Origin of the sequence: Kordiimonas sp. (genome assembly GCF_048264555.1) — a bacterium.
GTDB lineage: Bacteria > Pseudomonadota > Alphaproteobacteria > Sphingomonadales > Kordiimonadaceae > Kordiimonas.
On record NZ_JBLXCX010000006.1, the window covers coordinates 57,341 to 113,509 of the forward strand.

The 56,169-nt window shown below is 54.5% G+C and carries 54 protein-coding genes and 1 tRNA gene (2 of these 55 only partly in view); 32 read left to right on the forward strand and 23 right to left on the reverse strand.

Going from position 1 to position 56,169, the window contains the following annotated elements; all coding sequences use genetic code 11:
- The 4 genes in view from thiD to ACN0XZ_RS15300 are tightly spaced (at most 20 nt apart) and all read left to right on the forward strand, a layout consistent with a single transcriptional unit that may run on beyond the window.
- Positions 1 to 707 carry the 3' portion of a bifunctional hydroxymethylpyrimidine kinase/phosphomethylpyrimidine kinase gene (gene thiD / locus ACN0XZ_RS15285; RefSeq protein ID WP_417458662.1) on the forward strand. It extends 106 nt beyond the left edge of the window, so the window shows 707 of its 813 coding nt (coding positions 107-813); its start codon lies off the left edge, out of view; its stop codon occupies positions 705 to 707.
- Entirely contained in the window at positions 707 to 1,474 is a 768-nt protein-coding gene (locus ACN0XZ_RS15290; RefSeq protein WP_417458663.1) for an alpha/beta fold hydrolase, read from the forward strand. Before thiD ends, ACN0XZ_RS15290 begins: the two co-directional genes overlap by 1 nt.
- A 20-nt stretch (positions 1,475 to 1,494) precedes the next feature.
- A complete protein-coding gene (locus ACN0XZ_RS15295; RefSeq protein ID WP_417458664.1) occupies positions 1,495 to 2,649 on the forward strand; it encodes a serine hydrolase domain-containing protein in 1,155 nt (384 codons plus the stop codon).
- 20 nt (positions 2,650 to 2,669) lie between these two features.
- Positions 2,670 to 3,464: a hypothetical protein gene (locus ACN0XZ_RS15300; protein ID WP_417458665.1), complete on the forward strand. Its 795-nt coding sequence runs from the start codon at positions 2,670 to 2,672 to the stop codon at positions 3,462 to 3,464.
- A gap of 3 nt (positions 3,465 to 3,467) precedes the next feature.
- On the opposite strand, the gene ACN0XZ_RS15305 is transcribed toward ACN0XZ_RS15300, so the two are convergent.
- Positions 3,468 to 4,037, reverse strand: coding sequence for a hypothetical protein (locus ACN0XZ_RS15305; protein WP_417458666.1), 570 nt, complete (start codon positions 4,035 to 4,037; stop codon positions 3,468 to 3,470).
- Between the two features lie 277 nt (positions 4,038 to 4,314).
- On the opposite strand from ACN0XZ_RS15305, the gene ACN0XZ_RS15310 reads away from it, so the two are divergent.
- From ACN0XZ_RS15310 to ACN0XZ_RS15335, 6 genes are all read left to right on the forward strand, one after another.
- Positions 4,315 to 5,472: a phosphoserine transaminase gene (locus ACN0XZ_RS15310; RefSeq protein ID WP_417458667.1), complete on the forward strand. Its 1,158-nt coding sequence runs from the start codon at positions 4,315 to 4,317 to the stop codon at positions 5,470 to 5,472.
- An 80-nt stretch (positions 5,473 to 5,552) separates the two neighbouring features.
- The gene (serA, locus tag ACN0XZ_RS15315; RefSeq protein WP_417458793.1) at positions 5,553 to 7,142 is read left to right on the forward strand and encodes a phosphoglycerate dehydrogenase; all 1,590 of its coding nucleotides are present in this window, start codon (positions 5,553 to 5,555) and stop codon (positions 7,140 to 7,142) included.
- A 35-nt stretch (positions 7,143 to 7,177) separates the two neighbouring features.
- The gene (locus ACN0XZ_RS15320; RefSeq protein ID WP_417458668.1) at positions 7,178 to 8,353 is read left to right on the forward strand and encodes an ATP phosphoribosyltransferase regulatory subunit; all 1,176 of its coding nucleotides are present in this window, start codon (positions 7,178 to 7,180) and stop codon (positions 8,351 to 8,353) included.
- Between the two features lie 38 nt (positions 8,354 to 8,391).
- Positions 8,392 to 9,684 (forward strand): adenylosuccinate synthase, encoded by a 1,293-nt coding sequence (locus ACN0XZ_RS15325; protein ID WP_417458669.1) that lies wholly within the window; start codon positions 8,392 to 8,394, stop codon positions 9,682 to 9,684.
- A gap of 224 nt (positions 9,685 to 9,908) precedes the next feature.
- Entirely contained in the window at positions 9,909 to 11,939 is a 2,031-nt protein-coding gene (locus tag ACN0XZ_RS15330) for a hypothetical protein (RefSeq protein WP_417458670.1), read from the forward strand.
- A gap of 1 nt (position 11,940) precedes the next feature.
- Complete coding sequence (locus tag ACN0XZ_RS15335) at positions 11,941 to 12,456, forward strand: hypothetical protein (protein ID WP_417458671.1); 516 nt, start codon at positions 11,941 to 11,943, stop codon at positions 12,454 to 12,456.
- Between the two features lie 49 nt (positions 12,457 to 12,505).
- Here ACN0XZ_RS15335 and rpoH read toward each other — a convergent pair whose 3' ends face one another.
- The gene (gene rpoH, locus ACN0XZ_RS15340) at positions 12,506 to 13,390 is read right to left on the reverse strand and encodes an RNA polymerase sigma factor RpoH (protein WP_417458672.1); all 885 of its coding nucleotides are present in this window, start codon (positions 13,388 to 13,390) and stop codon (positions 12,506 to 12,508) included.
- A 104-nt stretch (positions 13,391 to 13,494) separates the two neighbouring features.
- The gene (locus ACN0XZ_RS15345) at positions 13,495 to 14,487 is read right to left on the reverse strand and encodes an RluA family pseudouridine synthase (protein ID WP_417458673.1); all 993 of its coding nucleotides are present in this window, start codon (positions 14,485 to 14,487) and stop codon (positions 13,495 to 13,497) included.
- Between the two features lie 11 nt (positions 14,488 to 14,498).
- On the opposite strand from ACN0XZ_RS15345, the gene ACN0XZ_RS15350 reads away from it, so the two are divergent.
- The 3 genes from ACN0XZ_RS15350 (at position 14,499) to ACN0XZ_RS15360 (ending at position 17,185) form a co-directional block, all read left to right on the forward strand.
- Positions 14,499 to 14,972, forward strand: coding sequence for a hypothetical protein (locus ACN0XZ_RS15350; RefSeq protein ID WP_417458674.1), 474 nt, complete (start codon positions 14,499 to 14,501; stop codon positions 14,970 to 14,972).
- Positions 14,938 to 15,438, forward strand: a complete 501-nt coding sequence (locus tag ACN0XZ_RS15355; RefSeq protein WP_417458675.1) for a M67 family metallopeptidase — start codon at positions 14,938 to 14,940, stop codon at positions 15,436 to 15,438. The genes ACN0XZ_RS15350 and ACN0XZ_RS15355 overlap by 35 nt, the downstream gene beginning before the upstream one ends.
- A 130-nt stretch (positions 15,439 to 15,568) precedes the next feature.
- Complete coding sequence (locus tag ACN0XZ_RS15360; RefSeq protein ID WP_417458794.1) at positions 15,569 to 17,185, forward strand: long-chain fatty acid--CoA ligase; 1,617 nt, start codon at positions 15,569 to 15,571, stop codon at positions 17,183 to 17,185.
- Between the two features lie 77 nt (positions 17,186 to 17,262).
- Here ACN0XZ_RS15360 and ACN0XZ_RS15365 read toward each other — a convergent pair whose 3' ends face one another.
- Both ACN0XZ_RS15365 and ACN0XZ_RS15370 read right to left on the reverse strand, forming a co-directional pair.
- A complete protein-coding gene (locus ACN0XZ_RS15365; RefSeq protein WP_417458676.1) occupies positions 17,263 to 17,472 on the reverse strand; it encodes a DUF2842 domain-containing protein in 210 nt (69 codons plus the stop codon).
- Positions 17,462 to 17,929 (reverse strand): NUDIX hydrolase, encoded by a 468-nt coding sequence (locus ACN0XZ_RS15370; protein WP_417458677.1) that lies wholly within the window; start codon positions 17,927 to 17,929, stop codon positions 17,462 to 17,464. The genes ACN0XZ_RS15365 and ACN0XZ_RS15370 overlap by 11 nt, the downstream gene beginning before the upstream one ends.
- A 63-nt stretch (positions 17,930 to 17,992) precedes the next feature.
- Here ACN0XZ_RS15370 and ACN0XZ_RS15375 point away from each other — a divergent pair, with 63 nt between their 5' ends.
- Both ACN0XZ_RS15375 and ACN0XZ_RS15380 read left to right on the forward strand, forming a co-directional pair.
- Positions 17,993 to 18,685 (forward strand): SOS response-associated peptidase, encoded by a 693-nt coding sequence (locus ACN0XZ_RS15375; protein WP_417458678.1) that lies wholly within the window; start codon positions 17,993 to 17,995, stop codon positions 18,683 to 18,685.
- Positions 18,686 to 18,708: 23 nt separating this feature from the next.
- Complete coding sequence (locus tag ACN0XZ_RS15380) at positions 18,709 to 19,512, forward strand: enoyl-CoA hydratase/isomerase family protein (protein ID WP_417458679.1); 804 nt, start codon at positions 18,709 to 18,711, stop codon at positions 19,510 to 19,512.
- On the opposite strand, the gene ACN0XZ_RS15385 is transcribed toward ACN0XZ_RS15380, so the two are convergent.
- On the reverse strand, positions 19,509 to 20,330 hold the full coding sequence (locus tag ACN0XZ_RS15385) for a hypothetical protein (protein ID WP_417458680.1): 822 nt from the start codon (positions 20,328 to 20,330) through the stop codon (positions 19,509 to 19,511). The genes ACN0XZ_RS15380 and ACN0XZ_RS15385 overlap by 4 nt on opposite strands.
- 113 nt (positions 20,331 to 20,443) lie before the next feature.
- Between ACN0XZ_RS15385 and ACN0XZ_RS15390 the strand changes: the two genes are divergently transcribed.
- The gene (locus ACN0XZ_RS15390; RefSeq protein WP_417458681.1) at positions 20,444 to 21,241 is read left to right on the forward strand and encodes an SDR family oxidoreductase; all 798 of its coding nucleotides are present in this window, start codon (positions 20,444 to 20,446) and stop codon (positions 21,239 to 21,241) included.
- Between the two features lie 43 nt (positions 21,242 to 21,284).
- Here the strand turns inward: ACN0XZ_RS15390 and ACN0XZ_RS15395 are convergent, their stop codons facing one another.
- The 6 genes from ACN0XZ_RS15395 to ACN0XZ_RS15420 all read right to left on the reverse strand — a co-directional run bounded on the left by ACN0XZ_RS15395 (position 21,285) and on the right by ACN0XZ_RS15420 (position 27,314).
- Complete coding sequence (locus ACN0XZ_RS15395; protein ID WP_417458682.1) at positions 21,285 to 21,923, reverse strand: PAS domain-containing protein; 639 nt, start codon at positions 21,921 to 21,923, stop codon at positions 21,285 to 21,287.
- 88 nt (positions 21,924 to 22,011) lie between these two features.
- A complete protein-coding gene (locus ACN0XZ_RS15400; RefSeq protein WP_417458683.1) occupies positions 22,012 to 22,485 on the reverse strand; it encodes a nuclear transport factor 2 family protein in 474 nt (157 codons plus the stop codon).
- Positions 22,486 to 22,533: 48 nt separating this feature from the next.
- Entirely contained in the window at positions 22,534 to 24,042 is a 1,509-nt protein-coding gene (locus ACN0XZ_RS15405; RefSeq protein ID WP_417458684.1) for an alanine/glycine:cation symporter family protein, read from the reverse strand.
- A gap of 116 nt (positions 24,043 to 24,158) precedes the next feature.
- On the reverse strand, positions 24,159 to 24,686 hold the full coding sequence (moaB, locus tag ACN0XZ_RS15410; RefSeq protein ID WP_417458795.1) for a molybdenum cofactor biosynthesis protein B: 528 nt from the start codon (positions 24,684 to 24,686) through the stop codon (positions 24,159 to 24,161).
- A complete protein-coding gene (locus tag ACN0XZ_RS15415; protein WP_417458685.1) occupies positions 24,676 to 26,463 on the reverse strand; it encodes a lytic transglycosylase domain-containing protein in 1,788 nt (595 codons plus the stop codon). Before ACN0XZ_RS15415 ends, moaB begins: the two co-directional genes overlap by 11 nt.
- Positions 26,460 to 27,314, reverse strand: coding sequence for a uracil-DNA glycosylase (locus ACN0XZ_RS15420; RefSeq protein WP_417458686.1), 855 nt, complete (start codon positions 27,312 to 27,314; stop codon positions 26,460 to 26,462). The genes ACN0XZ_RS15415 and ACN0XZ_RS15420 overlap by 4 nt, the downstream gene beginning before the upstream one ends.
- Positions 27,315 to 27,653: 339 nt before the next feature.
- On the opposite strand from ACN0XZ_RS15420, the gene ACN0XZ_RS15425 reads away from it, so the two are divergent.
- From ACN0XZ_RS15425 to ACN0XZ_RS15450, 6 genes are all read left to right on the forward strand, one after another.
- Entirely contained in the window at positions 27,654 to 29,312 is a 1,659-nt protein-coding gene (locus ACN0XZ_RS15425; RefSeq protein ID WP_417458687.1) for a 4Fe-4S dicluster domain-containing protein, read from the forward strand.
- Between the two features lie 20 nt (positions 29,313 to 29,332).
- Complete coding sequence (locus ACN0XZ_RS15430; protein ID WP_417458688.1) at positions 29,333 to 31,057, forward strand: tetratricopeptide repeat protein; 1,725 nt, start codon at positions 29,333 to 29,335, stop codon at positions 31,055 to 31,057.
- A 32-nt stretch (positions 31,058 to 31,089) separates the two neighbouring features.
- On the forward strand, positions 31,090 to 31,968 hold the full coding sequence (locus tag ACN0XZ_RS15435) for a 4-(cytidine 5'-diphospho)-2-C-methyl-D-erythritol kinase (RefSeq protein ID WP_417458689.1): 879 nt from the start codon (positions 31,090 to 31,092) through the stop codon (positions 31,966 to 31,968).
- A 128-nt stretch (positions 31,969 to 32,096) separates the two neighbouring features.
- Positions 32,097 to 32,171, forward strand: a tRNA-Gln gene (locus ACN0XZ_RS15440).
- A 232-nt stretch (positions 32,172 to 32,403) separates the two neighbouring features.
- On the forward strand, positions 32,404 to 33,105 hold the full coding sequence (locus ACN0XZ_RS15445) for a TonB family protein (protein WP_417458690.1): 702 nt from the start codon (positions 32,404 to 32,406) through the stop codon (positions 33,103 to 33,105).
- Positions 33,106 to 33,267: 162 nt separating this feature from the next.
- Positions 33,268 to 34,251 (forward strand): DUF1835 domain-containing protein, encoded by a 984-nt coding sequence (locus ACN0XZ_RS15450; protein WP_417458691.1) that lies wholly within the window; start codon positions 33,268 to 33,270, stop codon positions 34,249 to 34,251.
- Positions 34,252 to 34,254: 3 nt separating this feature from the next.
- On the opposite strand, the gene kynU is transcribed toward ACN0XZ_RS15450, so the two are convergent.
- The 3 genes from kynU to kynA are packed head-to-tail and all read right to left on the reverse strand — an operon-like array spanning position 34,255 to position 36,991.
- Positions 34,255 to 35,496: a kynureninase gene (kynU, locus tag ACN0XZ_RS15455; RefSeq protein ID WP_417458692.1), complete on the reverse strand. Its 1,242-nt coding sequence runs from the start codon at positions 35,494 to 35,496 to the stop codon at positions 34,255 to 34,257.
- Entirely contained in the window at positions 35,493 to 36,134 is a 642-nt protein-coding gene (gene kynB / locus ACN0XZ_RS15460) for an arylformamidase (protein ID WP_417458693.1), read from the reverse strand. Before kynB ends, kynU begins: the two co-directional genes overlap by 4 nt.
- Positions 36,131 to 36,991 (reverse strand): tryptophan 2,3-dioxygenase, encoded by an 861-nt coding sequence (gene kynA / locus ACN0XZ_RS15465; RefSeq protein ID WP_417458694.1) that lies wholly within the window; start codon positions 36,989 to 36,991, stop codon positions 36,131 to 36,133. The genes kynB and kynA overlap by 4 nt, the downstream gene beginning before the upstream one ends.
- Before the next feature lie 408 nt (positions 36,992 to 37,399).
- On the opposite strand from kynA, the gene ACN0XZ_RS15470 reads away from it, so the two are divergent.
- Together ACN0XZ_RS15470 and ACN0XZ_RS15475 are read left to right on the forward strand one after the other, a co-directional pair.
- Positions 37,400 to 38,053 carry an MBL fold metallo-hydrolase gene (locus ACN0XZ_RS15470; RefSeq protein WP_417458695.1) on the forward strand — a complete coding sequence of 218 codons (654 nt, stop codon included), beginning with the start codon at positions 37,400 to 37,402 and terminating at the stop codon, positions 38,051 to 38,053.
- Positions 38,054 to 38,131: 78 nt separating this feature from the next.
- Positions 38,132 to 39,448 (forward strand): DUF3667 domain-containing protein, encoded by a 1,317-nt coding sequence (locus ACN0XZ_RS15475; RefSeq protein ID WP_417458696.1) that lies wholly within the window; start codon positions 38,132 to 38,134, stop codon positions 39,446 to 39,448.
- A 72-nt stretch (positions 39,449 to 39,520) separates the two neighbouring features.
- Here ACN0XZ_RS15475 and ACN0XZ_RS15480 read toward each other — a convergent pair whose 3' ends face one another.
- The 3 genes from ACN0XZ_RS15480 to sppA all read right to left on the reverse strand — a co-directional run bounded on the left by ACN0XZ_RS15480 (position 39,521) and on the right by sppA (position 42,491).
- Entirely contained in the window at positions 39,521 to 40,144 is a 624-nt protein-coding gene (locus ACN0XZ_RS15480) for an FMN-dependent NADH-azoreductase (protein ID WP_417458697.1), read from the reverse strand.
- 113 nt (positions 40,145 to 40,257) lie between these two features.
- On the reverse strand, positions 40,258 to 40,659 hold the full coding sequence (gene msrB / locus ACN0XZ_RS15485; RefSeq protein ID WP_417458698.1) for a peptide-methionine (R)-S-oxide reductase MsrB: 402 nt from the start codon (positions 40,657 to 40,659) through the stop codon (positions 40,258 to 40,260).
- 2 nt (positions 40,660 to 40,661) lie between these two features.
- Entirely contained in the window at positions 40,662 to 42,491 is a 1,830-nt protein-coding gene (gene sppA / locus ACN0XZ_RS15490) for a signal peptide peptidase SppA (RefSeq protein ID WP_417458699.1), read from the reverse strand.
- 159 nt (positions 42,492 to 42,650) lie between these two features.
- Here sppA and ACN0XZ_RS15495 point away from each other — a divergent pair, with 159 nt between their 5' ends.
- The 3 genes from ACN0XZ_RS15495 to ACN0XZ_RS15505 are packed head-to-tail and all read left to right on the forward strand — an operon-like array spanning position 42,651 to position 45,085.
- Positions 42,651 to 43,502, forward strand: coding sequence for a TIGR00266 family protein (locus tag ACN0XZ_RS15495; protein WP_417458700.1), 852 nt, complete (start codon positions 42,651 to 42,653; stop codon positions 43,500 to 43,502).
- An 8-nt stretch (positions 43,503 to 43,510) separates the two neighbouring features.
- Positions 43,511 to 44,644, forward strand: coding sequence for a sialidase family protein (locus tag ACN0XZ_RS15500; RefSeq protein ID WP_417458701.1), 1,134 nt, complete (start codon positions 43,511 to 43,513; stop codon positions 44,642 to 44,644).
- A gap of 21 nt (positions 44,645 to 44,665) precedes the next feature.
- Positions 44,666 to 45,085: a PaaI family thioesterase gene (locus ACN0XZ_RS15505; protein ID WP_417458702.1), complete on the forward strand. Its 420-nt coding sequence runs from the start codon at positions 44,666 to 44,668 to the stop codon at positions 45,083 to 45,085.
- Positions 45,086 to 45,092: 7 nt separating this feature from the next.
- Here the strand turns inward: ACN0XZ_RS15505 and ACN0XZ_RS15510 are convergent, their stop codons facing one another.
- Complete coding sequence (locus ACN0XZ_RS15510) at positions 45,093 to 45,884, reverse strand: helix-turn-helix domain-containing protein (RefSeq protein ID WP_417458703.1); 792 nt, start codon at positions 45,882 to 45,884, stop codon at positions 45,093 to 45,095.
- Between the two features lie 154 nt (positions 45,885 to 46,038).
- Here ACN0XZ_RS15510 and ACN0XZ_RS15515 point away from each other — a divergent pair, with 154 nt between their 5' ends.
- Positions 46,039 to 47,019, forward strand: a complete 981-nt coding sequence (locus ACN0XZ_RS15515; RefSeq protein WP_417458704.1) for an alpha/beta fold hydrolase — start codon at positions 46,039 to 46,041, stop codon at positions 47,017 to 47,019.
- A 42-nt stretch (positions 47,020 to 47,061) separates the two neighbouring features.
- On the opposite strand, the gene ACN0XZ_RS15520 is transcribed toward ACN0XZ_RS15515, so the two are convergent.
- A complete protein-coding gene (locus ACN0XZ_RS15520; protein WP_417458705.1) occupies positions 47,062 to 48,387 on the reverse strand; it encodes an FAD-dependent oxidoreductase in 1,326 nt (441 codons plus the stop codon).
- Positions 48,388 to 48,544: 157 nt separating this feature from the next.
- On the opposite strand from ACN0XZ_RS15520, the gene ACN0XZ_RS15525 reads away from it, so the two are divergent.
- Positions 48,545 to 50,317, forward strand: coding sequence for a tetratricopeptide repeat protein (locus ACN0XZ_RS15525; protein WP_417458706.1), 1,773 nt, complete (start codon positions 48,545 to 48,547; stop codon positions 50,315 to 50,317).
- Between the two features lie 8 nt (positions 50,318 to 50,325).
- Here ACN0XZ_RS15525 and ACN0XZ_RS15530 read toward each other — a convergent pair whose 3' ends face one another.
- On the reverse strand, positions 50,326 to 51,072 hold the full coding sequence (locus ACN0XZ_RS15530; protein WP_417458707.1) for a methyltransferase family protein: 747 nt from the start codon (positions 51,070 to 51,072) through the stop codon (positions 50,326 to 50,328).
- Between the two features lie 258 nt (positions 51,073 to 51,330).
- On the opposite strand from ACN0XZ_RS15530, the gene groES reads away from it, so the two are divergent.
- On the forward strand, positions 51,331 to 51,618 hold the full coding sequence (gene groES, locus ACN0XZ_RS15535; protein ID WP_417458708.1) for a co-chaperone GroES: 288 nt from the start codon (positions 51,331 to 51,333) through the stop codon (positions 51,616 to 51,618).
- A 67-nt stretch (positions 51,619 to 51,685) separates the two neighbouring features.
- Positions 51,686 to 53,332 (forward strand): chaperonin GroEL, encoded by a 1,647-nt coding sequence (gene groL, locus ACN0XZ_RS15540; protein ID WP_417458709.1) that lies wholly within the window; start codon positions 51,686 to 51,688, stop codon positions 53,330 to 53,332.
- 83 nt (positions 53,333 to 53,415) lie between these two features.
- Here the strand turns inward: groL and ACN0XZ_RS15545 are convergent, their stop codons facing one another.
- Positions 53,416 to 53,574, reverse strand: a complete 159-nt coding sequence (locus ACN0XZ_RS15545; protein WP_417458710.1) for a YqaE/Pmp3 family membrane protein — start codon at positions 53,572 to 53,574, stop codon at positions 53,416 to 53,418.
- 61 nt (positions 53,575 to 53,635) lie between these two features.
- A complete protein-coding gene (locus tag ACN0XZ_RS15550) occupies positions 53,636 to 53,992 on the reverse strand; it encodes a PRC-barrel domain-containing protein (RefSeq protein WP_417458711.1) in 357 nt (118 codons plus the stop codon).
- A 440-nt stretch (positions 53,993 to 54,432) separates the two neighbouring features.
- Here ACN0XZ_RS15550 and ACN0XZ_RS15555 point away from each other — a divergent pair, with 440 nt between their 5' ends.
- Positions 54,433 to 56,169, forward strand: the 5' portion of a protein-coding gene (locus ACN0XZ_RS15555; protein ID WP_417458712.1) for a methyl-accepting chemotaxis protein. It continues 315 nt past the right edge of the window; 1,737 of the gene's 2,052 nt are visible here — the first part of the coding sequence; its start codon is at positions 54,433 to 54,435; its stop codon lies off the right edge, out of view.

The following is a 56,169-nucleotide window of genomic DNA, read 5'->3' on the forward strand; positions in this document are numbered from 1 at the left end:
GCTATGCTGCGACGGCTATCACAGCCATAACAGTACAGAACACCATGGGGGTGAGCGGTGTTGAGGCCATGCCGTCTGGCGTGGTCGCGGCGCAAATGCGTACCGTGCTTTCAGACATTGGCGCGGATGCAATCAAAACCGGTATGTTGCATGACCGCGCGGTGATTGAGACAGTTCTGGCCGTTATCGACGACGTAGCCTTTGGGGGTGATCTGATCATTGACCCGGTAATGGTGGCAACATCGGGCAGCAAGCTTTTGCAGGATGACGCGACAGACGCGCTCAAAACCCTGATTGCACATGCGAGCCTTGTGACGCCTAACATCCCGGAAGCGGAACTGTTAACCGGCCGCAAGATCGAAACTATTGAAGACATGAAGGCGGCGGCCTATGCGCTCCTCGATACGGGGGCGGAAGCTGTGCTCCTTAAAGGCGGGCATATGCAAGGGCCACAGGTGAGCGATTTCCTCGTCAGCCTGAAGGGTGAATGTGTGATCACGAGCGACCGTATAGACACCCGCCATACCCATGGCACGGGCTGCACGTTGGCAAGCGCCATGGCAACACTTCTGGCGGCCGGTAAATCGCTTGAGGAGGCTTTTGAGCAGGCGCATGCCTTTGTGCATGCTGCCATCAAGGCAGCACCAGGCTTTGGTGAAGGGCATGGACCACTTGGGCACGCGAATGTGCGGCTGGAGTGGAATTGATGGAGCTTTTTGTTCGTGAGCGCGGGGAAGGGGAGCCGCTTCTGCTGCTGCATGGGCTTTTTGGTTCTGCTGACAATCTGGGGGGTATCGCCCGCAACCTTGAAGCCGAGTTTCGGGTGATCAGCCTTGACCTCAGAAACCATGGCCGCAGCCCGCATGCGGATACCATGAGCTATCCTTTGATGGCCGCTGATGTGGTTGAGGCGATGGACAAGCTGGAGCTTGAACGCGCGCATGTGTTTGGCCATTCCATGGGCGGAAAAACCGCGATGCAGTTGGCGCTTGATGCCCCTTTGCGGGTTAGCCGGGTTGTTGTGGCGGATATCGCGCCAGTGCAATATGGGCACCATCACAGCCGTATCTTAGAGGGGTTGCGGGCGGTCGCAGATAGTGATGCCGTCAGCCGTGCGGACGCGGAGGCGATCCTTAGCCCTTATGTTGACGAGCCTGATGTGCTTTCTTTCCTCCTCACCAACTGGCGGCGGGGGGATGGCGGCAAAGGCGCATGGCGTATCGGCCTTGATGCCATTGAAAGCTGTTATGAAAATATTATCAAAGGCAATGAAGGTACCCCTTCAGAGGCGCCCGTTCTTTTCCTGAAAGGCGGGAACTCAGACTATATCCTGTCAAAGCACCGCGAGACGATCCTCGCGCTTTTCCCCAAAGCGGAAGTGCGTATCGTTGAAGGCACAGGCCATTGGCTGCATGCAGAAAAACCGGATCTGGTGGCGCGGCTTACGTCACGTTTCCTCAATAATAACCTTTAACCAGAGTATCGACCCTATCCATGCGTATCTTGTTGTTCAGTCTGCTCTCGTTTCTCTTCTCTACGCCGATTTGGGCCGCAGAGGAAGATGCCTTCATCGCCGCCTTTGGTGAAGATTTCAAAACAGAAGTTGAGAAGAACAAGATACCCGGTGCGGCCTATGCCGTGGTGAAAGGTAACCGTGTTGTGGCGCTCAAAACCATGGGAAGCCGCGCTGTGGATGCGGAGTTGCCGGTCAATAGCGCAACGGTGTTTCGTCTTGCGTCTGTATCGAAAACATTTGCAGGCGAACTGGCGGCAATACTCGCCGCAGAGAAGAAATTCAGCCTTGATGCGCCTGTGCTTGAGTATGTGCCAAACCTCAAGTTTAAAACGGCAGGCCACGCATCGGGGCTCAAGGTGCGACATCTCCTTAGCCATAGCTCCGGCATCACACCCAATGCTTATGACAATATGCTTGAGGATGACTGGGGCCTTGAGAAAATCATCCCCCGGTTCGACCAGCTCGGGGCCATGTGCAAGCCGGGCGAATGTTATGGCTACCAGAATATCCTTTTCAGCCTGGTTGAACGGGTGATTGAGCAGAGCACGGGGGAAGGGTATGGCCCGCTTGTCTCAAAGCGCCTGCTGGAGCCCCTTGATATGGACCATGCATCTGTGGGGCTCGAGAGCTTCCTGTCAACCGCGAACCGGGCAGAACCCCATGTGTTTACCCGGCGGGACGGCTGGATACGGGTATTGGTTGAGCCCAACTATTACCGTGTATCTCCCGCCGCAGGCGTGAATGCCAGCATTGAAGATATGGCGAAATGGGTGATGGCCCAGATGGGGCATAAGTCCCGTGTGATCTCGCCTGACCTCCTGAAAACAGTGACATCCAAAGAAGTGCGCACAACACGCGAGTTGAACCGCCGGTCGTGGCGCAGGCATATCTCAGACGCTCACTATGGCCTTGGCTGGCGCATCTATTCCTTTGGTGATGATGATGTGGTGCTGCATTCGGGGGCGGTGCGCGGGTACCGTGCGTTTATCTCATACTCGAAAGACATGGACATCGGGTTCGTGATGTTGATGAATGCTCAAACCCGCTCAATCGACCGTCTTTCGGCCAGCTTCTGGGATATGGCGTTTGAAAGCCGCGATGAAGCCAATAAAGCGGCGAAAGCCGCGCGTTAGCAAGCGCATCGGGGAGGGGCATGGAAAACAAGAAGATCATATTCCTGTTTGCGCGCCAACGCTCCGGCACCGGTGCGCTCGCGGGCCTTTTGAATAAACACCCTGATTGCGCTTATCTGGGTGAGGTCTTTGGCGATGCATACACCGATAACCCCACCTATTATTTCAATTGGCTTGAATGTGTTGTGGCTCAGGAGCCTTCCCTTGTTCAGCCCGCGCGCGCCCGTGACCGCTTCGAGGCCTATCTTGAGCATGTGCAAATCACGGTTCCGAAAAAACGTGTCATTCTCGATGTCAAGCTGAGCCAGCTTCATCAATTTGAGGGGTATGATAAAGGACTGGAAGCACGCCCGGCGCTTATGGAGTTTATTAAAGACCGAGGTGGGGTTGTACTTTTTCTGCGCCGCCGAAACCTCCTTCGCGCGCACCTCTCGCGGTTGACGGCAGAAGCCAGCGGTGTCTGGCATACGACAGGAGCACGACCAGCGCTGCCGAAACTTACTGTGGATATCCAGAAGTTGAAGAAATCACTTGAGTGGCGCCAGCGTACGGAGAAGAGGCTCGACACTTTCGAGAAATTTTTCTCCAATACTGTAAGCCTTGACTATGAAAATCTTTTTGACACTGCGGGTGCAGGTCTTTCAGCCGATGCAGTTGTAAGCTTGCAAAGTGCGCTCGGCCTCAAGGATTTTGAGTACCTCAAAACCGACCAAACCAAGCTGCGTCCCGGCAGCTTGCACAGCTTTGTCGAGAATATTGAAGAGGTCAGGGCGGCACTCAAAGGTACCCCGAATGAGTGGATGCTTGAGAGTTAAGCTTTAGAACGGCTCACCCCTGCCGCCACCTTCACCACCACGTCCGCCGCCTTTGCGTCCACCTCGGCCTCCTTGATCGCCACGCCGGTCACGGTCGGGGTCGCCCATTTTGGTTTCGCGCATCGCCGCCATCATTTCATGTGGGCTGACCATACAGTCACTATCAGCATCCATGCGCTGGAACGCGCTATGGGGAACAGCCACAAATTCATCAACATCAACGCCGCCATCGCCATTCTTGTTGGTGGTGAGGAAGTCATAAAACAGGAAGGTTTTGTCTTCAAACTTGGCGTAGCGATACTCGCCTGACGTCAAGAGCCCATCGTTATCGCTATCGAGCTGCCTGAACAAGCGACTGCGTTTGAGGGCGATGTCATCACAAGTGATAATACCATCCTCATCATAGTCCCATTCGGCAAGAAAGCGTGTTTGCATTTCTTCGCGCCGCTCTTCCATTCGGGCGGGGCCCATTTCCATACGCGACCGTTTTGGCCTGTCTGGACCATGGCTCGAACAGGCGCTGATAGAGAGTGCAGAAAACATCAGAAGCAGAGTGCGTTTCTGGAAAGACATTGCGGGTTCCTCGCATGGTGACTTTGGGCTGGTCGTCAAATTTATTATGGATATGAAGCTTTTACGATGAGCGCCGCATTGCCCTTCGCGGGGTCGGTAATTTCGTTACAAAAACTTCTCGCGAGCGATACAAATCTTTCATTGACTCTATCCACGCTTCCTATAGTTTCCGTCCCCGGTACTTCCCCCAACTGGGAAGCTGCTGTCTGTGAGGTCAGCGATCATTTTTGGGACACGCCTCCCCAACGAGGCGCTTGCTATCTGGAAGGATAGAGACATGACGAAGCCTACTGTTGCGCCTCGGCGCCCGGAGTTTAGCTCGGGCCCGTGTGCGAAGCGTCCCGGTTGGAGTGTGGACGCCCTTAAAGACGCCCAGCTCGGGCGCTCTCATCGTGCGAAGCCTGGTAAAGCCAAGCTGAAGTACGCCATCGATAAAACTCGTGAAGTTCTGGGTGTGCCTGCGGATTACCGCATCGGCATTGTGCCTGCGTCTGATACCGGCGCTGTTGAAATGGCCTTGTGGTCCCTTCTGGGCGCACGGCCTGTTGACATGCTGGCGTGGGAAAGCTTTGGCGCGGGCTGGGTGACAGACGTTGCCAAGCAGCTCAAGCTTGAGAAGGTCCGGGTGTTTGACGCGCCTTATGGCGAGTTGCCGGACCTGGACGCGGTTGACCCCGACCATGACGTTGTTTTCACCTGGAACGGTACAACATCAGGGGTGAAGGTGCCCGCGGCAGACTGGATTTCGGATGACCGCAAAGGCCTGACCATCTGTGACGCGACCTCGGCAGCGTTTGCGATGGACCTGCCGTTCGAGAAGCTTGATGTCGTGACATACAGCTGGCAGAAGGTACTGGGCGGTGAAGCTGCTCACGGTATGCTCATCTTAAGCCCGCGCGCGGTTGAACGGCTTGAAAGCTACACACCCGCATGGCCACTCCCCAAAATCTTCCGCCTCACCAAAGGCGGCAAGTTGATTGAGGGCATTTTTGTGGGTGAAACCATCAACACGCCTTCCATGCTGTGTGTTGAAGATTATATCGATGCGCTGGAATGGGCAGATGGTATTGGCGGCCTGAAGGGCTTGATCGCTAAGTCTGAAGCTAACCTCAAGGTATTGGCTGACTGGGTTGAGAAAACCGACTGGGTTGATTTTCTGGCCGCTGATGTGGCGACAAGGTCCAACACCAGTGTGTGCCTCAAGGTGGTTGACCCATGGTTCGCCGCGCTTGATGCGGACGCCCAGGCGGCTGTGCCGAAAAAGCTTGCGGCACTTCTGGATGAAGAAGGTGTGGCGTTCGACATCGGTGCTTACCGCGATGCGCCTCCCGGCCTCCGGATATGGGCTGGTGCCACCGTGGAAGCTGAAGACCTGTCCGCGCTTACGGCATGGCTTGATTGGGCCTACGCTGAGGTGAAAGCCGCGCACGCTTAAGGGTGCGCCATAGCGATACCGAAGGGCCACGCGCTTGGCCCTCACATTTCAAAAGCTAGAAATTCAGAGAAGGAATGATCATGCCTAAGGTGCTGATTTCCGACAAAATGAGCCCCCTTGCGGAAAAGACGTTTAAGGATGCGGGCGTTGAAGTTGACTATAAACCCGGCCTCGACAAAGACGAGCTCCTCAAGATCATTGGGAACTATGATGGCCTTGCGATCCGGTCATCAACCAAGGTAACGCCAAAAGTGCTGGCGGCAGCACCAAACCTGAAGGTAATTGGCCGCGCAGGTATCGGTGTTGATAACATTGATGTGCCCGCAGCCACCAACTCAGGTGTTGTGGTGATGAACACGCCGTTTGGCAACTCCATCACGACAGCAGAGCATGCGATTGCGATGATGATGGCGCTGGCGCGCCAAATCCCGCAGGCAAATGCGTCTACGCACGCAGGCAAATGGGAAAAATCCAAATTCATGGGTGTTGAGCTCACCGGCAAAACACTTGGCCTTATCGGGTGCGGGAACATTGGCTCTGTGGTGGCGGAGCGTGCGCTTGGCCTCAAGATGAAAGTGGTGGCCTTTGATCCCTTCCTCGCGCCCGAGCGTGCGGCGGATCTGGGTGTTACCAAGGCTGAGCTTGATGACGTGTTTGCGAAGGCAGATATCATCACGCTTCACACACCGCTCACGGACCAGACACGTGGTGTTGTAGGCAAGGAAGCCTTCAAGAAGATGAAAGACGGCGTGCGCATCGTGAACTGCGCGCGTGGTGGCCTTGTGGACGAAGCGGCACTGCTTGAGGCGCTGAATAGTGGCAAGGTGGCGGGCGCGGCCCTTGACGTGTTTGAGGTTGAACCTGCAACAGAAAACCCACTGTTTGGTCATGAGAATGTGATCTGCACACCGCACCTTGGCGCATCCACCACCGAAGCCCAAGTGAATGTGGCGCTTCAGGTGGCGGAGCAGATGGCGGACTATCTTCTGACCGGTGCGGTGACCAACGCGCTCAACATGCCTTCCGTCAGCGCCGAGGATGCACCAAAACTGCAGCCATATATGAAGCTCGCAGAGGAAATTGGTGGGTTTGCCGGGCAGCTTACCGAGCATGGTCTCAAGCGCATCGTGATCGAATATGAAGGTCATGTGGCGACCCTTAACACAAAACCGCTTACAGCGGTTGTGCTTGAAGGTCTTCTGTCACCACTGATGGATAGCGTGAATATGGTCAACGCCCCTGTGATCGCGAAAGACCGCGGCATTCAGGTGACAGAGGTGAAGCATGACCGTGAGGGCGACTATCACACGGGTATCAAGCTGACCGTCGAGACCGAAAAACGCACGCGGACCGTATCGGGCACCCTGTTTGCTGATCGTTCCCCACGGATCGTGGAAGTTGGTGGTGTACGCCTTGAAGCAGAGCTTGCGCCAAACATGCTCTATGTGGTGAACGATGACAAACCGGGCTTCATTGGGGCCCTTGGCTCCCTTCTTGGCTATAACGGCGTCAACATTGCGACATTTGCGCTTGGTCGTCGTATCGAGGGTGAAGAGGCAGTGGCCCTTGTGGCCGTTGACCAGCCGCTCAAGGATATTGTTCTTGACCAAGTGGCTGCTCTCGCCCATGTACGGCAGGCAAAACGCCTGTCCTTTAACGGGCGTGTCTAACGTTTGACCAGATAACGAGAAGAGGGAGCGGACCCATGAATGGTCCTATAAGGCAGATCGCAGGCTCGGCATATGCTCGCCAGGCCCTGTTGCCAGAAGGATTTCGCGACCAGCTTAGCCCAAAGGCTGAGCAGGAAGCGGCGCTTGTACGCGGACTTATGGACAGCTTCCTCTCTCATGGATACGACCGGGTTTCCCCGCCACTTGTAGAATATGAAGATAGTCTGCTTGTGGGTGCGGGCGCCACGCGGGCGAAACAGATGTTCCGCCTCATGGACCCGGACACCCAGCGCATGATGGCGATTCGCGCTGATATGACCATCCAGATGGCGCGGCTTGCTGCCACACGCCTTTCCGATGCACCGCGGCCGCTCAGGCTCGCGTACACCGGCAACGTGTTGCGCACCAAAGGTAGCCAGCTTCGTCCGACCCGTCAGTTTATTCAGGCAGGGGTCGAGCTTGTAGGGGCGCCAAGCCTTGAGGCAGAGCTGGAAGTCATCGCGCTGGCGGTTGAAGCTCTTGAGGCGGTGGGGATCGCAGAGCTGTCTCTTGACCTCACCGTAGCACCTCTCATCGCACAAATGGTGGATGCACATCGCCTTGAAGGTGACGTGAGGGATACGGTTCTCGCGGCGCTTGAAGCCAAGGACATTGGCGCGCTTGCGGTGCTTGACGGTGTGGCGAAGGTGCAGTTTGAAGCGCTTCTGGGTGCTGCGGGTGAGGGTGCACGGGCGGTAGAGATACTGCGGGGGCTTGAGCTTAAAGGCAACGCAGGCAAACTGGCTGCTCGTCTGGGCCGCTTGCTCGCCATGGTGAATAAACGCCTGCCCAACCTTTCGGTGACCGTTGACCCCTGCGAAAGCCATGGGTTTGAATATAAGTCCGGTATCGGATTCGCGCTCTTCTCCAAAGGTGGGGAAGGGGAGCTTGGCCGTGGCGGGCGCTATATGGTTACGCATCCGGATGGGCATGAGGAAGAGGCAACTGGCTTTTCGGTGTATCTCGACACACTCCTGAAGGCATTGCCGCCATTTGAAGCCGCTCAAAAAATCTTTCTGCCGCATGGCACTAAGGGCACCGTTGGTGCTAAGCTGCGCGCGGAGGGATGGCGCACCATCCAGGGGCTCTCAGAGCATGAAGAGGCGCAAGCGGAGGCTATTCGCCTCGGTTGCAGCCATATCTTGCTTGATGATCAGGTCAGAGCCGTTTAAAAGCTCGTTTTTTACAGATTCCAAGAAAGGGATTTCGCATGGGCAACGTCGTTGTTGTCGGCTCGCAATGGGGCGACGAAGGCAAAGGCAAAATCGTCGATTGGCTTTCCGAACGGGCGGACGTGGTTGTTCGCTTTCAGGGTGGCCATAACGCGGGCCATACACTGGTTGTAGACGGCACTGTTTACAAACTGTCGCTGCTGCCATCAGGCATCGTGCGTGGCGGTAAAATCAGTGTTATCGGCAACGGTGTGGTGATTGACCCATGGGCATTGCTTTCGGAAATGGAGAAACTGCGTGGGCAAGGCGTAGTGATTGACCCAGACAGTTTCCAGATTGCGGCAAATGCAACGCTGATTATGCCGTACCACCGTGAGCTTGATGCGATCCGTGAAGACGCAACCAAGGGCGTGAAAATTGGTACGACCCGCCGCGGCATTGGCCCAGCCTATGAAGATAAGGTTGGTCGTCGTGCGTTGCGCGTTTGTGACCTTCAATCTCGTGAAATGATCGAAGCCCGCCTTGATGTGGCGCTGACGCACCATAATGCTGTGCGCCGTGGCCTTGGCCATGATGAGATTGACGGTACGGAGATCGCTGATCAACTGATGGAGCTCGCCGGCCAGATTCTGCCGTACATGACCAATGTGTGGCGTACGCTGGATGAAGCCAGCAAGGGCGGCAAGCGCATCCTTTTTGAAGGCGCGCAAGGTACGCTTCTTGACGTTGACCATGGCACCTATCCGTTCGTGACATCCTCCAATACCATCGCAGGCCAGGCGGCAGGTGGCTCCGGCCTTGGCGCTCGTTCACTTGATTATGTGCTTGGTATCACAAAGGCTTACACGACCCGTGTGGGCTCAGGGCCGTTCCCGACCGAACTGACCGACGAGATCGGGCAGCGCCTCGGCGAACGTGGGCACGAGTTTGGTACCGTGACAGGGCGGTCTCGCCGTTGTGGTTGGTTTGATGCAGTGCTCGTGCGCCAGAGCCTGACAATCGGTGGTGTAGATGGTATTGCGCTGACGAAGCTCGACGTGCTGGACGGCCTTGAAGAGATCAAGGTTTGTGTTGGCTACAAGCATAATGGTGAAGTGATCGATTATCTGCCGTATGGCATGGAAGATCAGGCCGCTGTGGAGCCGGTATATGAAACCCTTGAAGGCTGGCAGGAAAGCACGTTTGGTGCGCGTAGCTGGGCCGACCTTCCCGCTACAGCAGTAAAATATGTCAAGCGGGTTGAGGAGCTGATTGGTGTGCCTGTGGCCCTGCTTTCTACGAGCCCCGAGCGCAACGACACCATCCTTGTTCGGGACCCATTCCAAGATTAACGCTGTGGTTTAAGGTGTATAACGGCGTTATTGCCGTGTCAAAAATATCGCAAAATGCCGCTAACTCCCCGGAGAGGCGGCATTTTTTTTGTTTCCGGTTGCTAAATATTCACGAATGATTCAAATTTGTTAAGGATAAGGGTTTAGTGCTAGAACGCTAGAAGGGGTGCTTGGCGGCAGTATGGTGTGGCCGAGCATGAAAATTTGAATAAGGGGAAGTACGCTTGAGCGGTGATATCGCACCAGTTCCGGAGGGGCAAAGTGCCTTTGGGGAACGGTATGCCGTTGACACTGCGGCGCCGTTGCCTGAATTCACGACCTTTGGTGGCGACGCTTTTAAAGCAACCGACAAGGAACGCCCCGGCAAAGAAATTTATGCCCTGATCCATCACCCAACTGTGCCGATGCGGAACGAGGTTTACCGTAGCCTGAAGGCGCGCCCCGTTGCGAATGTGGTGAACCCCATAGACCGTGGTTTGATGACAGTTGATGCGGGGGGCAGGCGTCAGCGTCTCGTCACTATTTTTGAGCGGCCCTCAGGTGGCGCTCTTTTTGGCCCGGATGGCAAGGTCAACCCACGGGTCAATACAAACCGGTTGCGCCAGAGTGTTGTGTTGTCTGCTTTGAAGGCAATTGCGGCGTTGCATAAACGTGGTTTTACTCACCGGTCGATCACGCCTGGAAATATCTATTTTGTTGCGAATGACAGTGAAGAAGTTTGCATTGGCGAGTGCTACAGCGCGCCGCCCGGCTACAAACAGCCGTTTTCACTGGAATCATTAGAACTGGCGCTGGCGCATGAAACGGCGCGCGGCAATGGCGATGCTGCGAGCGATTTTTATCAGCTGGGCGCGGCGCTCCAGAGCCTCTATTTCGGTGAGCAGCTGTGGCGCGGACGGGACCGTGACAGCATGTTAATGGCACGCGTAAACCAGGGCTCTTTCTGGGCGCTTGCTGGTGGGCGTGATATCCCAGGTGCACTAGGCACCCTTGTGCGCGGCTTGATGGCGGATGAGCTTGAAGAACGCTGGGGCGCCGAGGATGTCCTCGATTGGTTTGAGGGCGTCGGTAAACCCAAACGGACCAGCATGCGAGCGTGGGCCATGAACCGGCCAACCAATTTTAAGGGTGTGGCGTATGTGGACCGCCGCCTGCTGGCTGATGCCTTTGCGCGCGATCCACGCGAGGCGGCCAACTTCCTGAAACGATTGGACTTCCCGGCATGGGTACAGCTTTCTTTCCGTGACGAGATTCTGAGCGAACGGCTTGAGAGCGTACTGAACGTGGCATCAGACGCTGGTATCGGTGGTACCCGGCCCGATGACTATAAGATGGTCACCCGTGTCTGCATGTTCATGCACCCGACCGGGCCAATCCATTATAAGGGCTATTCCGTCATGCTTGACGGCTTGCCCTCTATGATCGCGGACGCCTTCGCGCGCGATGACCGGGACATGATGGGAATCATACTGGATCTGCTGGATGAACGTTTCCTGAATGCCCTTGGTGAAATTTGCTCGGAACGAAGCCCGAGATTCCTGTCTATGGTGCGGGATTTACGTCCCTTTATGAGCTTTGGGTCAAGTAAGCAGTTGGGGCGTGGTATGGAGCGGGTGCTCTATGGTCTCAATCCGATTTTGCCCTGCATTAGCCAGCGGTTCACGAATGTATGGATAGGGTCCATCAAGCAGATGATGCGTGCGCTTGACCGGCTGGCGGCATCTGGTGGCGGAAAGAATGTTTTGTTAGATCGCCATGTGGCAGCTTTCTGTGCGGCGCATGGCGCTGATCTCGAACGTGAGTTCAATAAACTTGCCGCCGCCCAGAACGACCTGCCGCGCTTCAATAGCTTGTCAGCTGAGTTTTTCGGCATGTTGCAACGGCGCTTCAAGCTGGAATCCCTGCCAAGTCTCACTGAAAAGTTGGTGGAAGGGCTGGCGCCCGCTGTGAAGAATCTGAAGAACAAAAAACGCCGGGAACGTGTACAACTGCTTCTGGAGAAGGTGAAAAAGGGCGGAGATATATCCAAACTCACCACCGAAGTGAATATGGTGCGGATCCAGGCGGAAGATACCCGTGAATTTGCACAAGCTCGCACGGCTATTGGCAAGCTGGAAAAAGAGCGGGCGCTGCTGAGCCGCAAGATACTGCCGACTGATAATGACGCGCGCGCAAAGGGCTTGCGCGGTAGCCGCTGGGTGGCCTTCGGTGCCATGGTGCTCATCGGCTTTCTAACATTCATGCCAGGAGGTTGATGTGGCTGCGAAGAAACCCATGAAAATGCGGCGGCGTCGCCCTCAACAGGAAATGAGCGGATTTCTGCCATTACTGTTGATTGGGCTTATGCTTGTTGGGTTATTCAGTTGGCAGGTTGCTGTACTGTTCCTGGTTGGTCTCGCCCCCACAATCGTTCTGTCGATCACGGGCAAGGGTGTCTACAAGGCTCAGAAGCTGCAGTGCGTGGCCTTCTGTAATATTGCGGGTATTATTCCCTTTGCCCTGCAGGTTTGGAACAGACCGCGTGAGTTTGCCGAAGTGGTGTCTAACCCCATTAATCTGGTTGCCATGTTTGGTGCGGCAGCAATTGGTTATGCGCTGATTTATGTTGGGCCGATGATTGCGGCGCAGGTTCTCCAAACCGTGGCGAAAGAGCGTCTCAAGACTATCGCACAGCAGCGTCAGGCGCTTCTTGAAGTATGGGGTCCTGATGTACTGGGTGACCAGAATGAAGGCGCTGAAGAGCCAAACTGGGCAAAAGGAAAACGCGGCTGAAAGACTAATTCAGCCGCGTCACAAAACTTCTAACATTCAAATAGTTTAGTTATGAGCCGTTTGCAGCTTTCGCCGCCGCGAGCCGCATAGCTTTTTGCACTTTTTCAAATGCACGAACCTCAATTTGCCGGACGCGTTCACGGCTCACGCCATATTCCTGGCTCAGTTCTTCAAGCGTTTGGGGTGGCTCTTTAAGCCTGCGCTCGGTCAATATGTGCCGTTCACGCTCATTCAGGTCTGCCATCGCTTCTTCAAGAAGGGATAGGCGCTGTGTATGCTCTTCCTTCTCTGCAACAAGCGTTTCCTGATCCGGCCCATCGTCCACCAGCCAGTCTTGCCACTCGCCTTCCGCATCTGCCCGAAGGGGTGCGTTTAGGGAATGGTCCATCGCAGACAAGCGGCGGTTCATATTCACCACGTCAGTTTCCGGAACATCCAGTTTTTCCGCGATTTTGGTGACATGTTCCGGCAGGAGGTCGCCTTCTTCAACAGCGGCGATCTGCCCCTTCAGCCTGCGCAGGTTAAAGAAAAGCTTCTTCTGTGCGGCAGTGGTGCCGATTTTAACGAGTGACCAGCTTCTGAGGATATATTCCTGGATTGCAGCCCTGATCCACCACATGGCATAGGTGGCGAGGCGGAAGCCTTTTTCCGCGTCGAAGCGTTTTACGGCCTGCATCATGCCTACGTTACCTTCGGCGATAAGGTCCGCGACCGGCAAACCATACCCGCGGTATCCCATGGCGATTTTTGCCACCAGACGCAAATGGCTTGTAACCAGTTTGTGCGCTGCCTTGCGGTCTTTGTGTTCCGCCCAGGCTTTGGCGAGCATATATTCCTCATTCGCTTCCAGCATCGGGAATTTACGAATGTCCTGGAGGTATTGGCTCAGGCTGCCTTCGGGAGAAAGTGTTGGTAAATTGCTGAGATTGCTCATCCTAAATCCTCGCCCCGGGTCATGGCCCGATTATCTTTCTATATCATTTTGATATAATACTGCCGAACAATATAAGCTGTCAAATGCGTAAAAAAGCCAGCGCCCTAGACCGCATAAGGGTCCAGGCTCGCCAGCATCTCTTTCATATCATGTGGGAGTTCGCTCTCGAATTTAAAGGCCTCACCGGTAATGGGGTGGAAAAAACCGAGAACACGAGCATGAAGTGCTTGCCGGTTGAAAACGGCGAGGGCGTCGCGCGCGGGGCCTTTAATCTTGCCTGAAAGCTTGAAAGCACGAGCATAAACAGGGTCTCCCACCAAAGGGTGACCGATATGTGCCATATGCACTCGCACCTGATGGGTGCGGCCTGTTTCAAGCTGGCATTCAATGAGGCTCGCGATAGGGGTGCCGCTTTGCTGGAAATGCTTGATGGTACGGTAATGTGTTGCCGCCCACTTGCCGCCTGTTTTTGCAACCGCCATGCGCTTGCGGTCAACGGGATGCCGGGCGATATTGCCCTCAATCCGGCCACTAGGCGGCACCGGGTGCCCCTTGCAAACCGCACTATACAGCCGCTCGATAGAATGATCAGCAAACTGTGCGGCGAGGCCGTTGTGGGCTTTGTCATGCTTTGCCATGATCAAGAGACCGCTGGTTTCCTTGTCGATGCGGTGCACGATACCCGGGCGTTTCACGCCGCCAATGCCACTGAGGCTGCCTGCGCAGTGATGAAGTAGCGCGTTTACAAGCGTGCCTGATGGCGCGCCAGGCGCCGGGTGCACTACCATACCTGCGGGTTTATTCACCACAATCACATGATCGTCTTCAAACACCACATCGAGCGGGATGTTTTCTGGCCCTGGGGTCGCCTCCTCTGGCTCAGGAATTTCGACGCTAAACACCTCACCCTGTTTGACCGAGCGTGATGGGCTCTTTATGGTGCCACCGGGTGATGGCATAATCAGATGTACGCTGCCACCTTTGATCAGGCTTTGGAGCCGAGACCGGGACATATCCGGCAGGGCTTCCGCCAGAAGTTTGTCCAGCCGGATTCCGCTTTGGGCGGGGTCAACCGATATTTGAAATGCGTCGCTCATGGAGACACCTTATGATGCGCGAAGACGAAAAAGTCACGCCTCAGATGAATAGAAGTGATGAAACTGCGGGTGAGGGCGGCAGTATGCAAGACGTTGTAGATGAGCTGGGCGCTGTCGCCGATCAACACAAGGGGCTGAAAACGCTTGTGCTTGTATTGGGGCTTGTGATTATCGCGCTCTTTATTTTTGTGGTTTATGCGATTGCGACAAAAGCGACAGAGCAACTGATCGCGCTTGATAACGGCGAGAAACAACCAATCGCGGAGGTCGCGCCCACAACGCCTGCTCCTCAAAAAGCGTTAACGTCAGATATCATCGCGGCGGGTGACTATCATGTGGTGCGGCCTGAGGGGAGCGAGCTTCTTTCCGCCATCGCGAACGAGCGCGAGCTTCTGCTTCATTTCAGGCGTGCTGACGGTAGCGATACGCTGATTCTGGTGGATAGAGCGAGTGGCAAACAAACGCCGGTGTCGGTTCCGAAATAAGATGTCCGTGCGGGTTGAGCTTTCAACTGATCTTCTTTCCCGCTTGGAGGAAGAAGCCCTGTGGGCTGAGCCTCACGAGGCCTGTGCTCTACTGTTGGGGCACGCGGACGAAAATGGGGTAAATGTCACGGATATCGCTTTCAGCGCAAATGTGACAGAGGGCGACCCCAAGACTACTTTTGAAATTGATCCAACACTTTATATCCGCCGCCAAAAGGAGGCCCGACAGGGTGGCCCACAGGTGGTTGGTGTATGGCATAGCCATCCGGGTGGCAAACCGCTTCCATCTGACACAGATAAGGCGAGGTCGGTTGAACCGGGATGGTTGTGGATCATTACGGCAGTGAATGACGGGCAGGCAGAAAGCGTTGGCTATCGTGCGGATGCGCATGCTCCGGAGGTTATGCATCCCGCGCAGATCACCAGCCAAATCACACCTGCGCGATTCTCGTCACAAACGGTTTGAAAAGCCTCAACCGGGACCTATAGTCAATGAAACGCTGGAACAAGCCACCTTTGGGAAGAGGTCGGCTTAAGGCATATATGTAGATATATGCCTCGTATTGATTATGGGGAGCTATTCTGTGTTAGGACAAATGCAAGACTGGCCTTTGCTGGTCTCCAAGTTTCTTGAGCATGCCGAAGTTAACCACCCGAAGCGGGAGATTGTCTCCATGCTACCGGAAGGTGGGCAATTCAGATATGATTTTGCGGCACATGCAGTGCGGGCAAAAAAATGCGCGCAAGCGCTCGGTCGTTTGGGAATAGGGTTTGGTGACCGTGTAGCTACACTGGCCTGGAACACACACCGCCACATGGAGATATGGTTTGGTGCGTCTGGCATGGGGGCCGTGACCCATACGGTAAACCCGCGCCTGTTCCCGGAACAACTGATCTACATCATGAACCACGCGGAAGATCGTGTGTTGATGCTGGATATCACTTTTGTGCCGCTCATTGAGGCGATTGCGGAACATCTGACAACGATTGAGCATTTTGTGCTGCTGGTTGGCCGGGAGCATATGCCGGAAACCAAGCTCAAAAATGTGTTGTCATATGAAGAGTTGATCGAAGCTGAAGACGGAAACTATAACTGGCCAACGTTTGACGAGAACACAGCCTGTGGGCTTTGTTACACATCCGGAACAACTGGAAACCCTAAGGGCGTTCTCTATTCTCACCGGTCAAACTTTCTGCATACATTGCTTGCACTGACGGGTGATACGTTGGGCATAAGGTCCACGTCTGTCATTCTGCCGGTGGTGCCTATGTTTCACGCTAATTCGTGGGGTATCCCTTATGCGGCGGCGGGTTCCGGCGCCAAGCTGGTGCTGAACGGCCCGCACCATGACCCGGAAACTTTGCACAAGTTGATTGTGGATGAGGGTATTACGGTAACCGCAGCGGTACCAACAGTATGGGCCGGGATGCTGAAATACCTGCAAGCCACCGGCAAAGACATGGCGGAGCTGAAGATCGTGACCATTGGTGGTTCTGCCGTGCCGCGTAGCATGATCAAAACTTTCCAGGACGATTATGGTGTGCGGGTGAACCACGCCTGGGGCATGACGGAAACCAGCCCGCTTGGCAGCTTGGGTAGCGAAAATGCAGCTGTGCAGAACCTCTCCCCAAAAGAGAAGCTAGACGTGCAATGCAAACAGGGCCGCATGGTGCTGGGTGTTGAGATGTGCATCATGGATGATGATGGCAATAAACTGCCGCGTGACGGAGAATCGTCTGGCCGGGTGATGGTGCGGGGCCCTTGGGTGGTGAAAAGCTATTTCAAAGGGGATGCAGGCAATATCCTTGATGATGATAACTGGTTTGACACTGGTGATGTGGCTTGCATTGACGAGCACGGTTATATGCAGATCACGGACCGCGCAAAAGACGTTATCAAGTCTGGCGGGGAATGGATCAGCTCCATTGACCTTGAGAACGAAGCGGTTGGGCACCCGAAGGTGCTGGAAGCTGCAGTTATTGGCCGCTATCACCCTAAATGGGACGAACGCCCATTGATGGTGGTGGTGCCTGAGGAAGGGCAAACGGTCGATGTGGCAGAGATGCACGCCTACCTTGAGGACAAGGTCGCCAAATGGTGGCTGCCGGATGATGTTGTGATAGTGAAGGAACTGCCGCATACCGCCACAGGAAAAATATCCAAAAAAGACCTGCGAGAGCAATTCAAGGATTATAGTTTCCCAGACGCGTAACGCTTAGGTAGGCGCTTATGGATAGCAAGATGAGGGCGGCTTTTGCCGCCTTCTGTATATTTCAGCGCAGCAGGTTATTACCTTTTGCCGCGGCCCATCCATTCCAGAATTTTACGGGCGGGGAATATCCACAGAATACCAGCGACCAGATAATAGATCGTTTGAATGATGAGTGAGCTTTCGTTCAGCATGCTGCCGATGCCGCCGGCCAGAAAGGCATAGGCCATGAGCCCGAAAATAAGCGCAAGCATGCCCCATAGGCTGCGGGCTGCGGGTTTATCGGTCATCAGGGTGGCCTTTCAGTTGCTCGTATCGGTTGGCCGCGAGCGAGATAATGCGGCGGGTTTCACTCCATAACGGAAGGGCAAGGGCTTCATCAAGATTAAAAAACCTTGCGTCTAATGCATCAGAACTCGCGTGCAGCCTACCGCCGGTTGGCACCGCAAGATAATCCAGCAGCGTATAGTGATACCTGACCGAGCCGTCCCCGCGTCTGTCTACAAGGTCAATCGTGTCCAGAAAGTCCAGCACCTCAATCTCAAGGTCGGTTTCTTCCCTCACTTCGCGTTTGAGGGCGCCGTGCACCGTCTCTCCCAGTTCCTGTGCGCCGCCTGGAAGGCTCCATTCCCCCTTCTTGGGCGGCTTGCCACGTTTGATAAGCAACACCTCACCATCACGCATAATGACAGCACCAACGCCAATGATGGGTCTTTCAGGGTTTTCTCTTGCGTCCATAATCTGCATGTTATTTGTTCGGGTAAATCTTTTGGCACTTTGAGCGTGCAATGATTGAGAGGCAAGTTTTCTATGTGCGGGCGTTATATCCTGACTTCTCCAAATGACGCGATGGAGCGTGTGTTTAATACCCCCGCAGGCATGCCGATCCCGCCGCACTATAACGTGGCACCGCGCCAGCCTGTGTTGATCGTCCGGCGTGATGATAAGGGTAATCGACGACTGGTGGCCGTCGAGTGGGGGCTGGTACCTGAGTGGAAAAAAGAGATCGGTGACAAACCACTGATCAACGCCCGTATTGAAACTGTGGTGGAAAAACCCTCATTCCGCTCAAGCATCAAGCGGCAGCGTTGTCTCGTGCCTTTTGATGGCTGGTATGAATGGAAAACTGTGAATGGGCGTAAGCAGCCGTATCTGATCAGCCCGGTGGAAGGTGGACCAATGGCCTTCGCGGGCATCTGGTCGGTATGGCATGGACCTGAGGGTGACCATTGGCTTGAGACCATGGCTATTTTGACGGCCCCGACAGAAGGGCCGATGAAAAGCCTGCACCACAGGCGCCCCTTGGTGGTGCGTCCGGAAGATTATAGTGCTTGGCTGACACCACATGACCCGCTGCCACGCGGTTTTCTGGAAAGCTTCCAGTTTGTGCCAGAGACAGCTTTTCACTGGCGTGCGGTGAGCCGAGTTGTCAATAACGTGCGTTTTAATGGGCCAGAGTGTTTGAACCCGGCGGAAGAAGAAACCCAACACAGCCTTTTTTGAAGGGTCGAGTGAGAAGGCAAGAAATGAACGACTATTCTGACAAAACAAAATCGATCTATGTGGAGGTTGAGGGCAGTATCGGTAGCCTCGTACTGAACCGGGCGCGCAAGAGAAATGCGATGTCTGAAGCCATGTGGTCGTCACTCCCCAAGGCTATGGAGGTGCTTGACCATGATACGCGCGTGAGGGTGATAATCGTGCGTTCGTCGTCACCGGAGGCTTTTTCAGCAGGTGCGGATATCGCAGAGCTTGAAGTGATCGCGAAAGACCCAGCCCGGCAGGAAAGTAACCGTATTGCCATTCGAGAAGCACAGCGGGTGCTCGCCCGCACGAAGAAGCCAACAATCGCTCAAATATCAGGCTCGTGTATGGGAGGCGGTTGTGGTCTCGCTATCCACTGCGACATGCGTTTTGCAGCACATGGCGCGCGCTTTGGCATTACGCCCGCGAAACTTGGCCTCATCTATCCTTTGAATGACACCAAACAGTTGATGGATCTGATTGGGCCAGCAAAAGCAAAGAGCATGCTTTTCACCGGGCGGGTGCTCGACGCGGAGGAAGCCCTTTCGATTGGTTTGATCGATGAGCTTTATGACGCCGGTGAACTTGAGCAAAAAACCTTGAGCTTTGCCCAGCAGATCGCCAGCGTTTCCCAGTATAGCGTGCGCAATATCAAAACCATTATCCGGCGGATACTGGATGGGCAGGTGGATGACGATGACGCCACGGCAGAAATGTTTCGGGCAGCGCACGAAGGCGTGGACGCCGCAGAAGGTGTGCGCGCTTTTCTGGAGAAGCGCCCGCCTGGTTTTACCTGGAACGACTAAAGCGGCCTGAGGTCACGAAAGTCAGGTACCAGATAAAGCGCGGATACATGAAGGGCTGAGGCTGCATAAATAAATGTGCCAGACAAAACCATGCCAATCACCTCGGCTATGCCTGAGGGCAGTAGCCCCGCGAGAAGTGAACTCACAATCATATTCGCGAGACCGACGCTCAGGAGCAGGAAACCAAGCGCACCCGTGATGGGGGTGAGGAAAAAGCGGCCACGGCTCCATGCTGTCCACAAGGTTTCCCTTCTGTCTCGTGCTTCAGCTGCAATGGCGAGATTGGCGATGCCCGTAAGCGCAATGCTGGCCCAAACGATCAGCACCACCCCGGTCATCGTCACAGCATTCCCCAAACCACCAAGCGCACCCCCGATGATGGATATAGTGGGCAAGGCCACAAGGGCCAGAAGCACAATCATGCCGGTGGCAGCAACCATATGAAGGAAAGAGCGAAAACCGCGCCTGAGGAATGCTTTTGTGCCACCTGCTGATGGCGTAAGGGCACCGGGCGCGCAGGCTCGGGCCCATGGAATGATAAGAAAGGTTGTTACCGCCGTTACCATAAGGTGCCCGAAGAAGAGTGTGGAAGCGCCTTCATCAATTGCGTCGGCGGCGTCGGCGGTTTTGCTCTCCGGGTCGTTTTGGCCGTCCAGTATTTCTATAAGGTTCGAGATCACTTCTGCGGACGGCATGTATAAAATCGCTGACAAAATGCCAGACAGTACGGACAGCAAAACAAAAAGCTCTGTCCGCAAGCGAATGCCTAGCCAGGCGGCTTTTATAAGTGCTGAGAGCGTAGGTGTCTGGAATTGCATGTGTCAGGTTCCCGCCCAGCATGAAGTGTTGTGCCAAATCATTTTGGGTGCAGATTTGATCTCGCCACTGTCTACCCTAGTTTATCTTCATGATCAACGAAGGGGAGGTTTCTATGTTTAAGGGACAGACGATTTGGGTGACGGGGGCTTCCTCTGGCATTGGTGAAGCGTTGGCGTATGAGTTCGCGAGCCTTGGTGCGAAACTGATCCTTTCTGCCAGGCGAGAGGCAGAGCTTGAGCGAGTGAAGGCAGCATGCGAAACAATGGGCGCGATGGCTGACGATGTCCTCATCCTTCCTCTTGATGTGACCGACGAGGGGGCAATTGCCTCGGTGACCAAAGCGGCGCACGGCTTCACCGGGCGTATCGATATGCTCATCAACAACGCGGGCATCTCCCAGCGGTCACTGTGTATCGATACTGATATGGCCACATACCGGCGCTTGTTTGAGGTTGATGTCTTTGGCCAGATCGCCCTCACCAAAGAAGTGCTGCCGATCATGCTGGAACAGAAAAGCGGCCATATGGTTGTCACGGCTTCTGTGGCGGGCAAGATTGGCGTGTCTCAGCGCACGGGATACTGCGCCGCCAAACACGCCATGATGGGCTTCTTTGACGCTTTGCGGGCTGAAGTCTCAAAATCTGGCCTTCATGTCACCACCATCACGCCCGGTTTTATTCGCACCAACATCGCAACCCATGCCTTGAAGGGGGACGGCAGTGAGTTTGGCAAGGTTGATAAAAACATCGCGGGCGGTATGGACGTTAAAAAATGCGCCAAGGTCATTATGAAGGGGCTGTCCAAACGTCAGAAAGAAATTCCGGTAGGTGAGGGCAGTGAGATGAAGGCCCTGTGGGTGAAACGCTTCTTCCCCAACACACTTTTCAAGATGGTTGAAAAAATGGGCTAGGCACTAAGCCTAACCCATTGTGATAGGGCCGTTCTGATGCCCGTCAGGCATCCAGCCAAGTATTTTTGCTGGGGCGTGGTTTGGTGGGCATGAACCTATCCCACCAGCGGCTTTCCGCTTCTGGGCGTGGGCGACGTTTGGGCCGTTCAAATTGAACGATGGGTTTGCCGTACCCGAGGTCAATAAATTCGACACTCGATACCTTCTGATGGTCCAGCATCAGTCGGTCGTTGATACGGCCATAACTTGGTCGTTTACGGTAAACCGAGCAGCCGACGATATAGACAGGAGCGCCGTCACGGTCGGCGAGCGGTAGGTATAATGACGCGACTTCAGCGTCGCGCCCGGAATGCCGGTAAACCGATTCCACCAGATGCGCGCCACTTGGCTGCATCAGCACCGCATCATAAAGGCGGGCTGTGTTTTCATACAGGTCAGGGCTTGTAAGGTCGAACGCATTGAAGCCAGGCATTGGCGTTTGCCAAAGATCCGGCGTGCTGGTGCCAATCATGGATACCTGAACATCAAAACGGTCACGGCGTTTCATTAGAGAAATGCGTGGTAAAAGCTCATGTAGTTCAATGAGTTGCAAGGATCTTCGCGCTGGAATCGAAGCGCCGCTTTCACGTGGTAGATCTTGCCAGTAGTTTAGTAACTGCTCCAATACACCGGAAACGGGCATACGCGCCTCCTCTTCCAACAAGCATAGGAACTCGAACTGAAGAGAGTTTGCGGGGAAGAGGAGACGGTTTCAAGACAAGATATCTGACCTATTCTTGGCCCGCTTTTTGCCGCTTCTCAAATACCTGAATCTGCTGTGTGAATCCCGCCGCCAGGTCGTTTGGTATCGGGAATGTGAGATGGTACTGAGAAAATTTCCAGCCCGCATCGGTGCGAATCAGTATGCCGGTACCGCGGCTGGTGCCGTATTTCTCGTTGTCGAGAAGCTCGTCAAACCAGGCGCTATTACCATCTGGGGTTATATTGATGTGACGCTCACGTAGCGTGTAGGTCCAGCCGTTCGTCGGTTCCGCGTATGATTGAAAGGTCTTTTTGTCCCAACGTTCCGCAGCGTCGGTGCCGAGAAAGATGAAATCATCATGCGTCAGGCCAAAGTAGGTATCCCAGTCTGCCTCGGAAGCGGCTTTATGGTAGGCATCCAATACGTTTGAAATATCGGCCTTGTCATCAGCGTTTACCTGCACGCCAACCATGATCATCACTGCTGCAATAAGATATCGCATCCAAACCTCCTGAACCGCGCCGCGGCGCCTATAAACTTCCTACGTGCCCTAATTTTTGCGGGCCTTTATTTCACCTGACTTTAACCGTGCGAGGTAACTCTTCAAGTCGCTTTTCAGCTCAGGCGCAAGCAGATAGATACCAATCACATTCGGGATCGCCATCAGGAAGAACATGCTGTCCATCAGCATATAAACTTCTGAGACGGAGAAGACCGCACCGGGGATCAGCATCACACAAAAGATCGCTTTAAACCGGTCCATGGATGCTTTGCTGCCGCCAAATACAAACTCCCACACCTTGCTTGAATAATAACCCCAACTGATGATGGTTGAGTAACCAAACAGGAAGGCGGCGATCGCCAGAACCCAAGGGAACCAACTGATAACACTGCCAAACGCCGTGGAGGTAAGCGATATACCTGCCGCGCCTGATTGATCGAGGTACACGCCGGTTATCACAATCACAAGTGCAGTCATGGTAGAAACGACAACCGTGTCCACAAAGGGCTCCATAAGAGCCACCATGCCTTCGGAAACTGGCTCTTTGGTTTTCGCCGCCGCGTGGGCCATGGTGGCGGAGCCAAGCCCCGCCTCGGTTGAATAAACCGCGCGCTGCATCGCAATGATCATGGTGCCGATCAAACCGCCCAAGCCAGCCTCAAGGCTGAAGGCGGACGTGAATATGGTAACAAATGCTGCAGGCACCTCGCTGATGTGGCTGAAAATAATAACCAGCGCACCAGTAATATAGATAATCGCCATCGCGGGCACGAGGCGCGAGGTTACGCTCGCGATTGATTTGATGCCACCGATGATCACAACTGCGGTTAGAAGGGCCATCAAGATGCCAAAGATCCATTTAGACATCTCACTACTGTGGCCGGTTACTGCGGCAATGGCTTCGAAAGACTGGTTAACCTGCGCCACCTGTAACAGCGTTGGCACAGCCAACAGGGCATAGGTCCAGGCTAGCATTTTGCCAATTTTACCCCAGCCGCGTGCCTTGAGCCCACGCTCAAGATAGTACATTGGGCCGCCAGCCACCGTCCCGTCAGCGCGTTCATCGCGGTATTTCACACCAAGGGTGCATTCCGCGAATTTGAGCGACATGGCGCAGAAACCAATGATGATCATCCAGAAAGTTGCACCGGGCCCGCCTGTGCTGATCGCAACGGCAACGCCTGCAATGTTGCCAAGCCCCACGGTGCCGGAAAGGGCGGTCGACAGAGCCTGGAACTGGGTAACCTCACCCGCGGCATTCTCATCGTGATAATCACCCCGCACGATACGCCATGCTCGTTTGAAGCTGGTCAGGTTAATGAAGCCAAAATAAACGGTGAGCAAGATCATTGGCAGGGCCAGAAAGGCCACGATCCAGGTGACTTGAATACCTAAAATGTCAATGCGCGCAAAAACGAAAGCATCAAGGGCCGCAATCGCGTCCGCCATCATCTGCACAAAACCGCTGCGTGCCAACTCACCATCTTCGGCCAGCAATGGGCCACCAAGTGCCAGCACACAAAGGGCTGCCACTAAACTACGCTTGAACTGATACACGTCCTCTCCCCAGAGTTTTTTGTGTGGCGCCAGCCTAGGCGACGGACCGGCCTGTGGGAAGGGGAAATATCGGTATTGCGCAGAGTAGAGGGTAGGGGGGCTAGAACCCTATACGCCTATTTTTCACCGAAACGGGGCATCAGCTCAATAAAGTTGCAGGGCCGATACCGGTTGTCGAGCTGAGTGCTTAGGATTTTATCCCATCCATCTTTTACGGCCCCGGTTGAACCGGGCAGGGCAAACATGAGGGTGGTGCCAGCAATGCCGCCTGTTGCGCGGCTCTGGATGGTGCTGGTGCCGATGGTGTCATAGGACAGCATACGAAACAGTTCACCGAACCCGGGGATCGCTTTGGTGTAGAGAGCCTCGAAACATTCAGGTGTAATGTCGCGGCCCGTGATGCCGGTGCCGCCAGTTGAGATGATGACATCGACACCCTTGTCATCCATCCAAGCATAAAGTTGTGAGGTGATCGCATCAAATTCGTCCCGCACGATGACCCTGTCTGCCAGATTATGGCCTGCAGCCTCAACGCGCGCGGCCAGTGTGTCGCCCGACCGGTCATCGTCAAAGGTCCGGGTATCGGAGACAGTCATGACCGCAATATTGGCGGGAATGAAAGGGCGGTCTTTATCAATCATCAGCACGGCCTGTTGTTCTGCTGTTGGTGCGGGTGAGGGCGCGCTGGTGCGCGAGCGCGGTTTGGTCGGTATCCAGAAGGTCAAGCGCGGGCCATGCACCGGAGGCGATGGCGTCCAAGCTTGGCGTGTCCTGCCCGAGGCGCATGCGGTAAAGCCACAGGTTGGCCATCACGCGTTCAATATAATTGCGGGTTTCATAGAAGCCGATGGATTCGATGAACAGAAGGGGGTCTTCGTCGTAGATCACTTCGTTGCGCCAGCTCATCAGGCTGCCGGGCCCACCGTTATAGGCTGCAAGCGCCATGAAGAGGTTACCTTCCACATAGTCCATATCCAGCAGATATTCGATATACTGCTGGCCGAGCGCCATGTTGAACTCAGGCTCAAACAACCTGCCTTTGTTGCGGCGCAGAAGCTTGCGGTCTTTACTGATATAGCTTGCGGTGGCGGGCATGACCTGCATGAGGCCGCCTGCGCCAACCCGGCTTTTGGCACGAATGCGGAAGTCGCTTTCCTTGCGGACCATGGCGAAAATCAATGCTCTGTCGACGGAGAAGCCGCCTGCTGGCGCCCAGTCGGGTAGCGGGTAACGCACAGCCGTCGAGGCAGGTTTTCCTGTGCCGCCTGCCCGGCCAAGGCGGATCTGGATGTTGGGCAGGTTAAGCGCGGCACCAAGCGCCAGCAGATCTTCCTGCACGGTGGTGCCTTCCCGGCCCCAAAGCAGGCGGAGTTCTTCGTCGGCGATATCATCACGCCCAACCTCCGTCAGGGCTATGGCGCGTTTTGTGGCCACATGCACCATCAGGTTATCGACGGCATCCTGGTTTAACTCAGGCACTGACCAGTCAATATCGGGGCGGATGCCAAGCTGGCGACCAGCAATCAGCCCATAGAAGGTTTCAACCTGTGTGCTGGCGGCCAAAAGATGGCTGGTGCCTTTGAGCGGGTCACCAAGGCGGTAAGCTGCGCGCCCGGCCCAGAATTGGCCAGCAGAAAGCAACCAGTCGCCCGCGCGTTCCGAGTTGGCGACATGATTGAAGTGCTCATAAGCGGCCCCAAAATCACCGTCCCGCCAGTTGGCGAGGCCTGCGATCCAGTCGCTTTCTGGCACGATTTCACGGGCAAGATCCGCCGCGCGGGTAGCGAGGACGCGCGCTTTGAAGTTGTCGGATTTATAATAGTAGCTTGCGGCAATGCGCTCCAGCGCTTCGGCTTCCTCGTGGGGGACTAGGAGGTCCCTTGCGACCATGGCCCAATACCGCTTTTCTGCGCGCTCAGGATCGCCATTCCTGACGTAGCGGCGTACGTTTGCCATAAAGGTCGTCACAGAACTGCGTTCATCGCGCGTGCGGCTTGGGAGCGGCGGTTTTGGGTCTGCTGATTGGCCCGTAACGCCGGGGTAACGGGTGTCGACCGGTCTGCGCGGAGCGTGGGCCTTGCCTTGCCTGCGGCGGGCGAGACTATAAACACGCCATGCATTGGGGTGGTCAGCATAGGTTTTCAGCCAACCTGCCAGTTCCGCATATTTGCTGCGGTACCCGGTTGGGTGCATATAACGCTGGAACCAGACATGCCCCATCAGCACGTCGTTTTCCACCCGCTTGATCATCTTATCTGCCTGATTCCACTTGGCTTGTTCCTGCAGCTCAAAGATGCGGCGGTAGCGCTTTATATCCTCTTCCCCAAGCACAGTGGGGATTTCAGCAGGTGCGGCGTAGGTGTGCGGCGCAGTGATGCCAAGCAATATCAGGAGTGTCAGGAAAGCAGTTTTGAAACTCATAACGACGCGAGTGTCCTCTTAACAGCGAGCAGGTCGCGCCAGGCGAAACTCTTCAGGTGGGGCTGACGCAGTAGATAAGCCGGGTGATACGCTGGCATTGCGGCAATTTTCCGACCGCCAAGATCAAGCTCTTTCATGCGGCCTCTCAGCCGGGTGATGCCTTCCTCGGTGTTGAGGAGGGCTTTGGCGGACACCCCACCAAGCATAAGGACAAACTTGGGCTCAGCGAGCTCGATATGCCGCCGGATGAACGGCAGGCACATGGTTATAACGGCCTGGTCCGGTGTGCGGTTGCCAAGCGGGCGCCAGGGTACCACGTTGGAAATATAGACATTTTTGTCCCGGCTCATGCCAGCCGCCGCCAACATGCGGTCAAGCAGTTGGCCCGACGCACCAACAAATGGTTTGCCAACCCGGTCCTCTTCAGCGCCCGGCGCCTCACCCACGATCATCAGGGGTGCGCCGCGCGTGCCGTCAGAAAATACCGTGTTTTTGGCTGAGCGTTTCAGGAGGCCGCCATCAAATGCTTTCAGCGCTTCTTCAAGCTCATCAAGGGTTTGGCACGCGGCGGCGGCAGTTTCTGCTGCTGCCTGGCCTGCGCCTACAACGGCTTGAACCGGGCGTGCCTCAACCTTGCGGGGCCCCGCCACACTGTGGCCAGGCTGTGGCGTAAGTGTGCTGGAATGTGAGGCGGATGTGGGGCGGGACTGTGGCGCGGTTGCGGCCGTCTGAACAGGCTCACTTTTGAAGCGGTCAACCGTCTCGCCCTCAATGGCTTCGTCGGCGCCCATGGCCACATACCAGGCCAGCAAAGTGGCAGGATCGGTATTTTCCACAATACTGGTGGTCATGAAGTTCAGAAGCCCAATGTTAAAAGTGAATCAACTGGCGTGACGCCACTATATTGGCGATTACTATACAGGGCCATCCCTTAAAATTGCATTGAATTTTTGGCGTGCATTTTAAGTAATGAGCGGCGCTGGTTGACGTAGCGTTCAGGCCCGTTCCCGTGCCAGCCTGTCCGGGCTCATGGTATGCCAGCCTGCTGCAAGCGTTTGACGTTTACGTCAAGCACAGGCATAAACACTTGAAATCTACTGTCAGTGGCCCAGTTTTTGACCCAAGCTGCTAAGATGGGACGGCCTACCCGAAGCTTGGCGTTAAACTCAGGAAGTTTGAAGGAGCGGGGCATGGAACGCGAATCCATGGAATTTGATGTTGTAATCGTTGGTGGTGGCCCGGCTGGGCTGTCCGCTGCAATTCGCCTGATGCAGCTTGCACAGGAAAAAGAGCAAGAGCTGATGGTTTGTGTCATCGAAAAAGGCTCTGAGGTCGGTGCTCACATCCTCTCCGGCGCTGTGGTTGACCCGATTGCGCTTAATGAGTTGATCCCCGACTGGAAAGACAAGGGTGCACCGCTCAACACACCGGTCACAGAAAACCATCACTGGATCCTGTCAGAAACCGGGAAGACCGAGTTTCCGCACTTCCTGTTGCCGCCGCTTCTTTCGAACAAGGGCATGTATACATTGTCCCTTGGCAATCTCACCCGCTGGCTTGGTGAGCAGGCTGAAGCGATGGGCGTCGAAATCTATCCCGGTTTTGCAGGTGCTGAGGTCCTTTACCATGAAGATGGCCGCGTAAAAGGTGTCGCAACCGGTGATATGGGTGTGGCCCGTGACGGCAGCCATAAAGGCTCCTACGAGCCGGGTATGGAACTGCATGCCAAATACACACTGTTCGCCGAAGGCTGCCGTGGTTCGCTTACCAAACAGCTGGAAAGCAAGTTTGACCTGCGCGCAGACAGTGAACATCAGACATACGGCATCGGCATCAAGGAATTGTGGGATATTGACCCCGCAAAACACAAGCCGGGCAGGGTGATCCACAGCCAGGGTTGGCCGCTTACGGAAGACGCTGGTGGTGGTTTTATCTACCATCAGGAAAACAATCAGGTCGCCATCGGCTTTGTTGTCACGCTTGACTATAAAAACCCGTATCTGTCGCCCTTTGACGAGATGCAGCGATTTAAAAACCATCCAGCAGTTCGTGAAATCCTCGAAGGTGGTCGCCGCGTTGCTTATGGCGCGCGCGCGATTAACGAGGGCGGGCTTCAATCCGTGCCTAAGCTCAGCTTCCCGGGCGGTGCCCTCATCGGCTGTGCCGCAGGTTTCGTAAACGTGCCGCGCATCAAAGGCAGCCACAACGCCATGAAATCAGGCATGCTGGCAGCAGAAGCGGCGTTTGAAGCTGTAGCGGGTGGCTCGGCTGGTGAGCTTGAGCTTACGTCATACGAAGCGGCCTTCAAGTCCAGCTGGATCTATAAGGACCTGCACCGGGTACGGAACACACGGCCAGCGCTTTCCAAATTTGGGGTGACCCTCGGCACGCTCTATTCCGGTATTGATATGTGGCTCAACAACCTTGGCCTTGGTTTCCTTGTGCCATGGACCTTCAAGCACGGTCATAAAGACAATGAGGTGACCAAGAAGGCGGCGAATGCCAAACCGATTGAGTATCCCAAGCCAGACGGGGTTATCACGTTTGACAAGCTTTCGAGCGTCTTCCTCTCCAACACCAACCATGAGGAAGACCAGCCTATTCACCTCACGCTCAAGGATGCCAGCATACCGGTTGACGTGAACCTCAAGGATTATGCGGGGCCAGAGCAGCGCTATTGCCCGGCTGGCGTTTATGAGTTTGTTGAAGGTGACGGGGGCGACAAAAAGCTGCAGATCAACGCGCAGAACTGTGTTCACTGCAAAACTTGTGATATCAAGGACGTGACCCAAAATATCAATTGGGTAGTGCCTGAGGGCGGCGGAGGCCCCAACTACCCGAATATGTAGCGAGTTAACAAAGGGCAGAAATGAAGCCTATCACTTCCATCTTCTTGGCTTTGGCGCTTGTGGCATGCACCACCGAAGCGCCAAAACGCCAGATGGCCGCGCCTGTAAGCGGTTCATTATATAGCGAATTTGAAGCGCGGGACGACGGGGCCAGTTTTTATGGCCCCTTCGTTGCTGCCACCCTTGCCCAACATAATGAACAATATGCGGAAGCGGCACGCTACTATCTCTCTGCCCTGAACTCAGACCCCGATAGCCGCTTTGTGGCTGATCGTGCGTTTTTCCAGCTTCTCTATGCCGGGCGCATGGAAGACGCAGGCAAACTGGCGGTAAACCTGCAGGAACGTGATGGAGGTTCAAACGATGACCTCGTGCGTATCATGTATGTGCTGGAAGCTTACCATAGGGAAGATTGGCCTGAAGTTCGTGCGCGGTTAAGCGCCACGAAAGACACTGGCTTCGGTTTCCTCGTCTCCCCGGTTCTGGAAGCATGGAGCTATGCGGCGGAGAAAGACCTGCCTGCCGCTGAAGCCGCGCTCGCGCCGCTTCTGAGTGACCCTCGCCTCAAATCAATCGGGGAAGAGCACAAAGCCTATATCCTTGATCATCTCGGGCAATATGACGCCGCAACAACAGCGTATCTCGCGCTGGCGAATGCGGAGAAACCATCATCATACCAGCCAATGGTGGCCTATGCGCATATGTTGTTCCAGCAAGGCAATACTGCTCAGGCACGGGATTTTTTAGGCGAGCAGACCAAACGATTCAACAACAACAGCTTCCTGATGCGGGAAAGCATGCGCATGTCTGCGGGCTATCCGCCGAGCCAGGACGCAGCCACACCAAATGGTGCTGCCGGTGCGATCTTCTACAGTTTGGGTAGCGAGTTCGCCCACGGGCAGTCAACACAGGCGGCAATCGTTTATATGCGCCTTGCATCATACCTGATGCCAGAGGTGGCCGAAATTTACCTGCTGCTTGGCGATATGCTTGAGCGGCTGGAGGTGCCAGCGGCGGCAGCGAGCGCCTATGCCGCCGTGCCTGACATCAGCCCCCTGCGGCAACTCGCGCATATAAAGCATATCGGGGCCCTCAGGGCTGCAGGGCAGGCGGGGCAGGCGGAAGACCTTGTGCGCCGTGGCCTTCGGGACAATCCCGGTGATCAGACCCTCCTCGTCACCATGGGGGACATGATGCGTGAGCAGCAAAACTTTACCGAGGCGGCGGTCTATTACACGCAGGCGATTGATCAGCTCAAGCAGCCGCGTGCCTCAGACTGGTTCATGTTTTTTGCCCGTGGCGTATGCTACGAACAGCTTGGTGACTGGGATAAGGCGGAAGCTGATCTGGTTTCATCGCTACGGCTGAAGCCCAATGAGCCCAGTGTGCTTAACTATCTGGGATATAGCTGGATCGACCGCGGCAAAAACGTTGAAGAAGCCAAAGGCTTGATCGAAAAAGCCATTGAGCAGACGCCTAACGACGGTTTCATCATGGATAGTTTCGGGTGGGTGCATTTCCTGACAGGTGACTATGGCCAGGCGGTTGATTTGCTTGAGCAAGCCGTGAAGCTTGAGCCCACAGACCCAACGATCAACCACCATTTGGGGGACGCCTATTGGCGCGTTGGGCGCAAGATTGAAGCGCGTTTCCAGTGGCGGCACGCGCTTGACAGCGAACCGAACGAGACCGAGAAAACCGAAATTCTGCAAAAGCTGGCGGCGGGCCTGCCTGAGCTTTCGTAAAATCCCAACCGAGTTTCCTGCCGGAGCATATTATGGCCGATAGCATCACCGTTATAGCCCCGGCGAAGGTGAACCTGTTCCTGCATGTGACGGGGCGGCGGAATGATGGCTATCATCTGCTGGAGAGCCTGTTTGCGTTCACGAGACGCGGGGATGAGATAACCCTCAAGGCCGCGCCTGGGCTTTCCCTGACGATTGACGGGGAGTTCGCGGGCACTCTTTCTGCGGACGTGGATGACAATCTGGTCCTTAAGGCCGCCCATGCGCTCGCGCAAGCTGCGGGCATTGAAGCGAAAGCTGCCATCACGTTGCGGAAGAACCTGCCAGTGGCGGCAGGGATTGGTGGTGGCTCCGCAGATGCAGCCGCGGCCTTGCGGGGCCTTAATTCGCTTTGGGGGCTAAAGCTTTCGCTCGCAGACCTGGAGCCCATAGCTTATCAGCTTGGCGCTGATGTGCCCGCATGCCTCTATGAGACTCCCTTGTTTGTGGAAGGGGTGGGGGAGAAGCTATCACCCGCCACACTTTCATGGCAGGCAGGCATTCTGCTTGTGAACCCCGGCGTGATGCTGTCTACACCGGCAGTGTTCAGGGCCTTCAAGGATGCTGGCTCCCAATTTGATATGCCCTTAAGGGGGGATTTCCCGTGGGCGGATGTGGCAACCCTCGCGCGCCATAGCCATAACCGTTTGGAAGCCCCCGCTGTAAGCGCCTGCCCACAGGTGGCGGACGTGCTGAAAGCTTTGGCGGGCCTAAAGGGTGTGCAGCTCGCCCGGATGTCCGGCAGCGGAGCAACCTGCTTTGCGCTTTTTGAGGATAAGGCGACAGCAGAAGCGGCGGCCATGAGCCTTAAAAACGCGCGCCCTGAGTGGTGGATGATGGCAGATGAGTTGGTGACACCGAGCAGTTTGTGAGGCTTTTGAGCATCAGGTTCGTGGTGCTTGTGAACCTAAATTCTTGTGAACCGCAAAAAGACACAAAACCATAAAAAAAGGTCTTTACAGGCAAGGGCAGTTTGACTAAAACCGCGCCACGAACCAGTTGGGGCGTCGCCAAGCGGTAAGGCACCGGTTTTTGGTATCGGCATGCGGAGGTTCGAATCCTCCCGCCCCAGCCAGTTCGCTCTCCCGAAAAAAGAAATCTCTCACTACTGCGGCCAGTTTGTTGCGCATCATGTTTGTGCGCCGCGAATATTTTGGCATTTTTGCGGCTTAACCTATGCAAAATTTGCATATCTGCTCGGCGCGAAAAATCTATTTTTCACATAGCTGAGATAATCCTGAAACGGATCAGAGGCATAAAGGCGCTGCGCTTAGATGGCGCCAGGTTTTGTATCAGGAGCAATGGAAATGTCCCGCCCGAACTTCTTCTCCCCAGTGATTAAATCTGCAGCGGTATGCGCTGCACTTGCAACTGCAACAGCCCTTCCTGTTAGCGCAGGAGAGGCAAACAACGACGCGCAATGGAACCAGCAAATTCGCGAAGAACTTGCTCGCGTTCAAAACTACCCAAGCCGTGCGCTTGAACAAGGTGTTGAAGGCACTGTGATGCTGCGCGTGGACGTGGCAAACGATGGCCGTGTTGAAGACTATGCCATCATGGAAAGCTCTGGCTCACCGGTGCTGGACCGTGCCGTGTTCCGTATGGCGTCGAAGCTTGAGCGCCTACCAGCCCCGGCGAGTGCAACGGATGCCAGCTTTGTTGTGCCGCTGACGTTTAAACTCGCAGAAAAACGCACCGTTAAAGCTGCAGTTAAAGACCCGGTAAGCGTTTGGCGTGATGCTGTGCGCCGCCGCGTAGCCAACACGGTCTCTTACCCGCGTGACCTGGCGGTTGACGGTGTTGAAGGCCGCGTGAAAGTGCGCCTGACACTGAATGCAGACGGCTCGGTTGAGCGCCAGGAAATTGCCCAGTCTTCCGGTAATGATGCGCTCGATGCCGAAGCTCTTCTTCTCGCCAACCGCATCGGTAAACTGCCAAGCCTGCCTGAAGGGCAAGAGCCAGGCGATATTGTGCTGCCGGTTCACTATAAGCTTGCTGAAAATCGTTAAGACGATTTTCTCTCTTTCCTCTTCCCACACTCTCGGGGCGACGTTGTCGCCCCTTTTTTCTTTGAAAAACACATAGCTCACGTTCATGCCTTGTGGGTGCCATATCTTTCAGGCACGCTTGCGCATGATCGGTTCATAATGATTCCATTTTCAGGGGGTGATGTGGCGACACGCTCAAAATCAACGCTTCATATCAGGTGCGGGCAGGATATTGAAAAAGCCTTGCAGGATGCCGGGTTTGAAGGGGATTTCCTCGATTTTTCAGACCCTTACTGCCAGGGGCCTGTACGGCCTTTGCCACACGCGGATTTCCTTCATGAGCGCAGTGATTTTATCGCAAATGCCTATGGTATTGCGCCAGATGAGGTCACCGCCCGGCAAAGCCGCCGCTATGAAGCGCTACGGCATGCGCATGACTATGACAATATAACACTATGGTTTGAGCATGATCATTATGACCAGTTGATCCTTGCTTATGTGCTCAATCATTTTGACAGCCTGAGCAGCCTGCCGGAAATTGATCTGGTTTGTGTGGATGACTATCCCGTCCTGCCACGCTTTACCGGCCTCGGCCAGCTTGGCCCTAATGATCTCAAAGCGGTGTGGGAGAAGCGTCTGCGGGTGACGCAAGACCATATCCGGCTCGGGAAAGAGGTATGGTGCGCGCTTACGATGGCTACGCCCTCAATGTTGGCCACCATCATGCATGACGGTACACCAGCCATTCCGCCAATGGCAGGCGCGATAGACCGGCATCTTGATGAGCTGCCGTCCTCTCGTCATGGTCTTGGTCTCACGGAAACGTTAAGCCTGCGCATTCTGGCCGAGAAAGGCGCTATCACAGCGGGCAAGATGTTTGGGCAATTGATGCTGCGCTATGAGCCACGGCCCTATCTCGGTGACCTGATGTATTGGCATGAACTCGACCGCCTTGTGCGGGGCGGGGCGGCGGAGATTGTTACGCATGGTGCAAGCTTTGCCGAGCATACACTCGCACTTACAACGCTTGGTGAACGCATCCTGATGACCGAGGAAGACTGGCTTGATTATATGCCTGAGCCCAGGTTTGTTGGCGGCGTTGAGATTGCCCCGGGCAAGCCGCACTGGCGGCGCTTCCCCAAAGGTAACCTCAAGCTGGTAGGCTGAGCGTTAAGTAACGCTGCTTTTCGCTTTGTATCTACTGTCTTTCCATGCGTCAGTGCGCAGGATGTCTTCCAGAATTTCAACCGCACGGTACACGTCTTCAAAGCCCAGATACAGCGGCGTGAAGCCAAAACGCATATAATTGGGCGCGCGGAAATCACCAATTACGCCCCGGTCAATCAGCGCCTGCATGACGGCATAGCCTTCCGCAAAACTGAGCGACACGTGGCTGCCTCGGTTTGAATGTTTCTCTGGCGTTACGATGCCAAGGTTAAATTCACTCAGCCGTTCCCGCACCAGCGCGATGAAAAGGTCCGTAAGCGCCAGCGATTTTTGCCGCACCACACGCATATCAACACCTTCAAATGCCTTAAGCGCACTTTCAAAGGCAGAGGCAGCCAGTACGCTTGTGGTACCAACAAGCATGCGGCGGATGTCAGAGGCCGGTTCAAACTCATCCTTGAAATCAAAGGGTGATTGGTGGCCAAACCAGCCGGAAAGGGGCTGGCGCGCTGTCTCAAGGTGCCGCCGGGCGACATAAATGAAGGCCGGTGCGCCCGGGCCGCCATTCAGGTATTTATAGCCGCACCCCACAGCAAAGTCAGCGTTTGCCCTGCCGAGGTCAACGGGTACCGCGCCTGTTGAATGGCTCAGGTCCCAGACCATGAGCGCGCCTTTAGCGTGCGCTGCTTCGGTGATGTCTGCCATATCAAACATATCGGCGGTGACATAATGCACATGCGTCAAGAGCACGACAGCGGTTTTGTCGCTGATAGCGTCCTTGATTTCAGTGCGCTCAACCGTGCGCAGGTGATACTCAGGTCCTAGAAAATCAGCAAGGCCCTGCAACATATATAGGTCGGTCGGGAAATTTCCGGGCTCAGACAGTATTTCTGTACGGCCAGGGTTCATGCGGCATGCCGCCGCCGCCGCCTTGAAGATGTTGACGGACGTGCTGTCTGCCATGATCACCTCATCGGGCCCCGCGCCAATCAGCGGTGCGATTTGCGCGCCCACACGAGAAGGCAGGTTGATCCAGTCCGCCGTGTTCCAGCTTTTGATCAGGTCTGTACGCCACTCCTCGGCAACCACATGCGCGAGGCGTTCCGCCACACCTCTGGGGCTTGGGCCGAGGCTATTGCCATCCATATAGATGACGCCACCCGGCAGATCAAAGCGGTCCCGGATTTCACGGAGCGGGTCAGTGGAATCCTGCTTTTGGCACCAGTCAAGCGAAGTGGGGATCATGAAAGGCTCCTTAAAATGGCACGCACAGGGCTGCCGTCGGCACCTGATATTTTGAGCGGCAGCGCGATCAGCTCATAGTCCCCGACCGGAACATCATCAAAAACGAGCCCCTCCAGTATCGCCATGCCAGCCTTATCAACAGCGAAATGCGCATCAAGCGTTTTGCTGTCCTGTGGGTCGAGCGATGGTACATCAAGCCCGATAAGCTGGCACTCGCGGGCCGCGAGAAAACGAATGGCATCAGCGCTGATAGCCGGAAAGTCAGGGTCCCAACCGTCGTGCGGGAACGACTTAAACAGCTTGATGAGAACACGTTCGGCGACCTCTGGCACTTTGCCGTCCAGGTGGTGCGGTTCAACAAGCTCGCCGGCGGCCACCTCAGATGACAGGTCGATCAGGTGCGCGGGCCCGATATAAGCGTCAAGCTCGGTTTCTGCGCAATCAACGCCCTTGTCGTCGAAATGCAGGCGGCTGTCAGCGTGGCTACCGGTGTGGGTGGACAGGCGAATTGCACTTACGTTGACGGGGCATTCGCCGGGTTCAATATTCCAGGTGCGTTCAAGCGTGAACTCGCTGTCACCGGGCCAGACGGGTATGCCGGGCCGGATGGTCTGGCTGATGTCATAGATGCGGGTCACAGGCTTGTCCTCACGGTCCACAGTTCCGGGAAGAAGCGCAGATCAAGCGCCTTCACGAGGTAGGAAACACCACCCGTGCCGCCGGTGCCCTTCTTATAGCCGATGATGCGTTCAACGGTTTTCATATGCGCGAACCGCCAAAGGTGGAAATGATGTTCGAGGTCCACCAGTTTCTCCGCGAGCTCATAGAGGTCCCAATGTTTTTTGGTATCACGATACACCTCAAGCCACGCGCGTTCGACGCCCTCGCTCGCCTCATAAGGCTGTCGCCAGTCGCGTTTGAGCTTATCGGCCGGGATGTCGAACCCGCGCCGCGCCAATAGCTGTAAGCAGAGGTCATAAAAGCTTGGGGCGTTTAACACATTCTGCAGGCGTTCATAGCGAGCGGGCACGCTTTTATGGGCTTCGGCCATGCGGGCACTTTTGTTGCCGAGGCTGTATTCAATCTCTCGGTACTGAAAGCTCTGGAAGCCTGAGCTTTGCCCCAGATCATCACGAAAAGCGGCGTAATCAGCCGGCGTCATCGTAGACAGGATTTCCCATGATTGTTGCAGGTTTGCCTGAATTTTTGCGACCCGCGACAACATCTTGAACACGGGGCCAAGATTGTCGTCCTTCAGGTGAGCCATGGCCGCCCGCAGCTCATGCAGGCAAGCTTTCATCCACAGCTCGGACGCTTGATGGATGACAACAAATAACATCTCGTCGTGTTTGTCAGACAGGGGCGTCTGACAGGCCAGCAAATTGTCAAGCTTCAGGTAGGCACCATAGCTGATGTCCTGCTGCCAATGAATATCTTCACCCGAGACATCAACCGCTGTTGCTGGGCGGGTGCCTTCGTCTGGTGTTTCGCTCATGGACATTATCCTTCCGGTCGGCAATTTATTTTAGCACTAAACTATGTGGATGCTAGCGCGATCTGGCAACAGTTGCAATGCCAGTTTGCAGCTCAAAGTCCTATCTGTCTTAGTCGACAATATCCACTGCGGTACCAACAGCGGTGGTCGCAACTTTTACAGGTACAGTGACCACAGCGCATGCGCTGACGACAAACAAGGCTGCTACCAGCAAGACTAACGTACGCAAGAGATGTTCTCCAGTAGATGGACGGTTGTGGCCTATAGACGCCTTCCTTGTCGGTATGCCTGAGCAGATTCCCACCATCAAGGCTTTAATTATTTGCCCGGCACGCTACATCAATTCAAAGCTTGAAGGCTGGCGGAAGGGTCGTTTATGGTCTCGTCCGAGCCCTAAGGAGTAGCTGTATGTTAAAAGCCCAGATCGTCCCCGTAACGCCGTTTGCCCAGAACTGTAGTCTGATCTGGTGCGATGAAACGATGGAGGCTGCGTTTGTTGATCCGGGTGGAGAGGCCGACAAACTGTTGGAAGCAGCGAAAAAAGCCGGGGTGACCCTCAAGAAAATATTCCTGACCCATGGGCACCTAGATCACGCTGGTGGCGCGCAGGATATTAGGGAAAAACTTGGCCTACCGGTCATCGGGCCACACAAGGATGACGCTTTCTGGCTCGATCAGATCGAGGAACATGCCGCCCAATACAACATGCCTGGGTTAAGGTGTGTTGAACCGGATGAATGGTTGAACGATGGTGACGAGGTTTCGCTCGGCAATATCACCATGCAGGTTTTGCATACACCGGGGCATACGCCCGGCCATGTCGTCTTTTTTGAACCGAAACACAAGGTTGCCTTTGTGGGCGATGTGCTGTTCAAGGGATCGATCGGGCGGACAGATTTTCCGCGCGGTAACCATGCTGACCTGATCAACGCCATCACAAGCAAGCTCTGGCCGCTTGGCAATGACATCACATTTGTGCCGGGCCACGGTGCTCTCTCTACCTTTGGGGCAGAGCGGCAAAGCAACCCCTATGTAGCGGACAGGGTACTCGCACGGGGCTAATCTTGCCAGGAACTGAGTCTCCTAAGAGCTAGCCACATAAAAAAGCCTTTGGTATAAGGGCTTTATGGGGAGGGCTTGATGAAGAGACTTATCAGGAAATGGATCGTACTTCTTAAACGCAGGCGGTTGCGGCGTGAACAAAGGAAGCGTGGCGACCACAAACTGGTAGCCCGCGAGATTCAGGAGGCTGGCCTCGGCTGTAGTAATTGTGGCGCAGAGCTTACCGGGCCTTTCTGCCATATTTGTGGCCAGCGCGATGATGACTTCAAACGACCGTTCTGGTCTTTGCTGCGTGAAATCCTCGATAATGTATTCTCAAGCGATAGCCGTCTGTTCAAGACGCTGTTCCTGCTGGTGTTGGTGCCGGGCGGGCTAACACGTGCGTTCACTATGGGGCGTAGGGCACAGTTTGTGCCGCCGCTTAGGCTTTATATCACTGTTTCCATTATGTTTTTTGTCATCCTGGCAATCGCGGATGTCTTGATTCTCGATATTAATGTGACACCCCGCCCGAATACCGAAGAAGCTGTTGAGGCTAGAAAAGAGGCGGTGAAGGACGTTCAATCGGCCTTAAGGGATATGGGCATCTCTGATGAAGAGGAGGAGCCGGAAGAGGCGCCAGCCGCCCCGCCTACAGCAGAAGATGCCGTGGAGGGTGCGGATCAAGAACAGCCGAACGCATTAGCTGACGAACAAGGCGCCTTGGTGCGGGAAAAGCTTAAGGAAGCGCTGGCCAAAGAGGGGGATAAAATTCCGCCCGAAGCCCGCAAAAAGCTTGAAGAGATGGCTAACGACCCTGAGGCGCTTACGGTAAAACCGCCGTCGACAGATGAGGCAGATGTGGATTTTGATCTGCCGTATGACGTTGAGGTTGATATGTTTGTGCCCAATGACGATGAGGATCGTGAGGGCTTTAAACAGGAAGATATCAACAGGGTCCTTGATGACCCTTCTGTGCCGGATTTTATCAAGGATGTTACCAAGGGGTTTGCGCGGGCACTTCAGCAACCCGAGGCGTTTAACCGCCTGTTCAACGAATGGCTGCCGCGTGCGTTATTTGTTTTGCTGCCTGTTTTTGCGCTGATCCTGCGTGCCTTCCATTGGGGGAAGGAGCGATACTATCTGCATCAACTGGTGTTCTCGCTTCATTTCCATAGCTTCCTGTTCCTGCTGCTGACAGCACTCATTATCATTGTACCACTTTATGGCAGTGATTTGGGGGCTGGGCTATTCTGGTGGGGTACATCACTCTACCTGATTATTGCGCTCAAGGTCGGGCAGGGGCAGGGGTTTCTGCGCGCCTTCGTTAAGGCTGGCTTCATTTGGGTCAGTTATTTTTTCGTCATGATGGTGGTGATCGGCTCTGCAGTGCTGTTTGGACTAAGAGAGCTTTAAAGCGCGAATACGCATGCACCGTCGGCCTTTCGGACGACGGTGCTATATGCTCACACTTCAAAAGGGATGAGGCTACGCGGCTTTCTTAAAGCTTGTGAGAGCGCTTGTGAGCTGTGTTTCGGCGCCTTTCAGGCTGGCATCCGCGTCAATGGCAGTTTTATCTGCCGCGATGACGGTGACATCCGTGATGCCGATAAAAGCGAGCGCATGTTTGAGGTAAGGTACCGCGAAGTCGATGGCGCTTCCGACTTCTGTGCCGCCTGAGGCTGCAAACAGATACGCTTTTTTGCCTGTCAGCAAACCTTGCGGGCCGTTCTCAGTATATTTGAAGGTAACACCGGCGCGAGCCACAAGGTCAATCCACGCCTTCAGGGATGCAGGGATGCCAAAGTTGTAGAGCGGTACGCCGATTGTGACCACGTCCGCAGCCTGCAGGTCAGCGATCAGGCTATCAGAGAGGGCGAGCTTCTCTTTCTGGGCGTCGGTGCGTTGATCGGCCGGGGTGAAATTTGCGCCAATCCATTCTTCATCGACGAAGGGCAAGCCTTCCGCCGTGTCGTGGCTCAGGGTTGCGACATCTTGACGGGTAGCAAGTGTGTCGATGAAGCGGTTGGTGAAATCGCGGGAGATGGAGCCGCTTTTGCGGGCGCTGGCGTCAACGCGCAATACGGTGATGTGATCTTGGGTGTTGGTCATTTCAAATTCCTTTCAAAGCGTGATGCTGTTGAAAGGAATGTATGATCGTTAGAATGAAACGGTAGCTGCCTAAAACCCTACCCAGTGTTGCGTTTTATGGAACGCGAGTGTGGTTAGTCTTTCGGCAGCAAGTTCAGCGAGGCGGAATTTGTGCAGTAGCGTAGGCCTGTGGGCTTGGGGCCGTCAGGGAAAACATGCCCTAAATGGCTGTCACAGCGGGCGCACAGTATCTCGGTGCGCACCATGCCGTGTGTGGTATCCACCTTCTCGCTGACAGCATCATCGTTTATAGCAGCCCAAAAACTTGGCCAGCCGGAACCGCTATCGTATTTGGTTTCGCTGGAAAACAGGGGCGCGGCGCATGCGGCGCACACATAGGTGCCTGGTGTTTTGGTGTTCCAGTACTGGCCACTGAAAGGTGGTTCTGTGCCGCCGCAGCGGCACACCTGGTATTGCTCGGGCGTCAGTTCACTGCGCCAGTCGTCATCCGTTTTTGACCGAACATCCTCGCTCATCTTCAGCGTACCTTACAGACGAAACAAACAGCATATTTACCCATGGGGTCGTTGAAGTTGAGGAAAAGCTCGGCTTCTTCCTTCAATTCAAGCGCTGTTTTAAGGACAGGAGACATCTGGCCGGTGAACATGTCATTTGTGTTAATACCGATGGTGGAATTGAGGAGATCAGCCACCATTTGCTCAAACTGATCAGGATGGTCGCGGTAGAACACAAGCTGGTAGCTGTCAACGCCGGCGGCACGGGCGGCGGCCTGCACGGCATCGTCAAACTCACCCAGATTGTCCACGAGGCCTAGTTCATGGGCGGTTGAACCTACCCACACTCGGCCTTGCGCGATTTTATCCACATCTTCCGCAGACATGTTGCGACCTTCGGCCACTAGGTTGATGAACTCACGGTAGCCGTATTCGATCGACTGCTGAATGATGTCTTTTGTTGCATCATCAAGTGGCCGTGCGGGGTTGAAAGCGCCCGCGAGCGGCGAGGTGCCAACACCGTCGGCATGAATGCCGATCTTGTCCAGCGTTTTCTCAAACGTTGGTACAATACCAAAAATGCCGATAGAGCCGGTGATGGTGCTAGGCGCAGCCCAGATTTCATCGGCAGTTGCTGAGATCCAGTATCCACCAGACGCAGCTACGGGGCCAAAGGAGGCAATAACCTTAAGACCTTGCGCCTGCGCGGCCACAAGTTCCTGCCGGATTAGTTCTGACGCAAAAGCTGAGCCGCCTGGGCTATCCACGCGCAGCACGATGGCGGCGGTGTTGGGGTTGTTGCGGGCGTCCCGGATATAGCCAACAACGGTTTCGGCGGCTGTCACCGTGATGGGGCCATCCCCCATGACGATTTCACCTTGTGCAGTGATAACGGCAATCTCATTACCGCTGCGTACCGGGCGATCAGTCGCGGCAAGGTAGGTTTCAAAATGGATTTGGTTAAAGGACTGGCCATCTGGTGTTGAGCCATATTCATCCATCAGTTCCTGCCGCCACGCCATACGGGGCGCCAGTTCGTCCACCAGGCCAGTATTGAGCGCGAGTTTGGCGAAATCGCCTTCCGCTGCCCGCAGATCGTCCGGTACACGGGCAAGGGCGGCGGTCAAGGCGCCGTTTTCAAGATTGCGCGCGCTGGTGACAGAAGTTTCATATTGCTCCCACAGCGTGCCGAGGAACGCCATGTTGGCTTCCTTGGCAGCAGGCGACATATCGTCACGAATGAAAGGCTCAACAGCGGCCTTATAGGTCCCAACGCGGAAGACATTCACGTTGGCCTCGATCTTGTCGAGCATGCTTTTGAAATACGTGGGGTAGTAACCAAACCCCGTGAGCAATACACCGCCACCCGGGTTCATGAACACTTTATCTGCCTGGGCTGCAATCAGATACGTGCTTTGACTATAGGACGTGGAAACAGCATATACTTTTTTCCCGCTTTCCTTGAACTTGCGAATACCGTCGGCAATGGTGTGCAAATGGCTTTGCGCGGCGCCAGAAATGGAATCGGTCAGGATCGCGAGGGCTTTGATCCGGTCATCATTTTTTGCCCGCTCCATCGCCCGCAGAATGTCATGAATGCTGGTTTGGGGTGGTGTGCTGTTGAAGTCTGAAAAAACAGCTTCCAGCGGGTCTGGATATTCCACCTGTTCCACAATCGCGCCATTTGGCCACAATACGAGCACAGCGCCATTTGGCACTGATGGCCGTGTTTCACGGTTGCTGGCGGCATAAAGGCCAAACAGCATGAAGATGACCAAAAGGCCAAGGGCTGTTGTACCAAGCCCCTGAATGAACGAAAAAATGGATTTTACTATAGCCCAGACGCCTTTCATGGCAGCCCTTTCCAAACCTTGAAAAAAGATGGCAACATGCCTTCATTAGATAGAAGGTGCGACGCAGTTCGGTCCTCGTCAAGAGGGGATGCCGAGATTGTTAGCGTCTACCCGTGATTTATACCAATGATCTATAAACGACAGTATTAGGGGGAAACTATGTCATCACACATTCCACAAGTGCCAATTAGTCGTCATCGCCGCAGCGCAGGTGTTAACGACGATATCGATTATGAGATCAAGGGTGCGGAGATGCAATTTGTCGAGGTTGAGCTGGACCCAGGCGAATCTGCGGTGGCTGAAGCTGGCGCCATGATGTTCAAGGCGCCTGACGTGAAAATGACCTCCGTATTCGGTGACGGGTCAGGGCAGGACGGTGGTTTTATGGGCAAGCTGTTGGGGGCAGGCAAGCGCCTGATCACTGGTGAAGGGCTGTTTACCACCGTTTTTACGCATGAAGGAGTAGGCAAGGCTCGTGTCGCTTTTGCGGCGCCTTACCCGGGCAATATCATTGCGCTGAAGCTCTCAGATTATGGCGGGAGGCTGATATGCCAGAAAGATAGTTTCCTCGCCGCCGCGCGTGGTGTGCAGGTTGGTGTGCACTTTCAGCAAAAGATTATGACTGGTCTTTTCGGCGGTGAAGGTTTCATCATGCAAAGGCTTGACGGAGACGGGTGGGCGTTTGTGCATATTGGTGGCACCATTATTGAAAAAGAACTGAAGGCTGGTGAAGTGCTGCATGTTGATACAGGATGCCTGGCGGCGATGACCGCTGGTGTTGATATGGATATCGAGCGTGTTGGTGGGGTCAAATCTATGATCTTTGGTGGCGAGGGCGTTTTCTTTGCCCGCTTGCAAGGGCCGGGAAAAGTGTGGCTCCAGAGCTTGCCTTTCAGCCGCCTCGCGGGCCGCATATTCGCATCCGCCCCTCAGGCAGGCGGAAAAGATCGAGGCGAAGGCTCTGTCCTAGGTGGCATTGGCCGCATGATTGACGGGGATAACAGCTTTTAGGGTAAACTATGGCCATTCGCATTATCGAGCACCGCACGCTTTACCGTGATGATCACTTCTACAGCGCGTTTCCTGCAGTTCTTGCGCTGCCATCTGGCGATGTGCTGCTGGCCTTTCGTCGGGCACCAGACCACCGCTGGCTTTTGGGGGATGCGGCAGACAAAGAGCTGAATGCCGTGGATCATGTGCATTTCCGCTCCCACATCGCAATGGTTCGGTTCGACGAGGGCTTGGCGGTAAAGCGTGAGGCTTATTCCTTACCCAGCTACCCCGAGGCGGGGGATCAGGATGCGAACCTGTTCCTCACTTCATCAGGCCGGCTTCTTCAATATGGTTTCCTTTGGTACCCCGTAACCTATGAGATTGCCGAGAAGTTAAAAGAAATGGGACGGGCTGGTCCTCTGATGGCTGATCGTTACGGCGCAGGGTATATTTATTGGGCCAGCTATAGCCGGTTTAGCACTGACGAGGGGCATAGTTGGTCAGACCATAAGCTGATGCCCCGTGACCCTCTGATAAAGGCAGGGCGGGATGCATTTTCGCCCTATAGTTCAGCACTCAGGGGGCGGATGGTTGAGCGCTCAGACGGTTCGCTTCTGATGCCTGCTTACAATGGAAGCCTCTCTGGCCATGACCTTCCCGCAGTTCGTTTTTTCCAGTCATATGACGGTGGGATAAATTGGGAAGTGAAAGATACTTTGATCTCGCTACCAGAAATTTCGCTGGCAGAACCCGCGCTCGCACAGTGGCCTGCCGGTGCGTTAACCGTGTTCAACCGCACAGGGCACAATGATGATCATCTTATCACAGCCACCTCGTTTGATGATGGGGAGACATTTTCAGCCCCCGAAAGTGTTGGTATAAAAGGACACCCCTTTGACCCGCTTGTCCTGCCCGACGGGCGGTTGTTCCTCGTTTATGGCTATAGGCACGACCCCATGGGCGTGCGTGCGCGCCTTGTGGAACCTGGTCAACGTCTTGAAGATGCAGAAGAACTGGTTCTGAGGGCAGACAGCGCCAGCAAGGACGTTGGATACCCGTCAGCAACGTTACTGTCGGGTGGTCAAATCCTGATAGCCTACTATATTGCAGATGAAAGAGGCGTTCGCGGCATTGATGGAACGCTGGTAGCAATCGACTAAGCTAACATGGAAGGACCGCCTGTGGCGCTTACCGCTGAAGACCTGAAAGCAAGAGGTTACCGCACCTGGGGTGATGAAGATCCTTTTGAAAACCTGGTGGCCCCTTTTTATTTCAAGGAAGATGAGAAGGAAATCGTTTGCGCTTTTGTCTCTGAACGCAAGCATTGCAATGGGCATGGCATGCTACATGGCGGCCTGTTGATGACCTTCGCCGATTTTGCTCTTTTTGCCTTAGCTCGGAAAGAACTGAGTGGCCCAACAGTGACGGTAGGCTTCAACGCCGAGTTTGTTTCCGCCGGTCTTGAAGGGCAACTTATTGAGGCACGGGGGGAGGTGGTGCGCTCTACCAAATCCTTGCTGTTTGTGCGCGGCGAAATTTTCTCTGGCGATACCACCATCTTGACTTTCAGCGGCATTTTGAAACGCGTGCGCGGCCAGTAATACGGCATTAATGCGCGAGTGCGTGGCATTTCTGGGCTGTAGTGTCATCTACGGGGAAAAGACATTCGATCCTGATCTCGGCAAGGGTGATGTCGCGCGGTGTCCCGAACGTTGAGATCGTTGAGAAGAACGCGAGCGGAGACCCTTTGTCGTCGAAATGAGTGGTGAGAAGCGGTAGCGGCGTGGCCCCCGGTTTGCGGTGCTGCCATTCTTTGGGTACGTCAGGGTAGGACATTATCTCAGCCAGCAAAGCCTTTGCTCGTGCGTCATGCGGAGAACCTGCAATGTCGCTTTGTAAATGCTGGAGCAGATCACTGGCTACATCTTCCCAGTTTAGCAGAAATGGCCGCATATCGGTGGGGTCGAAGACCTGATGCAATATGTTGCCGTGTTTTGCACCGCCACTTCTCAAGTGCGCGAACAGACGCCCCGCCGCATCGTTTGCCATTAGAATGTCCCAATAACGGTCGATGACAAAGGCGGGGTAGGGTTCCTGTTGTCTCAAGATGCATTCTATAGCTTGCCTTACCGGCGCAATCTCATCGTCCATTAGGTTGATGCGGCTGTATTTGGGTGCAAAACCGGCTGCGATTAAGAGTGCATTTTGCTCACGAAGCGGGATTTCAAGCGCATCTGAAAGGCGCGCAAGTAATGCCGGGCTCGGTTGTGATTTGCCCGTTTCCACAAAACTGAGATGGCGTGTTGAAACGCCAGCGTCTAAGGCCAAGTCCATCTGGCTAAGGTGTCGGCTCATTCGCCAGTCGCGTAACAAGGCACCAACATGAGCATAAGGTTGCATGGTTCACTCTCATTCTGCTTTCAGTCGTCTCTGGTAAATCATACTGATCAACTGATAGAATACCATGACCTCTCACGTCATTGATTTCATGTCTTTGTCTTCGTCATTTTCGCCCTCAGCAGGCAGTCGCCTGAATGCAGATCGGAGATAGAACATGAGACGTAGACAATTTTTAAAAGTGGCGGGTGCTGCCATGGCTGGCGTGACCATCGCAAATGCGACAGGACGGCATTTATTCGCGGCCGGAGGAGAAGGGGGTGAGCTGGAGTATACCGCAGAGCATTATACCAAAATGCGGCGCTATATGCCAACAAGCTTTGGTCGGATAGCTTATCTGGATGAGGGCGAAGGCGATGCAGTTCTTTTGCTGCACGGGTTCCCACTCAACAACTTCCAATGGCGTGGCGTGATCCCCAGGCTGGCGGGCAGTCGGCGGTGTTTGGCGCCGGACTTTCTTGGTCTCGGTTATAGTGAAGTGGCCGCAGGCCAAGGGGTTACGCCTTTTGATCAAGTTGAAATGTTGGCTGCGTTTCTGGATGAGCTTGGTGTTTCATCGGTGGACCTTATAGCAAATGACAGCGGTGGCGCTGTGGCGCAGATTTTTGCGGTGAGATACCCGAGCCGGGTGCGCAGCATTCTGTTTACCAACTGCGATGTGGAGCCAGACAGCCCGCCACCTGCACTTGAGCCCGTGATCGAGATGGCGCGAGAAGGGACTTATCCTGATATGTGGCTGGTGCCATGGTTAAATGACAAGAATCTCGCGCGCTCAAAAGACGGCTTGGGGGGCTTTTGTTACAGTAAACCGGGTCATCCGACAGATGAGGCGATTGATATGTACCTTGGCCCGCTGGTGGAAAGTGAGGCGCGCAAGGCGCTCACAAATGCCTACACGCTTGGGCTGACACCTAACCCTCTTGCCGGGATCGAGGCGGAACTTCGCAAGTTAGAGATGCCGGTGCGTATCATATGGGGCATGGCAGACGATATTTTTGCGAAAGAAAGCCCGGATTATCTCAACCAGGTTATGCAGAACTCGCGCGGTATTCGCCGGTTGGAGAGTGCCAAACTTTTCTTCCCTGAAGAGTATCCAGAGGTGATCGCTGAGGAAGCCCTGAAACTTTGGCAGCTATAGCATCTTGCCGCTGAGAGTGTGATGGTTTGCGCTTTCGCACTCTCAGCTTTCTGCAATGCGGACCATTTCACTTACATCAACCAGCTTTTTGCGCGGCGCCCCTGCGGTTGCGCCCGCTTCTTCGCGCGCTTCAATTTTTTTCCAGGTCTGGAACGTCACGATATGTAGATCACGTTCTTGAACGATCTGATCAAGGCCAGCACGACCTGATTTGCCGGATGGGTGTACCTCGCCCAGAATCTCCTGTGCGACCTCAACACCGTCCGGTTTGTTGGTGCCAATCGTGCCAGTGGGCCCCCGTTTGGCCCAGCCAACGCAATACAGGCCATCTGCGATGCGCCCGCTCTCGTTTTCAAAATGCCCGTATCGTTCACTGTAGGGTACATCTGGTATAGGGCTGGTGCGGTAGCCAATGCACGGCACAACGAGCCCGGCGGGTAGTACTTCAGTAACGCCAGTGCCGACACATTTTCCGTCTTCTACCTTTGTTTCTTCAAGCCGAATGCCGCAGACACATTTGTCACCCAGAATGGCCATCGGTCGCCGATAAAACTGTAAATGAAGGCGGACTGGCTTTGCATCTGGGCTGTTGGTGGCCATAGCCCGCATGGCGGCCATGTTTTTCTTGGCGGCGCCTGAGAGAGAGCTGTCGATGGATGCGTCAGGGAGTTGGGTGCCATCCACCAGTGCGACGCAGTTCTCAAGCTGATTTAACTCGCCAAGTTCTTTTGGGGTAAAGCTCGCCTCAAGAGGGCCGCGCCTGCCGAGGATATAGATATCCCTTATGGGTGCACCGTGGATGCGGCCTGCCGCATGGTCCGCTAGGTCAGACGTTGCCATTTCACTTGCCGTTTTTGCCAGAACTCGTGCCACATCTATCGCCACATTGCCGTTGCCGATCACCGCAACAGACGCAACGCGCAAATCAGGCTCAAGGTCTTTATAGTCAGGGTGCGCATTATACCAGCCAACAAAAGCTCCTGAGCCTATAACACCGCGCAAGTCCTCCCCCTCTATGCCGAGCGGACGGTCTTTTCCGGCGCCTGTCGCGAGGACAACGGCGTCATAAAGGTCGCGCAGTTCCGCAAGCGTAATATCGCGTCCAAGGGACAGATTGCCAACGAACCGTACGTTATCCCGCTGGTTGGTTGCTTCATACCGGCGAGATACATTCTTGATAGACTGATGATCCGGGGCGACGCCTGCGCGGATCAGCCCGAAGGGGGTGGGTAGGCGGTCAATGATATCAACGTTAACGGGTCGTTCGGTGCCTGTCAGAGCTTCCGCGGTATAATACCCGGCTGGGCCAGCACCAATGACCGCAACATTCAAGGTGCCTTCACCGTTTAGAGCGCCGTTTTTGCCCATATATCCCTCCCTGATTTAAACCTAGCATGCCACGGATCAAACTTTTCGCCAAGTCGGGTCAGGGAAAGCTGGTGGCAGGCTATGCACACTATGCTAAACTAAAACCTCAAGGAGTGTTGAGGTTTGCCAATCGCAAAATCAACTGACGGGGGAAGTCATGAAATCTCTATTGCCACCATTTGCCTTACTCGCTGCTTTTGGCGGGTTTTATCTTTCGCAAACTCTGGTACCTGCGGACGAGGCCAGGCCTGTGCCCTACGCCTTTAACCCGGCGGAGGTCAGGCAGAATATATGCGGCCCGGTGGGCACCAAACGTGGTACGCTCTTCCGCCCAGATGTAGCACATCTTCTCTCGAATGCTGCGTTTGCTGACGAGGCTTCCGATGAAGATGTCCCCCTCATTGAGGGGCTGGACAGCCGTGACTTCCCAATCTCAAGCGATGTGGCGCTCACGCGGGCGTATTTCAGGCAGGGTTTCGCATTGCTATATGGGTTCAACCATTGGGAGGCTATTCGCGCCTTTAAAAAAGCTCAGGAGTTAGACCCTGAGTGCGCCATCTGTTATTGGGGCGAGGCCTATGCTCTGGGCCCGAATATCAACGCGCCCATGGATGATGCGGCAAACGTTAAGGCGGTTGCGGCCATGGAAAGGGCCCACAGCCTTCGCCGCAATGCCAATGAACGGGAAGCGAGGCTTATTGATGCCTTGAGGCAGCGCTACAGTGCGGACGGGCACCTTACCCGTAGTGAGCTAGACAAGAAATACGCCGATGCCATGGCGAGGCTGGTTGAGACCTATCCAAACGATCAGGATATCGCGACGCTGTATGCTGAAGCATTGATGGATACCTCACCATGGGATTATTGGGAGCGGGATTTCACCACCCCAAAGCCCCATATCCAGACCGCGATCGACATGATCGAAAAGACGCTCGCGACCAACCCCGATCATTACGGCGCCATTCATCTTTACATCCACCTGTATGAAGCAAGCAGTATCGCCACCAAGGCCGAACCTTATGCGGACAAGCTCGCGGGCCTTGCGCCAGGGGCGGGGCATCTTGTGCATATGCCAGGGCATATCTATTTCCGCATTGGGCGATATCTGGACAGCTTGGAAACCAACATCAAGGCGGTCGCTGTTGATGAGGCCTATCTTGCAACCACATCCGGCTCTAACCTTTACCGGTTCGGGTATTATCCTCACAACGTACATTTTGTGCTGGTTTCCGCCCAGATGGCGGCTGATGGCGCGGCGGCGCTAGAATATGCAGCCAAGCTGGATGGTTTGATTCCGCTTGAGGTCTTGCGGGAAGCCGCGTGGATAGCACCGATCAAGGCAGCTCCTTATTTTGTGTATGCCCAATTCGCGAGCCTTGATGAAGTGCTTGCACTCCCTGATCCCGGGGATGATTTTCCTTATATCAAGGCGATGTGGCACTACGCGCGCGGCACCAAACTGGCAGAAGCCGGGGATGAACGTGTAGAGACAGAAATCGCGGCAATTGAAGCTCTTTTGGCCCACGAAGGTGTCAAGAACGCGGGCATACCTGCAGTTGCTATCCTGACTGTCGCGCGGGACATCATAGAAGGTCGCTATCTGATGAGCCAAGGTCAACATGAGGAGGCCGTGACGCTATATGAAAAGGCCGTCGCCGGGCAGGACAGCATGGGTTACACCGAGCCGCCTTTTTGGTATTACGCGGCAGAACAGAGCTTGGGAGCGGCTTATTATGAAGCTGGCAGATATGAGGACGCAGAGAATGCGTTTAAAGCCAGCCTCGTGCGGCATCCTAACAGTGCATGGTCTCTGTTCGGGTTATGGCAAACCCAGATGAAGCTTGGGCGGGACGGCGAGGCCGCAATGACCAAGAAGCTGCTTGAACGGGCAAGCCATAATAGCGAAAACGTGCCGTTTAATAAGCTATAGGCGTCGTATCATGGCTTGCGTGTGAACCAAGGCAGTAAGCCGGGGACGCGGGTTTTGTATTCCCTGTAGGTGTCACCGAACTCCTTGATTAGGTCTCGTTCCTCGAACATGAGACCGACGAGTATGTAGGTGGCGATACCTGCTGCTAATAGGGCGCGCCCCTCGGTCATGTCAGGTGTGGCGGGCAAAGCGATCAAAATGCCGGTTTGAATTGGGTGCCGCACAAACCGGTAGAACATTGGGGTTCGGAATTCCTTGTCTTGGGCGTTGGATGATTTTTGCAGTGATTGCTGAAGCCCCATCAGGTGGAAGTGATTGATCATATAAGTGGCAGCAAGGCTGAACACCCAACCAAAATAATAGACTGAATTGATGGCGCTGCGGGCCATTTCATTGTCCACGCGCCATATATGCTCGGGCATCGGTTGCCAGTATTCGACCATGATCAGAATAACCACTGCGGTCATTAACACATAGGTGCTGCGCTCGAGCGCAGGCGGGAGAACACGGGTCAAAATTGCTTTGAAACCACGACGCGCCATGCCTGAATGTTGGATACCAAAAAGCGCAATGAGGGCGATGTTTATCAAAACGGGAGCCGAGTATGGTGCGGTGTTTGGTGCGTCGATTCCAAGGCTCGCATATGCGGGCAACAGATCCCCAATGTGGCCGTTCGCGAATAAAATAAACAAAACCAGACTGGCTACACCCGCCAGATAGCAGGTCAGGCCGTATATCATTCCCAGGTAGCGCATGGCATTCCCCCTTATTCCCCACATGGACATTTTGCCTGAAAAAGGCAGGTTTGCCAATTTTCTAAAGCCAGGTCGCAACGGTGACGAAATTCCGCGAGGTGAGTATGCTGGGCACAAACTTGAAACCATCACAAAAAATTCTCATTCCCCCCTTGAACCTGTCACGCGAGAGGCATAAATAGAGGCACGGTGTTAGCACTCATGGGAAGTGAGTGCTAACAGTTTAAATTTCCGGTTTATCATATTAGGAGACAAACCATGGCTTTTCGTCCGCTTCATGACCGCGTATTGGTCAAGCGTCTAGAGAGCGAAGCTAAAACTGCTGGTGGCATCATTCTGCCAGATACGGTTAAAGAAAAACCATCAGAAGGCGAAGTGATTGCTGTTGGTACAGGCATCAAAGCTGACGACGGTAAAGTAACTGCGCTTGACGTTAAGGTTGGCGACAAGGTTCTGTTCGGCAAATGGTCCGGCACCGAAGTGAAGATCGACGGTCAAGACCTGCTGATCATGCAAGAAAAAGACATCATGGGCATCATCGAGTAATCACGCGATTGCTCTGAGCCCGATTGTCTTGATCTCAATTAACACCTAATTCCAGGAGCCCCATGAAATGGCTGCTAAAGAAGTAAAATTTAACGAACAGGCCCGTGCCAAAATCCTTAAGGGTGTGGACACGCTGGCTAACGCTGTAAAAACCACGCTTGGCCCAAAAGGCCGTAACGTTGTTCTCGAGAAATCCTTCGGTGCTCCACGCATCACCAAAGATGGTGTGTCTGTGGCGAAAGAGATTGAACTGAAAGATCGTTTCGAGAATATGGGCGCACAGATGGTGAAGGAAGTTGCTTCCCGCACCAACGACGTGGCTGGCGACGGTACAACAACAGCAACTGTTCTTGCGCAAGCAATTGTTCGCGAAGGCATGAAGTCTGTTGCGGCTGGCATGAACCCAATGGACCTGAAGCGCGGTATTGATATTGCAACCAGTAAAGTTGTTGAAAGCCTCAAGTCACGCACCAAAGACATCACCACCAACGGTGAAATCGCGCAAGTTGGCACCATCTCAGCAAACGGCGAAGAAGCTGTTGGCAAGATGATCGCTGAAGCGATGGAAAAAGTTGGCAAAGAGGGCGTGATCACTGTTGAGGAAGCTAAGGGCCTCGAGAGCGAGCTGGATGTTGTTGAAGGTATGCAGTTTGACCGCGGTTACCTGTCGCCTTACTTCATCACCAACGCTGAGAAGATGACTGTTGAGCTTGATAACCCGCTCATCCTTCTGCATGAGAAAAAGCTTTCCAATCTTCAGCCAATGCTTCCACTTCTTGAAGCTGTTGTGCAGTCCGGCAAGCCGCTTCTGATCATTGCGGAAGACATCGAAGGTGAGGCTCTGGCTACTCTCGTTGTGAACAAGCTGCGTGGCGGCCTCAAGATTGCTGCGGTTAAAGCGCCTGGCTTTGGCGACCGCCGTAAAGCAATGCTTGAAGATATCGCTATCCTCACTGGCGGTGAAGTGATCTCCGAAGACCTGGGCATCAAGCTTGAGAACGTCGGCATCGACATGCTCGGTACTGCGAAGCGCGTTGCGATCACGAAAGAAGACACCACCATTGTTGACGGTGTTGGCTCTGAAGACGATATCAAAGCTCGTTGCGAGCAGATCAAAGCGCAGATCGAAGTTACCACGTCTGACTACGACAAAGAAAAATTGCAAGAGCGTCTTGCCAAGCTTTCTGGCGGCGTAGCGGTAATCAAAGTTGGTGGTGCTACGGAAGTTGAAGTGAAAGAACGCAAAGACCGCGTTGATGATGCACTGCATGCGACCCGTGCTGCGGTTGAAGAAGGCATCGTTGCTGGTGGTGGTTCTGCACTTCTTTATGCAACAAAAGCGCTCGACGGTGTTGAAGGCGCGAATGACGACCAGACCAAAGGTATCGACATTATCCGTCGTGCCCTGCAGTCACCTGTTCGTCAGATCGCTGAAAACGCGGGTGTTGACGGTGCGGTTGTTGCTGGCAAGCTGCTTGAGCAAAACGATACGGACTTCGGCTTTGACGCCCAAAACGAGGAATACACAAACCTCGTTAAGAAAGGCATCATTGACCCAACTAAGGTGGTTCGTACCGCTCTTCAGGACGCAGCGTCCATCGCTGGCCTGATGATCACAACCGAAGCGATGGTTGCTGAAATTCCGGAAGACAAACCAGCAATGCCTGCTGGTGGCATGCCTGACATGGGTGGCATGGGTGGCATGGGCTTCTAAGCCACACCATCTTCCTAAGATGCGAAACCTCCCGGATCAGCCTCCGGGAGGTTTTTCTTTGTCAGGCTACATTTGTGAGCTTGTCAGCGTTTCGCAATCACATAAACCGCGTGGATAATTCCGGGGAAATATCCAAGGATTGTCAGAAGAATATTGAGCCAAAACTGCGCTCCGATGCCGACTTGCAGAAACACACCAAGTGGCGGCAGCAGTATAGCGATGATGATGCGAACGATATCCATGTGGGGTTCCTTTCGATCACTTGGAATATGGTGTGATATTGGACCTTATTCGTATGCGTGGCTAGGTTGTTGATCGTTCCATTCCAAGTAGGTAGTGCACCGCCCGCTGGCTAAGCGGATCGCTGAGGCTGGAATAATCCCCGTCTATGATTTGAGGCAGCCGTTCCAGTTCGCTTTCAGATAGATCGAGCCGGAAACGCAGGCCGTCTGAGCAGGGCACCAGTGCTGAAAAAGGTATCGCGTGATGATGAGCGCCCAAGGTGGACCCTAAAACGCCACCTGTGCGCACGATAACATGCGTAACCTGTCCTGCGCCTGGGTCAATAATCAGGTCTTCAATTGCCCCCAATGCTTCCCCACATGTACCCACAACAGACCTACCGGTTAGTGCTGAAACTGAAATCGCATGACTATTCATTTTAACCTCCAACCCTCATTTGCCTAAGAGCGAGTTTGTGAGGTTTTGCATCTGAAAGCAGTTCGAGATTTCGACAATTATATAAAAGCAGCGTAAATATTGTAGAGGCGGGGGGCAAAAGTGGCTGATCACAGCTAAATGTTTATCAAGTACTCCCTGTAAGGGAATATTAACTGTTTAGACACGATTGTTACATTTTTATGAAATTTTTCACGCCGCTGTAGTGTTACCTAAAAATTAACCCTTGCCGACTAGATACTCGACTGATCGCTATTCGAGAGGCGTATTGGGATAACAAAGCGTGGGTGGGGCTCCCGTGCTTTATTGAGGTAGTGCTTCTTTCATTGAAGGGTGCCATCCTTCGAGCTATCCCCAAAAAATATTAGCGACCGTAACAAATTTATGCTGTGGGGGCATCTTGATGGATGGAAGGAACTTCTATGCTCAGTTGGCTTCAGAATCGCTCAATTTCTGTGCGGGTGTTTATGCTGGCCGGAGTTGCAGTGCTCGGATTATTTGCGATCCTGTTTTCTTATCTCAGTTTCTCAAGTGTTATTGATAGTGCGCAAGACGAGGCGGACCGCTATAGCTCGATCAGCTTGCTCGAGAAGGAGTTAGAGCGTCAGTCTCTTGAAATCAGGCGTAATGAAAAAGACTTTCTTCTGCGGGAAGATCTCTCCTATGCGGACCGATACAGCGCGTCTATGGATGCTGCGTTAGCTACGCTGGCGGAGCTCAAGAAAATGAGTTCCAATAAGCGGTTGGTGACCGCGGCCGATACGCTAAGCAGTATCTTGTCCGAGCACCGTGATCAGTTCAAAACTGTAGTATCAGGTGCCCAAAGCATTGGTTTGGATGAAAATCAGGGGCTGCAGGGTGAACTGCGGGCTGCGGTTCATGCCATTGAGGAACTGCTGAAAGAGCACAAGGATGATAAACTTGAGATCCTGATGTTGATGATGCGTCGACATGAGAAAGATTTCATTATGCGCGTGGACCCGAAATATGTGGACAGGGTTGATGCGCGGGACGCGGAATTTAAAGAACGGTTAGCCAGCACGAGCTTTAGCGCGGACACCAAGCAAGCAATACAGGAGAAGCTTGCGTCCTATGTATCCACCTTTGGTGCCTATGCACAAGCAAGGGAGCGCAACGCGCGGGAACTCAAGCTTTTGAGCGATATTTACGCCCGTACAGATGTACCATTCGATACGATCGCTAAAATCGCAAGCGAAGAACAAAATCGTTTTAGCCAGAACGCAGCCGACGCGCGTTCGAGTGCCTTTACGAGCCTTGTGGTTATCTCGCTTGTTATCATCACCTTGGCGATCGGCATCGCTTGGGCGGTTATCCAGACCACTGTGGGGCCAGTGAAGGCTTTGGAGACCGCCTTGAGCGGCATTGCGGGCGGCGACTTTGAAACCAGTGTGCCAGGCACTGCCAACAAAGACGAGTTGGGCAGCATGGCACGGACAGCAGAGCAATTGCGTGACAGTGCTGCAGAACGTGTGCGTCTCGAGGCAGATGCAAGGATGCACGCTGAGCAGCAGGCGGAAAGAGACCGGGAGGAAGCCGATCGTCGTGCAGAGGAAGAGCGTGCGAAAGTCGATGCTGAACGCGCGGAGGCGCGGGAGCGTCAAGAGCGTGCCGAACGCATGAATGCCCTCGTGGGTACCTTTGATAGCACGATCGGTGATGCGGTCGAGAATTTGGATACAGCTTCCGTACGGATGCGCGACACCGCCGGCGAGATGGTGGATGTGGCGGACACAACCGGCAGGCAGGTGATGTCAGTGACTGAGGCCTCAACCCAGATGCAGGACAACGTTTCAGCCATGGCGGCAGCGATTGAGGAGTTTGCAGCATCCATCGCGGAAGTGAACCAACAGATGCAAAACGCGAACGCTATCTCGCGTGAGGCTGTTGCCGCCTCAGATGAAGGTGGTAAAGCGATTGGGAAGCTGTCCGATAGCTCTCGCCAGATTGAAGACGTTGTGAAGCTTATCAATGATATTGCTGAACAAACCAACCTTCTTGCGCTCAACGCAACTATTGAAGCCGCAAGGGCAGGGGAAGCAGGCAAAGGCTTCGCTGTTGTAGCAAGTGAGGTCAAGAGCCTAGCCAACCAGACGGCAAGGGCGACAGAGCAGATCACCTCCCAAATCGGTGACATGCAG

Excerpts from the sequence above, each read along its gene's own strand:
- ACN0XZ_RS15290 (WP_417458663.1), top strand. The coding sequence starts at position 707 with ATGGAGCTTTTTGTTCGTGAGCGCGGGGAAGGGGAGCCGCTTCTGCTG.
- ACN0XZ_RS15295 (WP_417458664.1), top strand. The coding sequence starts at position 1,495 with ATGCGTATCTTGTTGTTCAGTCTGCTCTCGTTTCTCTTCTCTACGCCG.
- ACN0XZ_RS15300 (WP_417458665.1), top strand. The coding sequence starts at position 2,670 with ATGGAAAACAAGAAGATCATATTCCTGTTTGCGCGCCAACGCTCCGGC.
- ACN0XZ_RS15305 (WP_417458666.1), bottom strand. The coding sequence starts at position 4,037 with ATGTCTTTCCAGAAACGCACTCTGCTTCTGATGTTTTCTGCACTCTCT.
- ACN0XZ_RS15310 (WP_417458667.1), top strand. The coding sequence starts at position 4,315 with ATGACGAAGCCTACTGTTGCGCCTCGGCGCCCGGAGTTTAGCTCGGGC.
- serA (WP_417458793.1), top strand. The coding sequence starts at position 5,553 with ATGCCTAAGGTGCTGATTTCCGACAAAATGAGCCCCCTTGCGGAAAAG.
- ACN0XZ_RS15320 (WP_417458668.1), top strand. The coding sequence starts at position 7,178 with ATGAATGGTCCTATAAGGCAGATCGCAGGCTCGGCATATGCTCGCCAG.
- ACN0XZ_RS15325 (WP_417458669.1), top strand. The coding sequence starts at position 8,392 with ATGGGCAACGTCGTTGTTGTCGGCTCGCAATGGGGCGACGAAGGCAAA.
- rpoH (WP_417458672.1), bottom strand. The coding sequence starts at position 13,390 with ATGAGCAATCTCAGCAATTTACCAACACTTTCTCCCGAAGGCAGCCTG.
- ACN0XZ_RS15345 (WP_417458673.1), bottom strand. The coding sequence starts at position 14,487 with ATGAGCGACGCATTTCAAATATCGGTTGACCCCGCCCAAAGCGGAATC.
- ACN0XZ_RS15350 (WP_417458674.1), top strand. The coding sequence starts at position 14,499 with ATGATGCGCGAAGACGAAAAAGTCACGCCTCAGATGAATAGAAGTGAT.
- ACN0XZ_RS15360 (WP_417458794.1), top strand. The coding sequence starts at position 15,569 with ATGCAAGACTGGCCTTTGCTGGTCTCCAAGTTTCTTGAGCATGCCGAA.
- ACN0XZ_RS15365 (WP_417458676.1), bottom strand. The coding sequence starts at position 17,472 with ATGACCGATAAACCCGCAGCCCGCAGCCTATGGGGCATGCTTGCGCTT.
- ACN0XZ_RS15370 (WP_417458677.1), bottom strand. The coding sequence starts at position 17,929 with ATGCAGATTATGGACGCAAGAGAAAACCCTGAAAGACCCATCATTGGC.
- ACN0XZ_RS15375 (WP_417458678.1), top strand. The coding sequence starts at position 17,993 with ATGTGCGGGCGTTATATCCTGACTTCTCCAAATGACGCGATGGAGCGT.
- ACN0XZ_RS15380 (WP_417458679.1), top strand. The coding sequence starts at position 18,709 with ATGAACGACTATTCTGACAAAACAAAATCGATCTATGTGGAGGTTGAG.
- ACN0XZ_RS15385 (WP_417458680.1), bottom strand. The coding sequence starts at position 20,330 with ATGCAATTCCAGACACCTACGCTCTCAGCACTTATAAAAGCCGCCTGG.
- ACN0XZ_RS15390 (WP_417458681.1), top strand. The coding sequence starts at position 20,444 with ATGTTTAAGGGACAGACGATTTGGGTGACGGGGGCTTCCTCTGGCATT.
- ACN0XZ_RS15395 (WP_417458682.1), bottom strand. The coding sequence starts at position 21,923 with ATGCCCGTTTCCGGTGTATTGGAGCAGTTACTAAACTACTGGCAAGAT.
- ACN0XZ_RS15400 (WP_417458683.1), bottom strand. The coding sequence starts at position 22,485 with ATGCGATATCTTATTGCAGCAGTGATGATCATGGTTGGCGTGCAGGTA.
- ACN0XZ_RS15415 (WP_417458685.1), bottom strand. The coding sequence starts at position 26,463 with ATGAGTTTCAAAACTGCTTTCCTGACACTCCTGATATTGCTTGGCATC.
- ACN0XZ_RS15420 (WP_417458686.1), bottom strand. The coding sequence starts at position 27,314 with ATGACCACCAGTATTGTGGAAAATACCGATCCTGCCACTTTGCTGGCC.
- ACN0XZ_RS15425 (WP_417458687.1), top strand. The coding sequence starts at position 27,654 with ATGGAACGCGAATCCATGGAATTTGATGTTGTAATCGTTGGTGGTGGC.
- ACN0XZ_RS15430 (WP_417458688.1), top strand. The coding sequence starts at position 29,333 with ATGAAGCCTATCACTTCCATCTTCTTGGCTTTGGCGCTTGTGGCATGC.
- ACN0XZ_RS15435 (WP_417458689.1), top strand. The coding sequence starts at position 31,090 with ATGGCCGATAGCATCACCGTTATAGCCCCGGCGAAGGTGAACCTGTTC.
- ACN0XZ_RS15445 (WP_417458690.1), top strand. The coding sequence starts at position 32,404 with ATGTCCCGCCCGAACTTCTTCTCCCCAGTGATTAAATCTGCAGCGGTA.
- kynU (WP_417458692.1), bottom strand. The coding sequence starts at position 35,496 with ATGATCCCCACTTCGCTTGACTGGTGCCAAAAGCAGGATTCCACTGAC.
- kynA (WP_417458694.1), bottom strand. The coding sequence starts at position 36,991 with ATGAGCGAAACACCAGACGAAGGCACCCGCCCAGCAACAGCGGTTGAT.
- ACN0XZ_RS15470 (WP_417458695.1), top strand. The coding sequence starts at position 37,400 with ATGTTAAAAGCCCAGATCGTCCCCGTAACGCCGTTTGCCCAGAACTGT.
- ACN0XZ_RS15475 (WP_417458696.1), top strand. The coding sequence starts at position 38,132 with ATGAAGAGACTTATCAGGAAATGGATCGTACTTCTTAAACGCAGGCGG.
- ACN0XZ_RS15480 (WP_417458697.1), bottom strand. The coding sequence starts at position 40,144 with ATGACCAACACCCAAGATCACATCACCGTATTGCGCGTTGACGCCAGC.
- msrB (WP_417458698.1), bottom strand. The coding sequence starts at position 40,659 with ATGAGCGAGGATGTTCGGTCAAAAACGGATGACGACTGGCGCAGTGAA.
- sppA (WP_417458699.1), bottom strand. The coding sequence starts at position 42,491 with ATGAAAGGCGTCTGGGCTATAGTAAAATCCATTTTTTCGTTCATTCAG.
- ACN0XZ_RS15495 (WP_417458700.1), top strand. The coding sequence starts at position 42,651 with ATGTCATCACACATTCCACAAGTGCCAATTAGTCGTCATCGCCGCAGC.
- ACN0XZ_RS15500 (WP_417458701.1), top strand. The coding sequence starts at position 43,511 with ATGGCCATTCGCATTATCGAGCACCGCACGCTTTACCGTGATGATCAC.
- ACN0XZ_RS15510 (WP_417458703.1), bottom strand. The coding sequence starts at position 45,884 with ATGCAACCTTATGCTCATGTTGGTGCCTTGTTACGCGACTGGCGAATG.
- ACN0XZ_RS15515 (WP_417458704.1), top strand. The coding sequence starts at position 46,039 with ATGAGACGTAGACAATTTTTAAAAGTGGCGGGTGCTGCCATGGCTGGC.
- ACN0XZ_RS15520 (WP_417458705.1), bottom strand. The coding sequence starts at position 48,387 with ATGGGCAAAAACGGCGCTCTAAACGGTGAAGGCACCTTGAATGTTGCG.
- ACN0XZ_RS15525 (WP_417458706.1), top strand. The coding sequence starts at position 48,545 with ATGAAATCTCTATTGCCACCATTTGCCTTACTCGCTGCTTTTGGCGGG.
- ACN0XZ_RS15530 (WP_417458707.1), bottom strand. The coding sequence starts at position 51,072 with ATGCGCTACCTGGGAATGATATACGGCCTGACCTGCTATCTGGCGGGT.
- groES (WP_417458708.1), top strand. The coding sequence starts at position 51,331 with ATGGCTTTTCGTCCGCTTCATGACCGCGTATTGGTCAAGCGTCTAGAG.
- groL (WP_417458709.1), top strand. The coding sequence starts at position 51,686 with ATGGCTGCTAAAGAAGTAAAATTTAACGAACAGGCCCGTGCCAAAATC.
- ACN0XZ_RS15545 (WP_417458710.1), bottom strand. The coding sequence starts at position 53,574 with ATGGATATCGTTCGCATCATCATCGCTATACTGCTGCCGCCACTTGGT.
- ACN0XZ_RS15550 (WP_417458711.1), bottom strand. The coding sequence starts at position 53,992 with ATGAATAGTCATGCGATTTCAGTTTCAGCACTAACCGGTAGGTCTGTT.